The organism is Oryzisolibacter propanilivorax (assembly GCF_900103645.1).
Taxonomy (GTDB): Bacteria; Pseudomonadota; Gammaproteobacteria; order Burkholderiales; family Burkholderiaceae_C; genus Melaminivora; species Melaminivora propanilivorax.
Genome location: NZ_FNHP01000002.1, coordinates 225,625 through 282,040 on the forward strand (window position 1 = coordinate 225,625; position 56,416 = coordinate 282,040).

A 56,416-nucleotide genomic window follows, 5' to 3' on the forward strand; every position below is an offset into this window, starting at 1 on the left:
TGCCAGAATGTTGACCTTGTCTGACTTGATATACGGATAAGCCGCCGTGGCGTCGACGAAGGCCAGCGTCAGTTGGCCGCCCAGGAGGGCCGCCACTTCCGGCCCTGAACCTTGGTAGGGAATATGGGTGATGTCGATGCCAGCCTGCTGCTTGAAGCGTTCGCCGTTCATGTGCGACGAGGTGGCATTGCCATAGCTGCCGTAATTGAGTGATCCGGGCGCGGCCTTGGCTTTCTCCACAAATTGCTGCAGCGTGGTCACGCCCGAGCTGCGCGGCACCATCAGCAGGTCAGCCGACTTGGCGATCTGCGATACCGGGACCAAGTCGCTCAGCTTGTAGGGCACCTTCTTGTAGAGCGCCGGGATCTGCACCACCGCCGTGATGCCCATGAGTACGGTGTAGCCGTCGCCCGGCGCCTTGGCCACGGTGTCGTTGCCCAGCATGCCACTGGCTCCCGGTTTGTTTTCCACCACTACCGCCTGGCCCAACCGCTGAGATAGCTGGGTACCGATCAACCGGGCAATGATGTCCGTTCCACCGCCGGCTGGATAGGGCACGATGACCCGGACCGGCTTGCTCGGGTAAGCGTCCTGCGCCTGCGCGCTGCCCACGCTGCAGGCAGCAGCCAATGCGAGCAGGGGAAGCCAGTGAGTCAGAGTCTTGCGCCGTGGGAATGCCATGGGTACGTCTCCTTGTGTAGTGCAGGAATGGAAAGGCTCGGGCTACAGCGTGCGCGCGATGATTTCTTTCATGATCTCGTCGCTACCGCCATAGATACGCCCGATGCGGGCATCGGTCCAGGCGCGGCCCACCTGGTATTCCGTCATGTAGCCATAGCCGCCATGCAACTGCAGGAAGTCGTCGAGCAGGCGGTTTTGCAGCGCCGTGGCGTTGAGCTTGACCATGGCGGCGCGCTCTGGCGTCAGCTGGCGCTGCATGTGCAGCTTCATGCATTCGTCGACGAAGGTGCGCAGCATGGTGGCCTGCGCCTTGGCCTCAGCCAGCTTGAATCGCGTGTTCTGAAATTCGAACACCGTCTGGCCGAAGGCCCTGCGCTCGCGCGTGTAGTCGATGGTCCGGTGCAGGAAGGATTCGATGCACGCGGCCGCACGCACGGCCACGACCAAACGTTCCTGGGCCAGTTCCTGCATCAGGTACTTGAATCCCATGTTTTCCTCGCCCAGCAGATTGCCTACCGGCACCCGGACGTTGTCGAAGAACAGCTCGGAGGTGTCCTGCCCCATCAGACCGATCTTTTCCAGCTTGCGGCCTTTGCTGAACCCCGGGGCGCCTTCTTCCACCACGATCAGCGACACACCCTTCGCCCCCAGGTCAGGGGCGGTCTTGCAGACGACTATCACGATGCCGGAATTGATGCCGTTGGTGATGAAGGTCTTGGCGCCGTTGATGAGGTAGTGGTCGCCATCGCGCCTGGCGGTGGTGCGCACGGACTTCAGGTCGCTGCCAGCGCCCGGCTCGGTCATAGCGATGGCGCCAATCATTTCACCTGCAGCCATCCGTGGCAGCCAGCGGTCACGCTGCTCCTTGCTGCCATAGGTATAGATATAAGGTGCCACGATGTCCGAGTGCAGCGGGAAACCCAGCGCCGTGGCATTGGTACGGCCCACCTCCTCGATCAGCACTGCCGCGTGGCCAAAGTCTCCACCACTGCCGTAAGGCTCCGGCAGCATGGTGTTGAGCAATCCTTCGCGACCGGCCTTGCGCCACACTTCCCGGGGCACGATGCCGTTGCGTTCCCACTCGGCAAGATGCGGCACGACCTCCTTGTCGAAGAAATGGCGCACGGTGTCTCGGAACTGCTCATGGTCCTCACGAAAAACGGTGCGCTGGATCAGGTCTTGCATGGTCGACATCTTTCGGTAGTGAGTTCAAAACGGCCCTTGGCGCTTATCTGGCATAGGCTCTCAGCTATGGTTTCAGGAGTCGCGCAACGTGAAGCCAGCGTGCGGCTCATCGCGAAATCGTTCCTTGAGCTTGCGGCGCAGCAGCTTGCCGGTTTCCAGGCGCGGCAGCGCGTCCACGAACACCACGCGCCTGGGTAGCTTCATGCGTGCCAGTACCTCGGACGCCTGGGCAGCGATGGCACGGGCCGTGTGCAGCGAGGCTGGTGTGCCGTGGCGCAGCACCACGGCCGCCAAGGGTTGCTCGCCAAAATCCGGATGAGGCACGCCCACCACAGCCACTTCGCACACGTCGGGATGGCGCAGCAGGGCGTTTTCGATCTCCTGCGGGTACAGGTTGACGCCGCCCGAGAGAATCAGATCGGCGCGCCGGTCGCTCAGGAACAGGTAGCCCTCGTCATCCACATGGCCGATATCGCCATAGGTGATCCACCCGCGCTCGTTGATGGCCTGGCGCGTCTTTTCCTCGTCGTTGAGGTAGCTGAACTGTCCGCCGCCCGAGAAGTACACCTGTCCGATCTCGCCTGCGGGCAGCTCCTGCCCGTCGTCGTCCACGATGTGCAGCTGGCCCGTGGTGGGGCGGCCCACCGAGCCGGGGCGCTGGCGCCACTCGGCCGAGTTGATCATCGTCGTGCCGCAGCCCTCGGAGCCCGCGTAGTACTCCATCAGGATGTCGCCCCACCAGTCGAGCATGGCATGCTTCACACCCACCGGGCAGGGCGCGGCGGCATGGATAGCCACGCGGTGGCTGGACAGGTCGTAGCGCCGGCGTACTGCCTCGGGCAGCTTGAGCATGCGGCTGAACATGGTGGGTACCCATTGGCTGTGCGTGACGCGGTAGCGCTCGATGAGGGCCAGTGCCATCTCGGCGTCGAAGCACTCCATGATCAGGGCCTGCCCGCCCAGCTCCAGCACGCGTAGCGTGTAGCGCAGCGGCGCGGCGTGGTACAGCGGCGCGGGCGACAGATATATGGTGTCTTCGCCAACGCCCATGAGGCGCGCGGTGCCCAGCGCCTCCGGGTCCGCTTGGCCGCGCAGCTGTGCAGGCCATAGGGGCTTGAGAACACCCTTGGGACGACCGGTTGTACCCGATGAATACAGCAGGTCGCGTCCCAGCGGACGGTCGGTGAAATCCTCGGGCGGCTCCTGCAGGCAGCTGATGGCGGCCTGCAGTGACGCGGCATGCGGTGTGGCGGCGTCCACTGTCCAGCATGGAAGGAATGGGGTCGCTTGCAGTTCCGCCAACTGCGGCAGCGTTTGATGTGAGGCCACCACCAATCGCGCATCGCAGTCGCGCACGATGTGAGCCACCTCAGATGGCGTCAGATGTGTGCTCAGCACGGCGGCATACAGGCCGGCATGCCGTGCCGCAAGTGCCAGCGCCAGGATTTCGATGCGATTTTCCAGCACCACTGCAAAGCGCTCGCCCGGTTGCAGTCCTTGCGCATGCAGCCATTGCGCCATCGCCAGGGCACTGCGGGCTAGCGCGCCGGCGGTGAAGCGGGCGCCTGTCTGCGCCATGACCAACACTACCCGCTCTGGAGCCGACGCCGCCCGGCCAAAGAAGTCCTGCATACCCGTCACTCATTGCTCCTGCGTGCCTTGCCCCATGTGAAGAGGGCAATAGGAAAAGCGAAATGCGCGTCTCACATAAGTAATGTGAAATTCAATTTTTCCAGGCATCAACTGGAAAAAGCATCGGGTAAACACGCTCTTAACAACAAACTAACCCATCCAGATATTTTTTATTGGATCATTAGTCTCACAAAAGCGAGGAGCCAGCATGCATATTCCCGTGATCGTCGATGCCATCCGCAGTCCCATGGCCCGTGCCAGACCCGACGGGGCACTGGCCGCGGTGCATCCGGTAGACCTGCTGTCGCAAGTGCTGGAGCACCTGGTCGCGCGCAACCGCCTTGACCCGGGGACGGTGGACGACGTGATCTGCGGCTGTGTCAGTCAATCAGGCGAACAGGCAGGCACGCCGGGACGCATGGCCTGGCTGGCTGCCGGGCTGCCTGCGCATGTACCTTCCACCACCATCGACCGCAAATGCGGCTCCAGCCAGCAGGCCGTGCATTTCGCGGCCCAGGCCATCATGGCCGGCACGCAGGACATCGTGATCGCCTGCGGCGTTGAGTCCATGAGCAGGGTGCCCATGGGCAGCTCGCGTATGGGCCAGAACGTCACCGGCCCACGCTTTGACGCTCACCATGCCCCCGGCCTCGTGGGGCAGGGTGTCTCGGCCGACCTGGTGGCTGCCAAGTGGGGCCTGGACCGCGCCGCGCTGGATACCTATGCCGCGCGTTCGCACCAGCGTGCCCATGCAGCGCAGTCGACGGGCGGCTTTGAGCGCGAAATCGTAGGCATCTCCACGCCCGCAGGCCCGGTAACACGGGACGAAACCATCCGCGCCAACACCACTGTAGAAAGGCTTGCGGGATTGAAAGCGGTGTTTGAGAGCGAAGAGCTGTCGGCGCGCTTTCCACAGATCGAGTGGGCCACGACAGCGGGCAATGCTTCTCAGATGACCGACGGCGCAAGTGCCATGCTCATCATGAATGAACAGCGTGCCTTGCAGTTGGGCCTGCGTCCGCGTGCACGCTTCGTGGCCTTCGACGTGGTCGGTGACGACCCGCTGTACATGCTCACCGCCCCTATCCCGGCCACGCAGCGCGTTCTGGCGAAGGCGAAGATGTCGCTGGACGACATTGACCATTACGAAATCAACGAGGCCTTCGCCTCAGTGCCCTTGGCGTGGCAGCAGGCACTGAAGGCTGACGGCGAGCGCCTGAATCCGCGCGGTGGCGCCATTGCCCTGGGGCACCCGCTCGGCGCCTCGGGTATCCGCCTCATGACCACCATGCTGCACGCGCTGGAAGACAACGGTCAGCGCTACGGCTTGCAATCCATGTGCGAGGCCGGCGGCATGGCCAACGCAACCATCATCGAACGCCTGTGACTATCGACTCCATAGCTGCTGGCGCTTGCCGGACCATGGCTGAAGACAGAAAAGGGGAGAAGACATGAAGCTGCAACAAGGGATGACCGCCCTCGTCACTGGCGGAGCCTCCGGCTTGGGAGAAGCCTCTGCCAGCGCGCTGCTGGAGCGTGGCCTGAACGTGGTGGTGGTGGACCTGAACGACGAGCGAGGACAGGCCATGGAGCGGCAGCACACCGGCCGACTGCGCTATGTGAAGGCTGATGTATCGGACGCGGACCAAATGGCGCAGGCCATTGCCGCGGCCGAGGCATTCGGCAACTTCCGCGCGCTGGTGCATTGCGCTGGCATTGGCGGGCCGGTACGGCTGATTGAAAAGGACGGCAGCCCAGGATCGCTGGAGAAGTACACCCACATCATCCGCGTGAACCAGATCGGCAGTTTCAACACGCTGCGCCTGGCGGCCGCGAGCATGGCCAGGAACGAAATAACCGACGGCGAGCGCGGCGCCTGCGTGCTCACGGCCTCGGTGGCGGGCTACGAGGGGCAGATCGGACAGATCCCCTATGCCTCGTCCAAGGCCGGCGTGATCGGCATGACCATCGTCGCGGCGCGCGACCTGGCATCGAAGCTGATCCGCGTGTGCACCATCGCCCCCGGCCTGTTCGACACGCCCATCCTGGCCAAGCTGCCCGAGAACATGCGCCAGTCGCTGGCGGCCTCCGTGCCCAATCCGGCGCGCTTGGGCCACCCGTCCGAATATGCGATGACCGCGCTGCACATCCTGGAGAACCCCATGCTCAACGGCGAGACTATCCGCCTGGATGGGGCCATCCGCATGACGCCTAGATAAGTCACCCCCTGAGTGGCTGCGCCGCTTCCCCGCGCTCTCGCTTCGCTGCGCTACCCGGGCAGGGGGACGCAGCCCTCGCTGCGGGGCGGCCCTTGCGCGGCTGCCCTGGTCTCAAGGAGTGCCCGTCTCATAGGTCGCGGGCCGCGCATAACGCAGTGAAGAACTGCAAGGACATTTTTTATGGCATCCACGGTATGGGCCGAAGTGCGCGGCAACGTGTTGGTCATGACGCTGAGTAACCCCGAGGCGCGCAATGCCGCCACGCTGGAGATGGCCGAGGCCATGGCCGCGGCGCTGGACGAACTGGACCGCAACCCTGCGCTGCAGGTGGGCATCATCACCGGCGCGGGCGGGACCTTCTGTGCGGGCATGGACCTGAAGGGCTTTTTGCAGGGCAAGCGCCCCAGCCTGCCGGGCCGGGGGTTCCTGGGCCTCACGCAGCAGCCCCCGCACAAGCCGCTGATTGCGGCCGTCGAAGGCTACGCCCTGGCCGGCGGCTTTGAAATCGTGCTGGCCTGCGACCTGATCGTTGCCGCCAGCACGGCCAAGTTTGGCCTGCCCGAGGTCAAGCGCGGCTTGGCGGCCGCGGCCGGCGGGCTGTTGCGCCTGCCCAGGCGCCTGCCCTACCACGTGGCCATGGAAGCCATCCTCACGGGCGACATGTTCAGCGCCGAGCGCGCGCAAGCCCATGGTTTGGTCAACCGCCTGGTCGAGCCCGGCCAGGCGCTGGACGCCGCCCTGCAGCTAGCCCAGGTCGTGGCCGCCAACGGCCCGCTGGCGCTGATCGCCAGCAAGCGCGTCGCACAGGAATCGGCCGACTGGTCGCAGGCCGAGATGTTTGAGCGCCAGACCACCATCACCGCCCCGGTGTTCGCATCGCAGGACGCGCGCGAGGGTGCTGCGGCCTTTGCCGAGAAGCGCGCGCCGGTCTGGAAAGGCGCTTGATGGAAAAAGAGGCGTTGACGCCCATCCATCGAGCGCTAGCAGCTAGTTAATTCATAGCAAAAGCGGCCGCATTGCCGCAAGAACCCTAGGAGACAAGACCATGCCATTCCCTCACCGCCGCCGTGTGCTGCATCTCGCGGGCGCCACCACCTTGCTGGGCCTGGCCGCCTTGACGGCGTCGCAGCCCGCACGGGCCGACGACGCCTGGCCCACGCGTCCCATCACCTTCGTCGTGCCCGGCGCGGCCGGCGGCACCACCGACACGCCCGTGCGCTTCATGGCACAAAAGCTCAGCGAGCGGCTGGGCCAGCCGGTCGTGGTGGACAACAAGCCCGGCGCGGGTGGCTCCCTGGGCAGCGGCCTCGTGGCGCGGGCGCAGCCGGACGGCTACACCGTGCTGGTGGGCAACACCGGCTCCAACGCCATCAACTACACCGCCTACCAGAAGCTTCCCTACAAGGCCGAAGACTTCATTGCGTTGACCGACATGATCTCGTTCGCCAACGTCCTAGTGGTGCCAGTGAAGTCGCCCATCAAGAGCCTCAAGGACTTGGTTGTGGCGGCCAAGCGCGAGCCGGGCAAGCTCGCCTTCTCGTCCGCTGGCGTCGGTCAGACCACACACCTGATGGGTGAGCTGCTGCGCCAAAGTGCGGGGGTGGACGTGCTGCATGTGCCTTACAAGGGATCGGCACCCGCCACCATGGCCATCGTGGCGGGCGAGACGCAGTTCATGTTTGACAACCTCACGGGGTCGCTGGGCCATGTTAAGGACGGCAAGCTGCGTGCGCTGGCCGTGACCGGCTCCACGCGCGAGTCCGAGCTGCCCGACGTGCCCACCATGACCGAGCTGGGCATGAAGGACTTCGACAAGGTGGGCTGGATGGGCTTCTTCGTGCTTGCCAAAACGCCGCCGGCCGTCGTTAAGAAACTCACCGACAACCTGATCGCTGTGTTGCAGGACCCAGCCGTGGTCAAGCGCTACCGCGAACTGGGCGGCCGCCCTGGCGGCATGCCGTCCGAGCAGTTTTCCCAGATGGTGGAGCGCGACCAGCAAGACTGGGGCGAGCTGATCCGCAGCCAGAAGCTGCAGCTGGACTGAGGGACGCGCCATGACTGAGTCCTCATCCTTTGCAGGCCGGCATGTATTCGTTGCGGGCGGCAGCAGCGGCATCAACCTTGGCATTGCACAGGCTTTCGCTCATGCGGGCGCGCATGTGGTCGTAATGAGTCGTTCACGCGACAAGGTATGCCAGGCGGCCGAAGGGCTGCGCGCACGGGGTGCGCAGGCGTTGGGCATCAGCGCAGACGTGCGCGATCCCGCCGCGGTGGAGGCCGCGCTGCGCCAGGCGCATGCGCAGTTCGGCGAAATCGACGTGCTGGTTTCCGGCGCTGCCGGCAACTTCATTGCGCCCGCGGCCGAGCTGTCGCCCAACGGCTTCAAGACCGTGGTCGACATCGACCTGAACGGCACCTTCCACGTCTTGCGCCTGGCCTACCCGATGCTGAGAAAGCCGGGTGCCAGCGTCCTCAACATCTCGGCGCCCCAGGCCGTCAACCCCACCATGTACCAAGTGCATGCCTGTGCGGCCAAGGCCGGCGTCGACATGATGACGCGCGTGCTGGCCCTGGAATGGGGCGAGGCAGGTGTGCGTGTGAACGCCATCGCGCCCGGCCCGATTGGCGATACCGAAGGCATGCGCCGTCTGGCACCTACAGCCGAGGCGCTGGCACAGACCGTGGCCACAGTGCCCTTGCAACGCATGGGCAAGCTGGAGGACATTTCCCACATGGCGTTGTTTCTATCGTCGCCGCAGGCGGGCTACGTGACCGGTGCAGTAGTTCCCGTGGACGGTGGCTCGTCGCTGCGCGGCGGACGGGACATGCGCTCGTCCTATGTGCCCCGGAGCGCGGCATGAGCCCGTCCCGTCAACGCACTGTCTTCGAGGTGCAGGACGGCGTGGCCACGCTGACCCTGCGCAACCCGGACAAGCGCAACGCCTTCGACCCGATCATGCGCGTGGAGGTGGCCGAGGTAGTGCGCCAGGTGCAGGCCGACCCGGCCATCCGGGCGCTGGTGCTGACCGGCGCAGACGCGCATTTCTGCTCCGGCGGCGACCTGGGCAACATTGCGGCCAGTGGACTGGACAACGCCGGCTGGCGGCGACGCATGACCGGCCTGCACGACTGGCTGAAGGACCTGATGCTGCTGGACAAGCCGGTGGTCGCCGCGGTGGATGGCGCGGCCTATGGGGCGGGCTTCAGCCTGGCACTGGCGGCGGATTTCATCATTGCCAGCACCCGCGCGCGCTTTGCCATGTCGTTCATCCGCATGGGGGTGGTGCCGGACTGCGCAGCGTTCTATACCCTGCCGCGCGTGGTCGGGGTGCAGCGAGCGCGCGAGCTGATGCTCTCGGGCCGGGAGGTGGGGGCCGAGGAAGCGCTGCGACTGAGTATCGCCACCGAACTGGTCGCGGCAGACGCACTGCAGGACCGCGCACGGGCCATAGCGCGCGCCTTCGTCGGTGCCTCGCCCGTGGCATTGAGCCTCATCAAGCGTTCGCTGGCGCTGGCCGCCAGCGACCTGCCTTCGCTGTTGGAACAAGAGGCCAATGCCCAGGCGCTGGCCATGGGCACGCCCGAGCATCGCGAAGCAGTGCGCTGTTTCCTGGAGCGGAGACCGGTCCCGTTCCAGTGGCCACGAGCGTGACTGCGAAACAGGCGAAAATTCCGGGTTTTGGGGTCGATGTGAACGTGAACGCAGAGGCGGACAGCAAATTGGTGAGTGCGTTGGCGCGCGGCGTTTCCATATTGCGCTGCTTTTCCAACAAATGCCAGGAGCTCAGCGCCAGGGAGCTGATGGACTTGACTGGACTGCCCAAGCCCACACTGTTTCGCCTGATCGACACACTGTGCGAACTCGGCCTGCTGCGCTATTCGGAGCGGCTGTCGAAATACGTGCCGGGGCTGGGCCTGCTGCAGCTGTCCTCGCCCGTGCTCACCCGGATGGCCTTGCGCCAGTTCGCCCGGCCACACATGCAGGCGCTGGCCGACCTCACCGAGGGACAGGTGCAGTTGACGGTGGGACACAAGCGCGAGCTGTGTCTGGTGGAACTCGCCAATGGCATGGGTAACACCGTGTTTCGCCAGGAAATCGGCGTCTCCACCTCACTGTCGCGCACTGCCACGGGCCGTGCCTATCTGATGAACATGGGGCCAGACGAGCGCGAGACCTACCTGCAGGATCTGAAGGACAAGGACCCGCAGCGCGCCGCCTGGCTGGAGCAGCGCCTGGTGCAGGCGCGCGACGACTTCGCGCGCCATGGCTTTTGCCGCAGCCACGGCGATCTGCACCGGGAGATCGAGTCCATCGCGGTTCCCATGTCGCAGCCACAGGATGGAGAGCTGTGGGTCTTCGCGGTCTCGGTCCCGGTGTTCAGCCCCATGTATGCCCGGCTGGAGACCGACCTGGGGCCGCGGCTGCGTACCCTGGTGCGCTCGGTGGAAAGTGTGCTGGGGACTTCTGGACTGGCCTGACCCGATGCACTGGCAGGACAGCGGTTGCGCAACACCTTTCCTCAGCGCTGACTTCTGGCGCCGTTTTTGCTTCGATTATTGAAGCACTCGGCCCTTGCATGACAAGGACCAGTGGCCGTTTTCGGAGAAAAAGCGCACGGCCTTTCCCGGTCTTGACGTATGCCCGGCCCTAGCCCGACCTGCGGCTGCGCGAGCCCAGATCGCGCCACAGCGCCGCACCGGGAAAACACGGACTTCAGGACATACGAACGTCCTGCCGGGCGAATCCGCCGATCATGCGCTGCAGCACAGGCGCATGGCGCCGCGGCACTGGCTGGTGCCGCCCAAGCGACACCGGAGGACCGACCGCCCCATGGACATCCATCTCACCCAGGGCCTGCAGCGCGCCCTGCAGCAGGCGCCGCAGCGCACCGCCACCGTCTGTGGCGGGCGCCGGCAGGATTTCGCCCGGCTGGCCGACCGCGTGTCCCGGCTGGCCGGCGCGCTGCGGGCGCAGGGCGTGCAGCCGGGCGAATGCGTGGCGCTGCTGGCGCTGAACTCGGACTGGTGCGTCGAGGCCTTCCTGGCCGCGTGGTGGGCCGGCGCCGTGCCATGCCCGATCAACACGCGCTGGAGCGAGGCGGAAATGCTGCACGCGCTGCGCGACTGCGACGCGCGCGTGCTGCTGGTGGACGCGGACTTCGCCGCGCAGGGCCCGGCCCTGGCGCGCCAGCTGCCGGCGCTGCGCGCGCTGTGGCACCTGGGCGCTGGTGCCGCCCTGGCCGGCGTGGCGCGTGTCGAAGAACTGATCGCCGCCACCGCGCCGGTGCCCGATGCGCGGCGCGGTGGCGATGCGCTGGCGACCATCCTCTACACCGGCGGCACCACCGGCGCGGCCAAGGGCGTGATGCTGTCGCACGCCAACCTGTGGACGGCGACCATGGCCCGCCTGGCTGAGCTGCCAAGCTACGGCACGGCGCTGCTGACCACACCGCTGTTCCACGTCGCCGGTCTGGGGCGGCTGGTGTCGCAGCTGGTGCTGGGGGGCACCAGCGTGATCGAGCCGATGTTCCGCCCGCAGGCCTTCCTGCAGGCGGTGCACGAGCACGGCGTGGACGACGTGGTGCTGGTGCCCAGCATGCTGCAGATCCTGCTGGACGACCCGGCCTTCGACGCCGCGCGCCTGCGCGGGCTCAAGCGCATCACCCACGGCGCCGCGCCCATGCCGGTGGCGCTGCTGCGCCGTGCCATGCAGGCGCTGCCGCACGTGCAGTTCTGCGGCGCCTACGGCATGACCGAGTCCTCGGCAGTGGCCACGCTGGGCACGCCCGTGACCTGGGCCGATGCCGAGCGGCACGCCGACCGCCTGGGCTCGGTCGGCCACGCCGGGCTGGCCAGCGAGGTGCGCATCTGCGACCCGGACGGCGCGGCCCTGCCGGCCGGCGCGATCGGCGAGATCTGCGTGCGCGGCCCGACCGTCATGCTGGGCTACTGGCGCCGGCCCGAGGAAACCGCGCAGGCGCTGCGCGGCGGCTGGCTGCACACCGGCGACGGCGGCTGGCTGGACGGGCACGGCCAGCTGTTCATCGCCGACCGCTTGAAGGACATGATCATCACCGGCGGCGAGAACGTGTACTCCGCCGAGGTCGAGTCGGTGCTGATGCAGCACCCGCAGGTGGCACTGTGCGCCGTGGTCGGCCTGCCCGATGCGACCTGGGGCGAGGCCGTACACGCCGTGGTTGTGCCGCGCCCCGGCCCGCCGCCCAGCGCCGAGCAGCTGCGCGCGCACTGCCGCACGCAGCTGGCCGGCTTCAAGTGCCCGCGCGGCATCAGCGTGGCCGAGTCGCTGCCGATGTCGCCCGCCGGCAAGATCCTGAAGAACCGCCTGCGCGAGTCGCTGGCACGCGCCGGCGGCTGAGTTCCACCGCGCCGCGCGCTGCCCCGCCATCCTTTTTTCTCTTCTCTCGGAGTCCGCCATGAGCCGCATGCAAAGACCCGTCCACGTCGTCGGCGTGGGCATGATCCCGTTCACCAAGCCCGGTGCCAGCGAGCCCTATCCGGTGATGGGCGCGCAGGTCGCGCGCCTGGCGCTGCAGGATGCCGGCGTGCCCTACGACGCGGTGCAGCAGGCCTACGTCGGCTATGTCTATGGCGACTCGACCGCCGGCCAGGCGGCGCTGTACGGCGTGGGGCTGACCGGCATCCCGGTGGTCAACGTCAACAACAACTGCGCCACCGGCTCCAGCGCGCTGTACCTGGCGCGCCAGGCGGTGGAGTCGGGCATGGCCGAGTGCGCGCTGGCGCTGGGCTTCGAGCAGATGCAGCCAGGCGCGCTCAAGAACGCCTGGAGCGACCGGCCCGCGCCGCTGGACCGCTTTCTCGAGACCATGACCGCGCACCAGGGCTACGAGGACACCGCGCCCCGCGCCGCGCAGCTATTTGGCGGCGCCGGCCAGGACTACCTGCGCGAGCACGGCATCCGCCCCGACACCTTCGGGCGCATCGCGGTCAAGGCGCGCCAGCACGCGGCGCACAACCCGCTGGCGGTGTTCCGCCAGCCGCTGACGCTGGACGAGGTGATGGCCTCGGCGCCGGTGTACGGGCCGCTGACGCGCTTCCAGTGCTGCCCGCCGACCTGCGGCGCGGCGGCGGCGGTGGTCTGCTCGGCGGATTTCGCGCGCCGGCACGGGCTGGACCAGCGCGTGACCATCGCCGCCCAGGCCATGACCACCGACGGCGCCAGCAGCTTCGCCGGCGGCGACATGCGCCGCCTGGTGGGCTGGGACATGACGGCCGGCGCCGCGCGCCAGGTCTACGAGGCCGCCGGCATTGGCCCCGAGGAGCTGGACGTGGTCGAGCTGCACGACTGCTTCACCGCCAACGAACTCATCACCTACGAAGCGCTGGGCCTGACGCCCGAGGGCACGGCCGAGCAGTTCATCCTCGACGGCGACAACACCTACGGCGGGCGCGTGGTCACCAACCCCTCGGGTGGGCTGCTGTCCAAGGGCCACCCGCTGGGCGCCACCGGCCTGGCGCAGTGCGCCGAGCTCACCTGGCAGCTGCGCGGCCAGGCTGGCGCGCGCCAGGTGCATGGCGCGCGTCTGGGGCTGCAGCACAACCTGGGGCTGGGCGGCGCCTGCGTGGTCACCCTGTACCAGGCGCAGTGACGCGGCGCGGCCCCTGCCCACCCATCCATTGATTCGAGGAATATTCATGAAAGTGCTGGACAGCGTGCGCGTGCTGGAGATCGGAGGGCTCGGTCCCGGGCCGTTTTGCGCCATGCACCTGGCCGACCTGGGCGCCGACGTGGTGTCGCTGGTGCGCCCGGGCGAGGGCCCGGCGGTCACCTCCACGCTGCTCAACCGCGGCAAGCGCTCGGTGTTCGCCGACCTGAAAACGCCCGAGGGCCGCGCGCTGGTGCTGCAGCTGGTGGCCAGCGCCGACGCGCTGATCGAGGGCATGCGCCCGGGCGTGATGGAGCGCCTGGGACTGGGGCCCGAGGAGTGCCTGGCGGCCAACCCGCGCCTGGTCTATGGGCGCATGACCGGCTGGGGCCAGAGCGGCCCGCTGGCGCCGCGCGCCGGGCACGACACCAACTACGCCGCCGTCTCGGGCGCACTGTGGGGCTGCAGCCCGGCGGACGCGCGCCCGGTCTCGCCGTTCGCCGTGCTGGGCGACATCGGCGGCGGCGCGCTGTACCTGATGACGGGTCTGCTGGCCGGCATCGTGCAGGCACGCACGACCGGGCGCGGCAGCGTGGTCGACGCGGCCATCGTCGATGGCGCGGCGCACATGCTCAACCTGATGCTCAGCGCGCGCGCCCGCGGCGTGGTCGCCGACGAGCGCGGCGCCAGCACCTACGACAGCTCGCCGTTCTACGACACCTATGTCTGCGCCGACGGCGGGCACATCACCGTGGGCGCGCTGGAGCCGCAGTTCTACGCGCTGCTGCTGCGCACGCTGGGGCTGGAGGGCGACGCCGACTTCGCCGGCCCGCAGTGGGACCGCGCCGCCTGGCCGCGCCGGCGCTCGCGCCTGGCCGCGCTGTTCCTGGCCCAGCCGCGCGCCCACTGGCAGGCGCTTCTGGAGCCCACCGACGTGTGCTTCGGCGCCGTGCTCAGCCCGCTGGAAGCGGCGGAGCACCCGCACCTGCGCGCGCGCGGCACCTACCTCGAGCAAGGCGGCACGCTGCAGGCCATGCCGGCGCCGCGCTTCGACGGCGCGGCCTACGCGCCCGGGCCGGAATGCGCGCCCGGCGCGCACACCCGCCAGGTGTTGGAGCAGCTGGACCAGGGCGGCGCCGCCGCCATCTGGCGCGCACGCTGAAGCGCGGGCCGGGCTTCAGCGCCGCGCCGTCGTGCCGGGGCGCCGCAGCAGCGGTGATGCCGGCAGCAACCCGAACGCCATCGCCGCCAGCGCCAGCCAGGCGGCGATGGCGCCCAGCACCGCGCCGTAGGGCGGCAGCCCGTGCGCCGCGGCCACGGCAGCGACGATGCCGGTGGTCCACTGCATCAGCGCCACGCCCAGGAACATGGCCATGGTGTAGAGCGACAGGGCGCGGCCGGTCATCGCCGCCGGGTACGAGGCGCGCACGTCGGCGTACTGCAGCACGCCGTAGCCCGACAGCAGGCCCATCAGCACGATCAGCGCCAGCGCCGCGTCGGCGCGCTGCAGCAGCGCCAGCAGCGCGAAGCAGCCGGCCATCGATGCGGCGGCGCGCACCACCCAGGCGCGGCGCCGGCGCACGCCCGGGTCCAGGCGGCCGAACACGCCGGGCGCGAACAGCGCGATCACCGACAGCACCAGCGCCACGTTGCCGCTTTGCACCAGCGTGTAGCCGAAGCGCTCGATCAGCAGCGGCCCCAGCCACAGCCCGCGCAGCGACAGGAAGGCGGCGTAGCAGCTCATGCCCATGACCAGGATGCCCCAGGTATGCGGCAGCGCCAGCAGCGACGCCAGGCCGGCAAAGGCCTGGCGCCAGCCCTCGCGCTGCGTGGATTGCGGCGCGTAGGCCGCCGGCGGCTCGTGCACCACGCGCCAGATCAGCAGCCACGACAGCGCCGACAGCACGGCCAGCACGGCAAAACCCGCGCGCCAGCCGCCGTACTGCACCACCCACGCCAGCGGCGTGCCGGTGAAGATCAGCCCTAGCCCGCCCGCGCCCAGGCTGACCCCCGAGAAGAAGGCGAAGCGCTCGGCCGGAAAGTGCCGCGCCAGGAACATGGTGCAGGCCAGGAATGCCGGGGAGCAGCCCACGCCGATCAGCAGCTGCCCGGCCATCAGCCAGCCGTAGCTGGGCGCCAGCGCCGACAGGGCGCTGCCGGCGATGGCCAGCGAGAACGAGATCAGCACCGTGCGGCGCAGGCCATACACGTCCATGCCGATGCCCATCAGCAGCTGCGCCACGCCGAAGGACAGGCCGAACAGCCCGGCGAAGGCGCCCAGTGCCTGCCCGTCCAGGCCGAAGTCGGCCTGCAGGCTGGGCGCCAGGATGGCGGTGACGGTGCGGAACGCCTGGCTCAGCGCAAAGGCCGACAGCAGGCTGGCGAGCATCGGCACCAGCCGCGCGGCGGGCGCCAGCGGCGCGGGATCAGGGGACATGAAGCGAGGGACGAACAGGCACGAAAGGCGGGGCGGGGCGGGGCGGGGCCGGCGGCGCATTGTCGCGCGGCCGCCGGTGGCGTCAGGCCAGCGTCGCGCCCGCGCCCGCGACGGGGTGGCCGGCGGCGCGGGCGCACGCCAGCTCGTGCCGCGCCAGCGTCTGCTGCGCCTGGCGCAGCACCGGGCCGTCGATCATGCGTCCGTCCAGCGCCACCGCGCCGCCGCCGGCCGCGTGCAGTGCCTGCAACACGCGCCAGGCCTGCGCCACGGCGGCCTCGTCGGGGTCGAACGCGGCGTGCAGCGGCGCGACCTGCGACGGGTGGATGCACAGCTTGCCGCCAAAGCCCATGCGCCGCGCGCGCCGCGCGTCGCGCGCCAGCCGGGTGCTGCCCTGCAGGTCGACGGTGACGCCGTCCAGCGGCGGCGCGATGCGCGCCCGGCGCGAGGCCAGCACCAGGGCCAGGCGCACCGGCAGCAGCTCGTGCTCGTCGCCCTCATCGCCATGCCCGTCCGCGCCGGCCTGGCAGTCCATGCCGGCGTCGGCCTGGAAGTCCAGGTGCCCAAAGGCCAGCCGCGCCACCTGCGGCGCACCGGCCAGCGCCGGCAGCGCGTCGTAGCCGGCCACGCTCTCGACCAGCGGCAGCAGCGCCGCCCCGCTGCCCGCGGTGTGCGCCACGGCCACCAGGGTCGAGGCGCCCTCGGCCTTGGGCACCATGGCGCCGGCGCAGCCCTGCCCGACCAGCAGCGCCAGCGCCGCCAGATCGTCCCGGAACCAGGGCGTGCCCTCGGCGTTGATGCGCACCAGCAGGCGCGCGCGCTGCGCGGGCGCCAGCTGCGCCACGGCGCCGGCCAGGGCCTGGCGTGCGCTGGCCTTGTGCGCCGGCGCCACCGCGTCCTCCCAGTCGGCGATGACCATGTCGGCCCCGCTGGCCAGTGCCTTGGGCAGCTGCTCGGGCCGGTCGGCGGGGACGAACAGGAAGGAGCAGGCATGCTGGACCGGCGGGGACATGGGGCAAGCTTTCAAAGGAAAGGACAGAACAACGACCGGCAAGAACGGCGTGGCGCGCCAGTGTTCCCGGGTGGGCGGCGGCGGGCAATCGCCTGTGGGACGCGGCGCGACGCTTCAGCCCGGCAGCAGCGCCGGCACGCGCGGCCACTGCGCCACCTGCCACAGGCGCTGCACAGCGGCCTCGGCCTGGGGTGCGGGCACCGCGCCGCCGTATTCCGCCAGGCGCAGCGCCTTGGCGGTGATTTCCTCGCGCGACAGGGTGTTGCCCGGGTCGCCCTTGGGCTCGTCGACGCGGCCGGCGAGGGTGCGCCCGTCGGTGGTGCGCACCTCGACCTTGCCGATCCAGCGGCGCGGGTAGGCCGCGTCCACCTCGTCGTCCAGCACCATCCGCACCTTCTCGCGCAGCGCCACCGTCTCGGGGCTGAGGAACTCGGCGTCGAACTCGGTCAGCCCGGCGTGGCCATGGCGCGCGGCCAGCGCCAGCACCGTGCCCATGGAGAACTTGGACTGGTGCACGGTGGCCGGCGCCACCACCGGCCCGAGCACGTCGAGCGCGCCCTGGTGCACGCGGCAGGTGACCTGCGCGAGGTCCTGCGGCCGCAGGCCGTGCGCCTGCATGACCTGCAGCAATGCGTCGGCCGCCGGGTGCGTGTGGCGGCACGAGGCGTGCCACTTGAAGCTGGTCTCGGCCGTGGCCCAGCGCGTGCCCAGGCCGTCGGTCAGGCGCGCCGGGTCGGCATCCTGCGACATGCCGGCGGCCAGGCCTTGCGGCCCGGTGAAGATGTCCTGCGCGCCTGTGAAGCCGTCGCGCGCCAGGTAGGCGGCCATCAGCCCGGCGGCGGCGGCGTGCGCGGTGTGCAGCTGCTTGCTGTCGGCGGCGGTGCGCAAAAACTCCCACAGCCCGGCCGACTGCGTGCCGGCCGAGCCGAAGGCATGCTGCATCTGCGCCGGCGTCAGCTCCAGCAGCCGGCCGACGGCGGCGGCCGCCGCCAGCGTGCCGGCGGTGGCGGTGGTGTGGAAGATGCGGTAGTGGCTGCGGCCGAGGAATTCGCCGACGCGGATGCCGACCTCGTAGCCGGCCACGCAGGCCGCCATCAGCTGCGCGCCGCTGGCGCCGATGCTCTGCGCCACCGCCAGCGCCGGCGGGAACACCACCGCCGCCGGGTGGAACACCGAGCCGTTGTGCACGTCGTCCTGCTCGGCAACGTGCGAGGCGGCGGCGTTGGCCAGCGCGGCCATCATCGGCGAGGTGCTGGCGCCGGCGTGGCCGATGAGCTCGCTGGGGCCGCTGTCCGGGCCCTGCGAGCGCGCGAAGCGGGTGATGCTGGCCACCGGGCGCGCCCGGCAGCCGGCCAGCACCGAGCCGAACCAGTCCACCCATAGGTCTTCGGTGCGGCGCTGCACGGCGGCGGGCACCTGCTGCCACTGCAGCTGCGCGGCGAACTGCGCCAGGGGGTGGACGGCGGCGGGGGCGGGAATCGGCGGGTTGGTGGTCATTTTGGGCTTTCGTCCAGGTGGAATATGGGCTTGCAGCTCATGTTTCGATAGTGCGCAGAGGGCGCGGGATTAGGGTGCCAGCGCGTCGATGCGCGCCGCGTCCCAGCCCAGCTCGGCCAGGATGGCGCGGGTGTGCTCGCCCACCGCCGGCACTGGATCCATGCGCGGCTCGAAGGCGTTGCTGGCGCCCGGCGGCAGCAGCGCCGGCACGCTGCCGGCGGGCGTGGCCACGTCGCGCCAGCGCTGACGCGCGGCCAGCTGCGGGTGTGCCCACAGGTCGGCCATGTCGTTCACGCGCGCGTTGGCGATGCCGGCCGCGTCCAGGCGCTGCAGCACCTGCGCCGCGCTCAGGGCCGCGAAGGCCTGCACGATCAGCGCGCGCAGCGCGTCGCGGTGCTGGTTGCGCAGCGCGTTGGTGGCGAAGCGTGCGTCATCCGCCAGCTCGGGCTGCTGCAGCACCTGGGCGCAGAAGGCCTGCCACTCGCGTTCGTTTTGCAGCCCCAGCATGACGGTGCCGCCGTCGCCGGCGGTGAACGGGCCGTAGGGGTAGATGCTGGCGTGCGCGGCGCCGGCGCGCGGTGGCGGCGCCGCGCCCTCGAAGGCGTAGTACAGCGGGTAGCCCATCCACTCGCCCATGGCCTCCAGCATCGACACGTCGATGTGGCTGCCCACGCCGGTCCGGCCGCGCAGCAGCAGCGCCGACAGGATGCTGGTGTAGGCGTACATGCCGGCGGCGATGTCGGCCACCGAGATGCCGGCCTTGGCCGGGGTGTCGGGCGTGCCGGTGACCGACAGGAAGCCGGCCTCGCTCTGGATCAGCAGGTCGTAGGCCTTCTTGTCGCGGTACGGCCCGTCCATGCCGTAGCCCGAGATGTCGCAGACGATCAGCCTCGGGTGGCGCGCCTGCAGCGCCTCGTACGCCAGGCCCATGCGCGCCGCCGCGCCGGGCGCCAGGTTTTGCACCAGCACGTCGGCGCGCTCCAGCAGCTGCGCCAGCGCGCCCTGCGCCTCGGGCTGCTTCAGGTCCAGCGCCAAGCTTTCCTTGCTGCGGTTGATCCAGGTGAAATGCGAGGACTGGCCGCGCACGCGCGTGTCGTAGCCGCGCGCGAAGTCGCCGCTGCCCGGGCGCTCGACCTTGATGACGCGCGCGCCCAGGTCGGCCAGCTGGCGCGTGCAGAACGGCGCGGCGACGGCGTGTTCGAGCGAAACGACGGTGATGCCGTCGAGGGGGCGGGTCATGAAAGGCTCCCGTGCAATATCAAAACAGGGCTGGCTGCTTCTCCCTCTCCCCCTTGGGGGAGAGGGCGGGGGTGAGGGGGTGGTCCGGGCGTGGCGTCCATTGCGCGCGCCGCCCTCACCCCAACCCTCTCCCGCACGCGGGAGAGGGAGTGAAAACCGTCAGAACGACCTCGGCAGGCCCAGGATGTGCTCGGCCACGTAGGAAAAGATCAGGTTGGTGGAGATCGGCGCCACTTGGTACAGGCGCGTCTCGCGGAACTTGCGCTCCACGTCGTATTCGCAGGCGAAGCCGAAGCCGCCGTGGAACTGCAGGCAGGCGTTGGCTGCCTCCCAGCTGGCCTTGGCCGCCAGGTACTTGGCCATGTTGGCCTGCGCGCCCATGGGCGCGTGCGCGTCGAACAGCTCGCAGGCCTTCCAGCGCATCAGGTTGGCGGCCTCGACCTCGATGAAGGCCTCGGCGATGGGGAACTGCACGCCCTGGTTCTGCCCGATGGGGCGGCCGAACACCTGGCGCTCGCGCGCATAGTCGGTCACGCGGTCGATGAACCAGTAGCCGTCGCCGATGCACTCGGCGGCGATCAGCGTGCGCTCGGCGTTCAGCCCGTCCAGGATGTACTTGAAGCCCTGGCCTTCCTGGCCGATCAGGTTCTCCTCGGGGATCTCCAGGTCCTCGAAGAACAGCTCGTTGGTCTCGTGGTTGACCATGTTCGGGATCGGCCGCACGCTCAATCCCTTCTTCTGCGCCTCGGCCAGGTCGACCATGAAGATCGACATGCCCTCGCTCTTTTTCTTCACCTCGGCCAGCGGCGTGGTGCGCGCCAGCAGGATCATCCAGTCCGAGTGCTGCACGCGGCTGATCCAGACCTTCTGGCCGTTGACCACCCAGCGCCCGTCGCGCTTGACGGCGCTGGTCTTGATCTTGGTGGTGTCGGTGCCGGTCGAGGGCTCGGTCACCGCCATCGACTGCAGGCGCCATTCGCCCGAGGCGATGCGCGGCAGGAAGCGCTCCTTCTGCGCCTGCGAGCCATGACGCAGCAGCGTGCCCATGTTGTACATCTGCCCGTGGCAGGCGCCGGCGTTGCCGCCGCAGCGGTTGATCTCCTCCATGATCACGCTGGCCTCGGCCAGCCCCAGGCCCGAGCCGCCGTATTCGGTGGGGATCAGCGCCGCCAGCCAGCCGGCCTGCGTCAGCGCGTCGACGAACTCGGCCGGGTAGGCGCGCTGCTCGTCGATGCGGCGGAAGTACTCCTGCGGGAATTGCGCGCACAGCGCGCGCACGGCCTCGCGCAGCTCGGGGTGGTTGTTCGACAGCGTCTGCTCGATCATGGAAGGCGTCTTTCGGGTGTTTTCGGGCTGTAGCCCTTATGCTGCAACGGCAAGTAGCTATTGATTCGATAGTGACGGGCGTTACCCTGGCTCAGGCCAGGGTGGCGCTGGCCTGCATGGTCAGCCAGCCCTCGTGGTCCTGCGCCCACAGCTGCACGCCGTGCCCATCCGCGTCCGGGCGGGCATGCACGCTGAACGGGTGCAGGTCGAAGGTCGGGCGCACGGCGCGGAACTCGAACGCCGCCAGCTGCGCCCCGGGCAGGCTGCGGCGCAGCAGGTCCACCAGCAGCGTGGCGATCAGCGGGCCGTGCACCACCAGGCCGGGGTAGCCCTCGACTTCGGTGACGTAGCGGCGGTCGTAGTGGATGCGGTGGCCGTTGAAGGTGAGCGCCGAATAGCGGAACAGCAGCACATCGTCGGGCGCGATGCCGCGCGACCAGGCCGCCTGGCCGTCCAGCGGCGGGCGCTGCGGCGCCGGCGCCGGGTCGCCGGGGCGCGCCAGCGGGCGGTAGACGATGTCGTGCTCCTCGGTCAGCGCCAGGCCGTGGTCGTTGGCGAAGCGGTGCTCGACCTGCACGAACAGCAGCTCGCCCGAGCGCCCGGCCTTGTGCGCCACCGAGGCGATGGCGGAGGTGCGCTGCAGCGCCTGGCCCACCCGCAGCGGGTTGTACGACTCCCAGCGCAGCCGTCCGCCGGCCCACATGCGCCGCGGCAGCGGCACCGGCGGCAGGAAGCCGCCGCGCCGGGGGTGGCCGTCCGGGCCCAGTTCGCTCTGGCGCGCATGCGGCAGGAAGTACAGCCAGTGCCACAGCGGCGGCACGGGCGTGCCGGGGGCGGGTGCGGGGTCGTCGCGGTCCAGCGTGGCCGACAGCGCGGCCAGCGGCTGCGCCGTGGCGCTGTCGTGCAGGGTCTCGCTGCGGCCCTGCCAGGACTGCAGGTGGGCGATGGCGGCGGCGTCCAACGGGGTGTGCGGGGGCATCTCGGTCATGATGGCCGTGATGGTCGGCGCTGGCCGCCGCGCGCGCAATCCGTGAATGTGAAAGCGTGCCTTCGGCGGCCATGAAGGGCCGCGGGCAGCGCGGCGGCTTCCAGCCGGCCGAAGCCCGGCCTTGCGATTGCCGAATGGCGCCGGGCGGCGTTTGCCGCCATGCTCGCGTCCGAAACGGGCTAGATTCATTCATTCACACAGGAAGGAGCACACGCATGGCACAGCAGCAGAACGGCGGGCCGATGGTCGAGGGCAAGGTGGTGGTGGTGACGGGCGCCGGCGGCGGCATCGGGCGCGACATCGCGCTGGCGCTGGCCGCCGAGGGCGCGCGCGTGGTGGTCAACGACATCGGCACCTCGACCAGCGGCGAGGGCCAGGACGCCGGCCCGGCGCAGCAGGTGGTCGAGGAGATCCGCGCCGCCGGCGGCCAGGCCGTGGCCAGCACCGACAGCGTGGCCGAGAGCCTGGCGGCGGGGCGCATCGTGCAGTGCGCGCTGGACACCTTCGGGCGTATCGACGGCGTGGTCAACAACGCCGGCATCCTGCGCGACCGCTTCTTCCACAAGATGAGCCTGGACGAGTGGGACGCGGTGCTGAAGGTGCACCTGTACGGCAGCTACTACATGAGCCGCGCCGCCGCCAGCCACTTCAAGGAGCAGGAAAGCGGCGCATTCGTGCACATGACCTCCACCTCGGGGCTGATCGGCAACTTCGGCCAGGCCAACTACAGCGCCGCCAAGCTGGCGCTGGTGGCGCTGTCCAAGTCCATCGCGCTGGACATGCAGAAGTTCCACGTGCGCTCGAACTGCATCGCGCCCTTCGCCTGGAGCCGCATGATCGGCTCCATCCCCACCGACACGCCCGAGCAGCAGGCGCGCGTGGCCAAGATCCAGCAGATGACGCCGGCCAAGATCGCGCCGCTGGCGGTGTACCTGCTGTCCGACGCGGCGCGCGAGGTTAACGCCCAAGTCTTCGCGGTGCGCAACAACGAGATCTTCCTGATGAGCCAGCCGCGCCCGCTGCGCTCGGTGCACCAGGGCGGCGGCTGGACGCCGCAGGACATCGCCCAGCACGCCATGCCGGCGCTGCGCAGCAGCTTCGTGCCGATGGAGCGCTCGGGCGACGTGTTCTCGTGGGACCCGGTGTAGTCCAGGGGCAACCCCCCTGCGCCGCTGCGCGGCTTCCCTCTTCTCTCTCCGCGCTGCGCGCTACGGGAAGGGGGACGACGCCAGCGCGGCGGGGCGGCCCAAAACGCGGTGTCCGCTGGCGTGGGTCGCGCCCCGGGACTGAAGTAATCGCCTGCACAACATTGGGAAAGCGGAAATGGCCATCGACTACCACTACCTGAAGCGCCGCGCCTTCGCGCCGGTGCACCAGCGCTACGACGAGCGCGACAGCATGCTCTACGCCCTCAGCCTGGGGCTGGGGCGCGACCCGCTGGACGCGCAGGCGCTGCCCTTCGCCTACGAGGGCTTGGAAGGCGGCCTGCGCGCCCTGCCCACGCTGGCCGTGGTGCTGGGCTACCCGGGTTTCTGGGCGCGCGAGGCCGACACCGGCATCGACTGGGTGCGCCTGCTGCACGGCGAACAGCGCGTGCGCTGGCACCGCCCGCTGCCCGCCAGCGGCGACGTGGTCGGGCACACCCGCGTCACGCACCTGACCGACAAGGGCGCGGACAAGGGCGCCATCCTGGTCAGCGAGCGACGCCTGGAAAGCCGCGCCGGCGAGCTGCTGGCGACGCTGTCGCAGGTCACCTTCCTGCGCGGCGACGGCGGCTACAGCCAGGGTGGCGCCCAGCCCAGCGACGCGCCGCTGGCGCCGCTGGCGCCCGCCCCTGGGGAGCGCGCGCCGGACTGGCGCGACGAGCAGCCCACCCGCCCCGAGGCGGCGCTGCTGTACCGCCTGATGGGCGACTACAACCCGCTGCACGCCGACCCGGCGGTGGCACGCCGCGCGGGCTTCGAGCGTCCCATCCTGCATGGTCTGGCCAGCTACGGCCTGGTGGCCTGGGCGCTGCTGCGCCAGTGCGCGCAGGGCGACCCGGCGCGGCTGAAGGCGCTGGACATCCGCTTCGCCGCGCCGGTCTACCCAGGCGAGACGCTGGTCACCGAGATCTGGCGCGTGCCGGGCGACGCGCACCGACTGCAGCTGCGCGCGCGCGTGGCCGAGCGCGGCACCGTGGTGCTCAGCCACGGGCACGCCGAGCTGACCTGAGCCGTTTCAAAAATGGGAGTATGAAGTCGTTGCCGGGCGCGGGTCCGCGTCACATTGCATGCCCATTCCAGGAGTTCCCATGAGCCCTTCCGCCGTGCTGGTCGACATCGACGACGGTGTCGCCACCATCACCCTGAACCGTCCCGAGGCGCGCAATGCGCTGAACCAGGCCGTGCGCCTGGGCCTGGCCGACGCCGTGGCGCGCGTGCGCGACGACGATGCGGTGCACAGCGTCATCCTGACGGGCGCCGGCGGCGCCTTTTGCTCGGGCGGCGACATCACCTACATGCTGGACACGGCGCACGGCGGCCTGCCCTGGCGCGAGCGCATCCGCGGGCTGCACCGCTGGTTCCCGGAGCTGGTGAACCTGGAAAAGCCGGTGATCGCCGCCGTCGACGGCCCGGCCTTCGGCGCCGGCATGAGCCTGGCGCTGGCGGCCGACTTCGTGCTGGCCTCGCAGCGCGCCACCTTCTGCGCCGCCTTCGGCCGCGTCGGCCTGGTGCCCGACCTGGGCTGCATGCACCTGCTGCCGCGCATCGTGGGGCGCCAGCGCGCCAAGGAGCTGGTGTTCACCGCCCGCAGCGTCGGTGCGCCCGAGGCGCGCGAGCTGGGCCTGGTCTATGACGTGCTGCCCGACGGCGACGCGCTGCAGGCCGCCGCCCGCACGCTGGCAAGGCGCTTCGGCGAGGCTTCCAGCGCCGCCATCGGCATGGCCAAGACCATCATGAACCAGTCCTTCGAGCTGGACGCGCGCGCCATGGCCGAGCTAGAGGCCTACGCCCAGACCATGTGCCGTGGCTCGGCCTACCACTTGGAGGCAGTGCGCCGCTTCCAGGCCAAGGAGCCGCCGCGCTTCGACTGGGACCGCGGCGGTCCTGGGCCGGGCTGAGGCAAGGCTGCGGCGACCGGGCGTTTTCTGTGCGCAACCTTCGTCATCCAGGGTAAACCCCCGCTAATGCCGGGCAAACCCCGGCTTTGGCAAAAGCAGATTCCGTACCGGGGTGACTCGGACCACCATGGCCTCCTCATTTTTTCGAGAAGGAAGCCACCATGCCTGCCCTGTTGCGCCGCCATTTGCTGGCCGTCCTGGCCTGCGCCCCCCTGGCCCTGTCGCCCCTGCCCGCCAGCGCCCAGGACGGCGCGCCCGTGCGCCTGCTGGTCGGCTATTCCGCCGGTGGCCCGGTGGACCAGGGCGCGCGGCTGTTCGGCCAGGCGCTGGCCAAGGAACTGAACACCGCGGTGATCGTCGAGAACAAGCCCGGCGCCAATGCCACGCTGGCCGGCAGCGAGGTGGTACGCGCCAAGCCCGACGGGCTGACACTGTGGTTCGCCGCCAGCCCGACCATCACCATCAGCCCCAACGTGATGGCCAAGATGCCGTTCGACCCGGCCCGGGACCTCACGCCGGTGGCACCCATCCTGAGCTACTACAACGTGTTGGTGGTGAACAACGGCGAGCCCTACAAGAACGTGCAGGAACTGGTAGCCCACGCCAAGGCCCATCCCGGCAAGCTGGCCTACGGTTCGGCCGGGGTCGGCGGCTCCAACCACTTGGGGGCGCTGCTGCTGGCGCGGCGCAGCGGCATCGAGCTGAACCACATCCCGTACAAGGGCAACGCCCCGGCCATGACCGACGTGATCGGCGGGCAGCTGAACATGATGCTGGACATCATCAGCACCGCCAGCAGCTACATCCACGCCGGCAAGGTGCGCGCCATCGCCGTCACCTCGCCGCGGCGCAACCCCTCGCTGCCCGACGTGCCCACGGTCGCCGAGTCCGGCATCGACGGGCTGAAAGACTTCGACGTCGGCGGCTGGTACGGGCTGTATGGCCCGCGCGAACTGCCGCCCGAGCAGGTGGCGCGGCTGAACCGCGCCGCCAACGCCGCGCTGGCCCAGCCCGAGCTGAAAAAGCGCCTGCAGGATCTGGGCTACGAGCTGTGGACCGGCAGTCCGCAGCAGCTGGCCGAGCGCGCCGCCCGCGAGCGCACCCTGTGGTCCACCGTGACCCAGGGCATCGTGGTCAACTGATGGGCGCTCCCACGCGCCTGCACCAGCTGCTGCAGCACCAGCTGGCGCAGGGCGGGCAGCGGCCCTTCATGCACCTGCCGGACGGGCGCAGCCTGAGCTTCGCCGACCTGGACGCGCTCGCCGGCGCCGCCGAGGCCGAACTGCGCGCCCTGGACGTGCGCGCGGGCGACCGGGTGCTGGTGGTGGCCGAGAACTGCCCCGAGCACGCCGCGCTGATCCTGGCGTGCAGCCGGGTCGGCGCCTGGTCGTGCGGCGTGAACGCGCGCATGGCGCCGGCCGAGGTCGATGCCTTCGCCGCCAGCGCCGACGCGCGCGTGCTGTATTTCACCGCCAGCGCCTCCGGCAGCGCCGCCGCCCACGCCGCGCGCCATGCCGGCGTGGCCAGCGTGCTGCCGGGCATGCAGCACGGCGCGGTGCGCGCGCAGGCCCGCGCCGAGCCGCCGCCGCTGTGCGACGAGGTGGCGGCGCTGATCTTCACTTCCGGCACCACCGGCGCGCCCAAGGGGGTGATGGTCTCGCACGCCGCGCTCTTGCACTTCGCCCGCGTCTCGGCCGCGTCGCGCGCGCTCAGGGAGCAGGACCGCTGCTACGCCTTCGTGCCGATGACGCACGTCTTCGGCCTGGCCACGGTGCTGCTGGCGGCGCTGCACGCCGGCGCGCAGCTGGTGCTGCGCCCGCAGTTCGAGCCCGCCGACCTGCTGGACGCGCTGGCGCGCCACGGCGTGTCGCAGCTGCAGGGGCCGCCGGCGCTGTTCTCGCGCCTGCTGGCCTGGATGCGGGAGCACGGCATCGAACACCCGCCGGCGCCGGCGCTGCGCTACCTGTACACCGGCGCCGGCCCGCTGGACGCGACGCTCAAGCACCGCGTCGAGGCGGCCTTCGACCAGACGCTGCACCACGGCTACGGCCTGTCGGAATACGCCGGTTCGGTGCACCTGACGCGCCTGGGCGAGCAGCGCACGGACACCAGCGTCGGCTACGCGGTCGAGGGCGGGCAGGTGCAGGTGACGGATCCGGCCAGCGGCCGGGCACTGCCCGCGGGCGAGCGTGGCGAGCTGTGGATCCGTGGCGCCGGGCTGATGCACGGCTACTTCCGCGACGCCGCCGCCACCGCCGCCGCGATGCGCCCGGGCGGCTGGTACGCCAGCGGCGACCTGGGCGAGCTGCACGTCGACGGCGCGCTGTTCGTCGTCGGCCGCCTGAAAGAGATGATCATCCGCTCGGGCTTCAACGTCTATCCGGCCGAGGTCGAGCGGGCGCTGAACGAATTGCCGGGCGTGCAGCGCAGCGCCGTGGTCGGGCGGCCCGCCGGCGATGGCAACGAGGAGGTGATCGCCTTCGTCGAGCTGCAGCCCGGCGCCACGCTGGACGAGGCCGCCGCGCGCGCCCGGCTGCGCCAGTGCCTGGCGCCGTACAAGCAGCCGGCGCGCATCGCCGTGCTGGCCGAACTGCCCACCAGTCCCAACGGCAAGGTGCTCAAGCGCCAGTTGCAGCAGCAGGCACTGCAGCTGTAGCGGCGCCGCCCGGCCTGCCAATTCACCCCCAGGAGACCTTCCATGTCCCATTCCCCGCTGCATCCCACCCGCCGCCAGCTCGTCGCCGGCGGCCTGCTGGCCGCGGCCGCGCACGGCCTGCCGGCGCTGGCCGCCGACGCCTGGCCGAGCCGGCCGGTGCGCTTCATCGTGCCGTTCCCGCCGGGCGGGCCGGTGGACACCATCGGCCGCACCGCGGCGCAGAAGCTGGGCGATGTCTGGAAGGTGCCCACCGTCGTGGACAACCGCGCCGGCGCCGGTGGCGTGGTGGGTGCCAGCGCCGCCGCGCGCGAGGCGCCGGACGGCTACACGCTGTTCCTGGGGTCCATCCACCACGCCGTGAACCCGGCGCTGATGGGCAAGCTGCCCTACGACATCGAGAAGGATTTCGCACCGATCAGCTTCGCGGCGCTGTTCCCGGTGTTCGTGGTGGCGCACCCGTCGGTGCCGGCAAACAACATCCAGGAGCTGATCGCGCTGGCCAGGAAGCCGGACAGCACGCTCAGCTTCAGCTCGTCGGGCAACGGCGGCGGCACGCACCTGGCCGGCGAGCTGTTCAACATGGAGGCCGGCACCCGGCTGCAGCACATCCCCTACAAGGGCAGCGCGCCGGCCATGAGCGATCTGCTGGGCGGGCAGGTGCAGTTGATGTTCAGCGATGCGCCCACGGCGCTGCCGCACATCAAGAGCGGACGCGTGAAGGTGCTGGGCGTGGCCAGCCGCCAGCGCTCGCCGATGCTGCCGCAGGTGCCCACGGTGGCCGAGTCCGGCCTGCCCGGCTACGAGGCCTATTCCTGGACCGCGCTGTTCGCCCCGGCCGGCACGCCGCCGGCGGTGCTGGCGCGCATCAACGCCGACTTCCAGACCGCGTTCAACGACCCGGCCGTGCGCCAGCGCCTGCTGGACGCCGGCGCCGAGGCCGACCCCGGCACGCAGCAGCAGCTGCGCCAGCGCCTGCGCGCGGAGATGGACAAGTGGGCGCGGGTGATCCGCACGGCGGGCATCCAGGCGGGCTGACGGGCGCGCCCGGGGTGCCGCGTGGATTTCTGGTCAAAAGTGCTTCCAGCCCTTTATATGCAAGGGCCTGCAGCTACATAAAAAATAGCATCCGGCGCGCCGTGCGAACCCACCCTTTCACATTGGCTAATTGCCTGCCCGCCACTGCTGCGGGCATGCTCCACGCACCATGCACATGACCGCGCAGACCCACTACCAGGCCGAGCTCGACGCCGGCCGCTTCCGCCTCCAGCAATGCCAGGACTGCCAGCGGCACGTCTTTCCGCCGCGCGAGCTGTGTCCGCACTGCGGCGCCGCCGCGCTGCGCTGGACGGCCGCGGGCGGCCAGGGCACGGTGTATTCGGCCTCGACCATCGCCCGCAAGGCCGATGCCGGCGGGCCCTACAACGTCTCGCTGATCGACCTGGACGAGGGCGTGCGCATGATGAGCCGCGTCGAAGGCGTCGCGCCCGACGCGGTATGCATCGGCCAGCGCGTGCACGCCTACGTCGGCAGCCGCGAGGGCCGCGGGCTGGTGCTGTTCGCGCCGCTGCGCGATCCGCGCGCGTCCGCTGCCACGTCGGGAGGTGCGGCATGAACAGCAGCACCGCCACCACGCGCATTCCCGCAGCGCACCTGGACGCCGCCGCCGTCAACCGCCCGCTGCGCGGTCAGGTGGCGATCGCCGGCGCCGCCACCTACGGCTGCGGCGAGGCGCCCGGCATGGACGACATGGCGCTGCTGGCGCGCGCCGCGCAAGCCGCGGTGCACGACGCCGGCCTGACCATGCAGGACATCGACGGCATCGCCACCTGCAGCGTCAACGCCAGCATGTGGGCGCTGCCGGTCATCGAGCACCTGGGCCTGAACCCGACCTACGTGGACAGCACCATGCTGGGCGGCTCCAGCTTCATCGCCCACCTGCTGCCAGCGGTGCGCGCGCTGCAGGCCGGGCAGTGCAACGCGGTGCTGGTGTGCTACGGCAGCGCGCAGCGCACGGCCACCTTCGGGCGCAAGGAAAGCGTGGCCGCGCGCCGCTTCCTGGACCCGCAGCCCTACGAGCATCCGTACGAGCCGGTGCTGCCCGTCACCGCCTATGCGCTGGCGGCGGCGCGGCACATGCACGAATTCGGCACCACGCGGGCGCAGCTGGCCGAGGTCGCCGTGGCCGCGCGCGCCTGGGCCCAGCTCAACCCCGAGGCCTTCATGCGCGACCCGCTCAGCGTGGACGAGGTGCTGGCCGCGCGCCCCATCGCCAGCCCGCTCACCGTGCGCGACTGCTGCCTGGTGACCGATGGCGGCGGCGCCATCGTGCTGGTGCGCGGCGAACGCGCGCGCGACCTGCCCCGGCCGCCGGTGTACGTGCTGGGCAGCGCCACGGCGGTGTGGCACCGGCAGATCTCGTGCATGCCCGACCTGACCGTGACCGCGGCCGCGCAGTCCGGCGCGCAGGCCTTCGCCATGGCCGGGCTGCGGCCGGCCGACATGGACATGGCGCAGCTGTACGACGCCTTCACCATCAACACCCTGCTGTTCCTGGAGGACCTGGGCTTTTGCGCCAAGGGCGAGGGCGGCCCCTTCGTGCAGGGCGGCGCCATCGCCCCGGGCGGGCGGCTGGCGGTGAACACCAACGGCGGCGGCCTGTCGTGCGTGCACCCGGGCATGTACGGCATCTTCGCGCTGATCGAGGCCGTGCGGCAGCTGCGCGGCGAGGCCGGCCGGCGCCAGCTGGAGCGCGCGCGCACCGCCGTGGTGCACGGCAACGGCGGCACCCTGTCCAGCCAGGCCACGGCCGTCCTGGGCACGGCCGAGACGCTCTGACCCCTTCACCATCAACACGAGACGCCCGGCGATGATCCGCGACCCCGAGACCCTGCAAGCGCTGCTCGACAGCGTGCGCCGCTTCGTGCGCGAACGCCTGGTGCCGGCCGAGAACGAGGTGGCCGAGACCGACGAGATCCCGCCCGCCATCGTCCAGGAAATGCGCGAGCTGGGCCTGTTCGGCATGACCATCCCCGAGCGCTTCGGCGGGCTGGAGCTGACCATGGAGGAGGAATGCCGCGTGCTGCTAGAGCTGTGCCAGACGGCGCCGGCGTTCCGCTCGGTCATCGGCACCACCGTGGGCATCGGCTCGCAGGGCATCCTGATGGACGGCACGCCCGAGCAGCAGGCGCAGTGGCTGCCTCGGCTGGCCAGCGGCGAACTCATCGCCTCGTTCGCGCTGACCGAGCCCGAGGCCGGCTCGGACGCCGCCTCGCTGCGCACCACCGCCATCCGCGACGGCGATGACTACATCGTCAACGGCACCAAGCGCTACATCACCAATGCCCCGCACGCCGGCGTCTTCACGCTGATGGCGCGCACCGACCCGCGGGACAAGGGCGCCGGCGGGGTGTCGGCGTTCATCGTCGATGCCCGCTCGCCGGGCATCAGCTTCGGCAAATATGACCGGAAGATGGGCCAGCGCGGCGCGCACACCTGCGACGTGATCTTCGACAACGTGCGCGTGCCCGCGTCCCACCTGATCGGCCTGCAGGAGGGGCGCGGCTTCAAGACCGCCATGAAGGTGCTGGAAAAGGGCCGCATCCACATCGCCGCCGTGGCCGTGGGCGTGGCCACGCGCATCCTGCGCGACGCGCTGGACTACGCGCTGCAGCGCAAGCAGTTCGGCCAGCCGATCAGCGACTTCCAGCTGGTGCAGGCGATGCTCGCCGACAGCCAGGCCGAGCTGTACGCCGCCGAGTGCATGACGCTGGATGCCGCGCGCCGGCGCGACGACGGCCGCGAGGTGGCGGTGGAGGCGTCGTGCGCCAAGATGTTCGCCACCGAGATGTGCGGGCGCGTGGCCGACCGCGCGGTGCAGATCCTGGGCGGCGCCGGCTACATGGCCGAGTACGGCATCGAGCGCTTCTACCGCGACGTGCGGCTGTTCCGCCTGTACGAGGGCACGACGCAGATACAGCAGCTCATCATCGCCCGCGGCATGGCACGCGCGGCACGCGGCGCATGACCGGGCAGCCGCCCGGTGCGGCCGAGCGCAGCGCCTTTCTGCGCCTGCTGGGCGCCGTGCAGGTGCCGGCGCCGGCCGGGCGCGTGCACCTGCGCCTGCCGCAGTTGCGCGAGGAGCTGCTCAACCAGCTGCCGGCCGCGCACGGCGGCGTGGTCATGACGCTGCTGGACTCGGCCATGTCGCGCGCCGCCGGCGAGCGGCCCGAGGCGCCCTCGCGCACCGCCGTGACGGTGGAGATGTCCAGCCGCTTCCACCGCCCGGCGCGCGGCCTGCTGCAGGCCGAGGGCTGGGTGGTGCACGCCAGCCGCAGCCTGTGCAGCTGCGCCGCGCAGCTGCTGGACGAGCACGGCCAGGTGCTGGCCACGGCCAGCGGCACCTTCAAGTACTGGCTGGCGCCGACCACCTGGCAGCATTCTGATATGAAAAAGTGAGCGCATGGCCCTTGCCAATCAAGGGCCAGAGGCAGATTTCACTGAAAAACACGCAGCGGCAAGCTAAGTACCTGCCGCATATGGCCAGCGACTTGCGCCGGGCCGCCGGAGACTTCAGCGCGTGTGGTGCGGCGCAGCCACCAGCATGCTGGCGACGCTGTCGAGGCTGGCGTCGTCCAGGTGCTCCTTCAGGTCCAGGGCCAGGCGCCTCCGGTAGAACAACCCGAGATCGAGGCCTACGCCCAAGCCGCAGATGTCGATCTGGCCACCCCTGCTGTGGGCGTCCACCACTTGCCGCAGGTGCTGGTCGAGGTAGTGCTCGTCGTTGCACTGGTGCGTGGCGGTGTCCATCGGGCAGCCGTCGGACACCACCATCAGGATGCGCCGCTGCGCGGGCAGCTGGAGCAGACGCTGGCAGGCCCACTCCACGGCCTCGCCATCCATGCCTTCGCGGAACAGGTCCGGGCGACGCAACGCCGCGATGCCATGGCGTCCGCGCCGCCAAGCCTGCGTACCCGCCTTGAAGACCAGGTGCAGCTGCTCGTTGAGCCGCCCCGGGAATTCGGGGCAACCAGCACGCTGCCAGTCCCGCCGGGCACGGCCACCGTTCCAGGCGCCGGTCGAAAATCCCAGCACTTCCACCGCCACCCCGGCCATGTCCAAGGCCCGTCCCAGCACATCCACCAGGATGGAGACGGCAGGCGCATGCGCCTTCATGGAGCCCGAGCAGTCGAGCAGCAGCGCCACGGCGCATTCCGTGGCGGGGCGCTGCTGCTCGTCCTTGAAGATGGCCTTGTACTGCGGGTCGCTCACCAGCTGCGCCAGCCGGCTGCCGTCGACCACGCCCTCCTCCTGGCCGAAGCGCCAGCCGCTGCGCCGCGGTACCGCCAGGGCACGGTGCAGGCGGCGCGCCAGGCGCGGAACATTGAACCCGCCCTTGATCACCTCCTGGTCCATCCGGGCACGGAATTCAGCCAGCTGGGCAGCGCGCACCAGGGCGGACGCGTCGGCCTCGCGGTCATAGGCGCGGGTGAAGACGCGGTATTGCTGCGCGGTAGCGTCCCAGCTGCGGCTCACGCCGCTGGTGGCCACGGGTGGCGGCGGGGCCTGCGGGGCGTCGAAGTGCAAACGCAGGGCGAAGCCCTGGCGCCGACGGGCCCGGGCCGAGCCGTTGGGCACTTCGGCCTGGGCGGAGCGCACCGCCTGCCCGACCCACTGGCCCAGGGCCAGCGCGTGGGGAATGAACGCGGCCTGGTCCGCACGGTGGCGGCGAAGCGCTGCCAGCAGGCCACCGATATCGGGCGCGATGTTGGCGCGGGTGGCTTCCACCAGGTCGGACAGGGTGTCCGGCACCTCGTTGCCGGTCAGCCGCGTCCAGGCCGTCAGCGCCACCGTGAACAACAGGATGCCCAGGCTGGTTTCGGTCAGCCCGGAATCGGCGAACGCATGGCACCAGCGCAGGAACCGCGCGCTCAGGTTGTGCCGCACCCCGGGCCAGTCGGACGGTGCCAGGCTTTCGGTGCGCAGCTGCTCCAGCAGCTCATACACCAGCCGCTCCACGGGTTCGGCCGGCGCATGCCGGGCATGCAGCGCCGCGTCGCTCCAGCGCAGGCGCAGCGCGGCGCCGTCCAGCAGAGCGCGCTGGTCGGGAAGGGCCATGGAGACGTCGCCCTGATGGGCGGCGCACAGCGGCACCACTTCAGTGCCCTGGTACAGAGTCTGGCTGCTCCACTGCAGCGTGCCGTCGCCTGTGAGGGCACGCACCAGCGCGCCGCACAGGCCTTCGACCCGGGTAAGCGCCGCGGCCGCCTCAGAGGGCATGGTGCAGGGCCATGTCGGGCTCGGCCCATGCCTGCAGCTCGGCATCGAAGCAGCGCTGGAAGTATTCGGCGACGATGCCGCGCTCGGCCGGCTCGCACTTGTTCAGAAACGACAGGTGGAAGGCCACATCCAGGTTTTGGAAGATCTCGGTGTTCTCGGCCCAGGTGATCACGGTGCGCGGCGACATGAGCAGCGAGAGGTCGCCCACGGCAAAGCCCTTGCGCGTGAGGCTGGCCAGCGCCACCATCGCGCGCACCTGCCGCCGGCCCTGCTCGGTGTCCAGCGCCGGTACGCGCGCCAGGACGATGGCGGCCTCCTCGGCTGGCGGCAGGTAGTCCAGCGAGGTCACCAGGTTCCAGCGGTCGAGCTGGGCATGGTTGAGCAACTGGGTGCCGTGGTACAGCCCGCTGAGGTTGCCCTGCCCCAGCGTGTTCATGGTGGCGAACAGTCGAAAGCACGGGTGCGGCTGGATCACACGCTTCTGGTCCAGCAGGGTGAAGCTGCCTTCGCGTTCGAGCACCCGCTGAATGACGAACATCACGTCCGGGCGCCCGGCATCGTATTCGTCGAAGACCATGGCCATGGGCCGCTGCAGTGCCCAGGGCAGGATGCCTTCCTGGAACTCGGTGACCTGCTGGCCGTCGCGCAGCACGATGGCGTCCTTGCCTACCAGGTCCAGGCGGCTGATGTGGCCGTCTAGGTTCACGCGCACGCAGGGCCAGTTCAAGCGAGCGGCCACCTGCTCGATGTGGGTGGACTTGCCCGTGCCGTGCAGCCCCTGCAGCACCACGCGCCGGTTGTGCGCGAACCCCGCCAGGATAGCCAGTGTCGCCTGGGGATTGAAGCGGTAGGCACGGTCCAGCTCGGGAACATGTCCATCGCGCTCGGCAAAGGCGGGCACGGTCATGTCGGCATCGATGCCGAACACCTCGCGCACGTTCACGCGCTGGGTCGGTTGCAGGTAGGCAAGGTCAGTCATCGTCGGGCACCCCAGGAGGGACTTCATCGCTGATGCGCGCCATGGCTTCGGCGGCTTGGCGCAGGGTTGGGAGCATAGCCAGGGCCTTCTCGCGCGAAAATCGCATCACCGGCGCCTGGACGGCCAGGCCCATGTTGGAGTGGCCTTGCGCAGCAGGCACCAGCACCCCTAGGCACAGCAGCCCGGGCAGGAACTCCTCGTTGTCGAAGGCGTAGCCCAGGCTGCGCACCTGCTCCAGTTCCTGCTCCAGGCTTTCGTGGCTGGTGTGTGTGTTGTGGGTGAACTTTTCCAGTGGCACGGCGGCCAGCAGGCGGCGGCGCTGCGAGGGCGCCATCTGGCTGAGGAACAGCTTGCCCGTGGCCGAGCAATGGGCGGGCACGCGCGAGCCTGGGTGCAGATAGAACCGCAGCGGCGCTGCCGTTTCCACACGGTCCAGGTAGAGCACCTCGCCGCTGGAGAAGGCCGTGATGTTGCAACTCTCGCCGACCTCCTCGACCAGCTTGCGCAGCACCGCGTGCCGCGCACCGTAGGTAGTGTTGTTCAGCAGCACGCTCTCGGCCAGGCGCATCAGCCGCCGCCCGGTGCCGTAGTGACGGCCGTTGCCGTCGCGCTGCAGGATGCCCGCGCCTTCCAGCTGCTGAAGCATGCGATGCAGCGTGGGCTTGGGCAGGCCCGTCTCCTCGACCATGGCCTGCAGGGTGAAGGGCGCATCCTGCTGCGCAATCACCTCCAGCAAGGCGAATAACCGCAGGTTGGGCGTGTCGCCGTCCAACCGGGGAGTTACGTGGTTCGTGGCGTCTTTCATGGCGGCTTCAATCATATAAAGTTTCTTTTTTCGAGTCAATTTGTTCCGAAAAAAGTAATTTCTTGACGTTGAGGCGTGTTGCCCCCTAAACTTCGCTCAACAATTTGTTTTTACGGAACATTCGGTTCCATTTTTACAAGGAGATAGCGATGACTGCACCCGCAAATCGTATGGTGGCCGAGGGCATCCAGAAGATGACCCCATCGGAGGCTTTCGTGGAAACCCTGGTCGCCAACGGCGTGACCGAGATGTTCGGCATCATGGGTTCGGCCTTCATGGATGCGATGGACATCTTCGCCCCGGCCGGCATCCGTCTAATTCCCGTGGTGCATGAACAGGGTGCCGCACACATGGCCGACGGCTATGCGCGTGTCTCCGGCCGCCATGGCGTGACCATCGGCCAGAACGGCCCTGGGATCAGCAACTGCGTGACGGCCATCGCGGCGGCCTACTGGGCGCACAGCCCGGTGGTCATCATCACGCCCGAGACCGGCACTATGGGCATGGGCCTGGGCGGCTTCCAGGAAGCCAACCAGCTGCCGATGTTCCAGGAGTTCACCAAGTACCAGGGCCATGTGTGCAACCCCAAGCGCATGGCCGAGTTCACCGGCCGCTGCTTTGACCGCGCCATGTCGGAAATGGGCCCGACCCAGCTCAACATTCCGCGCGACTATTTCTACGGCGAGATCCAGTGCGAGATCCCCAAGCCCATGCGCGTGGAGCGCGGCGCGGGTGGTGAAAACAGTCTGAATGCCGCCGCCGAGCTGCTGGCCAGTGCCAAGTTTCCCGTGATCCTGGCCGGCGGCGGCGTGGTCATGGGCGACGCCGTGGAGGAATGCAAGCTGCTGGCCGAGCGTCTGGGCGCCCCGGTGGTGACGGGCTACCTGCGCAACGATGCCTTCCCCGCCAAGCACCCGCTGTGGGCCGGCCCGCTGGGCTACCAGGGCTCCAAGGCGGCGATGAAGTTGATCGCCCAGGCCGACGTGGTGATCGCGCTGGGCTCGCGCATGGGTCCCTTCGGCACGCTGCCCCAGCACGGCATGGACTACTGGCCGAAGAATGCCAAGATCATCCAGGTCGAAGCCGACCACACCAACCTGGGCCTGGTGAAGAAGATCTCGGTGGGCATCCACGGCGACGCCAAGGCCGTGGCCACGGCGCTGACCGCCCGCCTGGACGGCAAGACCCTGGCCTGCGATGCCACCAAGGCCGAACGCGCGACGACCATCAAGGCGGAAAAGGATGCCTGGGAGAAAGAGCTGGACGAATGGACGCATGAGCGTGATCCGTTCAGCCTGGACATGATCGAGGAATCGAAGGGTGAGCGCACGCCCACCGGCGGCACCTACCTGCATCCGCGCCAGGTGCTGCGCGAGCTGGAAAAGGCCATGCCCCCGCGCGTGATGGTGTCCACTGACATCGGCAACATCAACTCGGTGGCCAACAGCTACCTGCGCTTCGACGAGCCGCGCAGCTTCTTCGCGCCCATGAGCTTCGGCAACTGCGGCTACGCCCTGCCGACCATCATTGGCGCCAAGTGCGCCGCACCCGACCGTCCGGCCATTGCCTACGCGGGTGACGGCGCCTGGGGCATGAGCATGGTGGAAATCATGACGGCCGTGCGCCACGACATCCCGGTGACCGCGGTGGTGTTCCACAACCGCCAATGGGGTGCGGAGAAAAAGAACCAGGTGGACTTCTACAACCGCCGCTTCGTGGCGGGCGAGCTCGAAAGCGAGAGCTTCGCGGGCATCGCCAAGGCCATGGGCGCGGAAGCCATCGTCGTGGACCGCCTGGAAGATGTAGGGCCGGCGCTGGAGAAGGCCATTGACATGCAGATGAACGAGCGCAAGACCTGCGTGATCGAGATCATGTGCACACGCGAGCTGGGCGACCCGTTCCGCCGTGATGCGTTGAGCAAGCCCGTGCGCTTCCTCGAAAAGTACAAGGACTACGTCTGACGCCCATGTACTGAGCCCACGCCCTGCGCCTCGGCGCGGGACGCATGACTTCTCCACGCACCGGGAATCTCCAATGGACCACGCAGCACTCACCGACGCCGGCACCGCAGACGCCGGGACCGGCAACACGCCACGCCCGCATTTGAACCACCTGCTGGCCCGTGCACGCGCATTGGGGCCGCTACCGGTGGTCGTGGCCTATCCCTGCGACGCTACGTCCGTGCAGTCGGCCTGCGAGGCGGCGCAGGCGGGCCTCATCGATCCCATCTTCGTCGGCCCACGCGCGCGTGTCCTGGCGGCGGCGCAGCAGGCGGGGCTGGATGCGGCGGCCCTGCGCATCCACGACACGCCGGATGCACCGCGCGCTGCGGCCGCGCAAGCCGTTGCCCTGTGCCGCGATGGCCAGGCAGCTGCACTGATGAAGGGCAGCCTGCATACCGACGAGCTTCTGGGCGCAGCCATGGCCAAGGAGGCCGCGCTGCGCGGCGAGCGTCGCGTCAGCCATGTCTTCGTGCTGGACGTACCGGGCTTCAATCGCCCGCTGCTGATGACCGACTGCGTGGTCAACATCACGCCTGCGCTAATGGACAAGCGGGACATCGCGCAAAACGCCATCGAGCTGGCCCAGGCGATCGGCATCGCCCGCCCGCGGGTGGCCGTGCTGTCTGCGGTGGAGACGGTCAACCCTGCCATCCCGGGCACCATCGACGCCGCAGCACTGTGCAAGATGGCAGACCGTGGACAGATCCAGGGTGGGGTCTTCGATGGCCCGCTGGCCTATGACAACGCCATTTCGCTGGCGTCGGCGCGCAACAAGGGCATCGTCTCCAGCGTGGCCGGCGAGCCCGACATTCTGTTGGTGCCCAACCTGGAAGCCGGCAACATGGTCTACAAGCAGCTCGTCTACATGGCGAATGCCGAATGCGCGGGCCTGGCCCTGGGCATGAAAGTGCCCGTCATCCTGACCAGCCGCTCCGACTCCGTGGCCAGCCGCATCGCCTCCTGCGCACTGGCCGTGCTGCGCAGCCGTACGGATGTCGCAACTGGGAGCGGCGCATGAAAACCTCGCCTCCGGTCATGAAGCAGTCCAATTCCTGGCTGGCGCCGGGCTACCGGTTGGAGCCCGTCCTGAATCTGCTGCCGGGCACCGCGCTGGCGGCGGTGGTGGCGTTGGCCGCCACCTTCGTGTCCACGCTGCACGGCGGCCCGCAACTGCTGTATGCGCTGTTCTTCGGCGTGGCCTTCCATTTCCTGAGCCAGGATGCCAAGACCAGGCCAGGCATCGAGTTCTGCGCCCGCGGCGTCCTGCGGCTGGGCGTGGGCCTGCTGGGGGCGCGCATCACCGCCTCGCAGATCGCGGGCCTGGGCTGGGCGACGGCGCTGATCGTGATCGCTGCCGTCGTCACCACGCTGCTGTGCGGAGCCTGCCTGGGCCGGCGCCTGGGCATGACCCGGCCGCAGGGCGTGCTCTCGGGAGGGTCGGTGGCCATTTGCGGCGCCTCCGCTGCCTTAGCCATCTCCGCCGTATTGCCACGCGACAAGCACAGCGATCGCTTCACCCTCATGGTGGTGGTGACCGTGACCGTGCTGTCCACCGTTGCCATGGTGCTGTACCCACTGGTGGCCAAGCTGTTGCACCTGCCGCCGGAGCTGGCAGGCCTGTTCATTGGCGGCACGATCCACGACGTGGCTCAGGTGGTGGGTGCGGGTTACACCATTGACCAGGCCACGGGAGACTACGCCACCATCGTCAAGCTTTTCCGGGTGTCGATGCTGGCCGTGGTGGTGGTGGTGGTTTCCAGCGTGTTCAAGCGCCAGCGCGAGGCTGCCACTGACGAGTCGGTCGCGAAGAAGCCGCCGCTGGTGCCCTGGTTCCTCTGGGTTTTCGTGGCGCTGGTGGTTTTGAACTCGGCCGGCTGGATGCCATCGGCCACGCAGCATTCGCTGGGCGATCTCTCCCGTGGCTGCCTGGTGCTGGCCATCGCGGCGCTGGGCATGAAGACCTCTTTTGCACAGCTGGCCAACGCGGGCTGGCGGCCCTTCCTGCTGCTGCTTGTGGAAACCCTGTGGATGGCCGTATTCGTGCTCGTGGCGATCGGGCTGCGCAGCCATTACTGACCTCGCGGCAGGCGGAAATGGGTTGCTGCGCGGCATTCAGGCATCACCCTGGACAGCAGAAAGGCGGAGCATGTCGATCTTCGGCTTGACCTGGCTGAGTTGGTTGGGGGTGGCCCTGTGCATGGCGCTGGCCTCCTATGTGCAGGTGATCACCGGCTTTGCCTTTTCGCTGCTGTTCATCGGCCTCATCAGCACCTTTGATCTGGTTCCTCTGGACGAAGTCACCAATGCGATCTGCGTCATCACGCTGATCCAGGCACTGGCGTATTTCCGTGCCCACCCGCTGGGCCATGAGTGGCGCGTGGTGCGCCCGGCGATTTGGCCCAGCATTGCCGGCGTGGTGGCAGGGGCCGCTTTGCTGCTGTGGCTCAGTGGGCAGGCGCTGTATGTACTGAAGTACGTTCTGGGCGGGGTCATATGGCTGACGGCGCTGGCCATGCTGGGCAATCCCGTGCCCTGGCGCCAGGTTTCTTCCAGAGGCGCCTTTCGCGTGACGGGCTTGCTGGCCGGGGTGATGGGCGGGTTGTTCTCGGCCGCCGGGCCGCCTTTGGTGTACCTGCTTTACCGGCAACCGATCGCGCTGCGGGTGATCCACCAGAGCCTGTTCCTCTTGTTCGCCATCGGGCAGCTGGCCCGGCTGGGTGTCATCGGTGCGTCGGGCAACTTCACTTGGCGATCCCTGTTGTATATCTTCCTGTCCATGCCGATCGTGTTTCTGGTGCAGGAGCTGCAGCGGCGCTACCCGTTGAACCTGTCTCCCTACCTGACCACGCGCCTGGCGGCCAGCCTGCTGATCCTGGCGGGAACGGGACTGGTATTTTCCAACTGGCTGTCGCGCACCTGAGCCGCCACTCCACAGTGTCTGCCCTGCCTGCGCCCGGGCCTGGCCGATGGGCGCTCCTGTATCCTTCGTCGCCTTTGTGTTTTTCTTGCCATGGGAGGAAGCGGTAGGGCGCTGGGGACAGGCGCGGCGCTGCCCCCTGTAGCTCCCTGGCCCCTGAACGGATGCCGCAAAAAGTCATTGGTGCCATGTGGAACGAGTTGTTCCGTCGCTCCCGGCGAGACGGCCTGAGCCTTCAAGGACAGATCCGCGCTATGATGGTCGACGCCATCCATTCCGGCGTGCTGCCTCCCGGGGAGGCGGTTCCTTCCAGCAGAGAGCTGGCCGAGCAGCTGGAGGTGGGACGTATCACGGTCGTGCTGGCCTACCAGCAGCTTGCCGAGGAAGAGCTGCTGATCAGCCGCCAGCGCAAGGGGCACTTCGTCAATCCGGACATGCTCAAGGGGCAGGTGGGACGAGACGAGAGCCTGCCGCTCGACACCCCGCGTCGCCCGACCGACTGGTCACGCAGGTTCTGCCTGCAGCCCAATTCCCACCGCAGCATTTCCAAGCCGCCAGACTGGCAGTCTTATCGCTACCCCTTTCTGTACGGGCAATTCGACAAGGACCTGTTCCCTACCGCCGCCTGGCGCGAATGCTGCATGAAGGCCCTGAGCGCTCTGGACATCCGCGAGTGGGCGCCCGACCAGATCACGCGTGACGATGAATTGCTCATCCAGCAGATCCAGACCAAGGTGCTGCCACGCCGCGGCGTCTGGGCCTCCAGCGATGAGCTCATGATCACCGTGGGGGCGCAGCACGCGCTGTACATGGTGGCAGACCTGCTGATGCGCGAAGGCATCTATGTGGCCATTGAAGACCCGGGCTATCCCGATGCGCGCAATATATTCAGCTGCCGCACCTCCCAGATCATTGCGCTGCCTGTGAACGAGGACGGCTTGCCCTTGAGCGACAGCCTGCGCTCCATGGACTACGTCTACACGACACCCAGCCACCAGTGCCCTACCGGGGTCACCATGCCACGGCACCGCCGAGAAGCGCTGCTGGAGCGGGCCGAACAAGATGACTTCGTCATCATCGAGGACGACTTCGAGAGCGAGAACAGCTTTGACGGCGACCCCATCCCCGCCCTCAAGAGCCTGGACCGAAACGATCGGGTGATCTACATCGGCAGCCTCTCCAAGAGCCTGGCCCCTGGCCTTCGCATCGGCTACATCGTGGCCGCGCCCGAGCTGATAGAGCAATTGCGCGCCTTGCGTCGCCTGATGCTGCGCCACCCCTCTACCTTCATCCAGCGCGCGCTGGCGCTGTTCATCTCGCTGGGACACAACGATGCCCAGCTCCGCCGGCTCGCACAGGCGCAAAAAGAGCGCCACGCCGTGCTGATGTCCGCACTGGCCAGGCATCTTCCCGAATGCCGCCCGGTTCCCGTGAGCGGCGGTGGCTCCATCTGGGTGCGCATTCCGGACGATATCCGGGCCGCCGACCTGGCCTGCCGCGCCGCCGAGCGCGATGTGCTGATCGAGCCGGGCGACGTGTTCTTCGTGGCCAACGAGCCACCAGGTAACTTCATCCGCCTTGGTTATCAATCCATTCCCTGCGACGCCATCGAGCAGGGCATCGCAGAGCTGGCCCAGGTGCTCCAGGCCATGCGTGCCGATCAGTAGCCCATCAGCCTGGGCAGCCAAAGCGAGAGCTGCGGGAAGAAGGCGATCAGGAAAACCATCACGGTCGAGATGAGCACAAAGGGCATGACACGCACCACGATGCGCTCGACCGGTTCCCCGCCGATGCCCGAGGCCACGAACAGATTCTCGCCCAGCGGTGGCGTCTGAAAGCCGATCGACAGCGCACAGATCACCACGATGCCCACGTGCGTGGGGTCCGCGCCCATGGTGTACATCACCGGCAGCAACACCGGCACCAAGATCATGATGGCGGCCAGCGTTTCCATGAACATGCCCACGAAGAGCAGAAAGAGGATGATCAGGGACCACACCACATAGATGTTGTCGGTCATGCTCAGCATCGAGCCGGCCACCAGCGCAGGGATGCGCGTCTCGACCAGCAGCCGCCCGAAGGCGGTGGCCGTGAACAGGATCAGCAGCACACGGCCCGTGATCCAGGTGGTGGTGCGCAGGGCTTTCAGCGTCGCCTTGAACTTCAGTTCGCGGTGCACAAAGACGCCCACGAACAGCGTATAGAAGATTGCCACGATGGCCGACTCGGTGGGGGTGAACAGGCCGGCGTAGATGCCACCCAGGATGATCACCGGCGCCAGCGCCGACCAGGCCCCCTTGCGCAACGCGGTGCCGATGTCGCCGCCAGACCAGGAGTCGGTCAGCCCACGGTAGCCGCGGCGGCGCGAGATCAGGTAGTTCAACAGCAGCAGGCCGGAGGCCATGGCCAGTCCCGGGATCACGCCGGCAATGAACAACTTGGGAATTGACAGGGAATCGAACTGGCCGAACTTCTCGACCGCCTCCGTCGGCGGGGCCATGCCCAATGCCGAGATGCCAAAAATAACCATCGGGATCGAGGGAGGAATGATGATGCCCAACCCACCCGACGCCGCCGTCACGGCCGATGCGTAGGCACGGTCGTAACGCCGCTTGACCATCGCCGGGATCATCAGCATCCCGACCGCCGCCGTGGTGGCCGGGCCTGAACCTGAGATTGCACCGAAGAACAGGCATGCCAGGACAGTGGCAGCCCCCAGCCCGCCGGTAATTGGCCCAGCCATGGCTTCGGCAATGTCCACCAGGCGCCGGGAAATGCCCGCGGCCTCCATCAAGGCCCCTGCGAGCACGAATGCGGGTAGCGCCATGAGCGGGAAACTGCCCACCGAGGTGAACGCGATCTGCACCAGGGTGATGGGGTCCTTGTCCAGCGCCAGGTACGCCGCCATTGCCGCGCCACCAAGCGCGACCGCGATCGGCGTTCCCATGATCAGCAGCAGGAAGAAGCCGCCGAACAGCAGTTCGACCACGTAGTTTTCCATGGTTGTCTCCTCGGCTCTCAGGCTTCCGCCTGGGCCGCTTCTCTTTTGAGTTTTTCGATTTCCGCCGCTTCGGGATCGATCAGCTCGACGCCCTTGAATACGGTGAGGTACACGTTGTAGAGAATGCGGACCGACATGAGCGTGAACGCCACCGGCAGGATCATGTAGAGGTACTTCATCGGCACGCCCAGCGTCTGGGACTTCCAGAACAGGTTCATGCGATGGAAGACGAAGTCGTAGCTCAGGTAGACAAAGTAGCTGTTGAACGCCACCCACAGCAGGTCAGCCAGCACCTGCATCGACCGTGCGACCGCCCTGGGCATGAACTGAAAGTGAAACGTGACGCGGTTGTGCGCCGACATCTTGGCCGCCACCACGGCACCCAGGTAGGCGAACCAGACGAACATGTAGGTCGAGAGCTCCTCGCTCCAGGCAATCGAGTACTGAAAGACTTGGCGAGCGACGATCTGGGCGAACAACAGCAGGACAAACGCTGCAAGCAGCAGCTCGCACAACATGGTTTCCAGGTTGTTGAGCCATTTCAAGAAGGAGCGAGGGCTGGACATGGCTTTCTCTCAAGTACGGACATACCGCCCCCGGCGAGCAGGGGCACGGCGGGTGCTGCGCACACGTCAAGCGCCGATGCGGCCGCCCAGGTAGGCGTGTTCGCATCGGCGCGGCCGGGCCATCAGCGGCCCAGCGTCTTCAGCACCTTGTCGAGCTTGTCCTTGCCACCAATACTCTGATAGAACTTCGGCCACACGGCCGTGCTGGCCTTGGCGATGAACTCCTTCTCGCCATTGGCTGCATCGTCGATCTGCATGCCCATGGCCGTCAGGTCCTTCCTGATCTTGTCTTCGGTCTCCATCAGCCACTTGTAGCTGTGTTCTGACGCCTCGTTGCCCGCCTCCAGAATGGCTTTCTGCACGTCGGCGGGCTGGCGCTTGAAGACCGACTCACTGACGATCATCGGCTCCAGCGAAAACACATAGCGCACATTGGTGATGTACTTCTGCACCTCGTTGAACTTCATGGCGGCCACGGTGATGTACGGGTTGTCCTGCCCGTCCACCACCCGCTGCTGCAGCGCCGTGAAAGTTTCACTCCAGGCCATGGGAGTGGGGTTGATGCCCCAGGCCTGGTAGGTGGCGATCATGATTTCGTTTTTCGGCACCCGAATCTTCAGGCCTTGCAGGTCGGCCAAGGTCCGGACCGGCTTCTTGGAGTTCGTCAGCACGCGAAAACCCGAGTACGCCCAGCCCACGATGCGCACGTTGGCATCGCGCACGGTGTTGGCGGTCAACTCCTTGCCGATTTCTCCCATCGTGATGGTCTTGGCCTCTTCAGCGCTCTGGATCACATAGGGCAGGGTCAGCACGCCCACTGAAGGCGAGAACGGCGTCACGTTGTTCACGGCCAGGACGGAAAAGTCCAGCGTGCCCATGGAGGCGTTGTTGACCGTGTCTTCCTCGCTGCCGAGCTGGCCGTTGGGGAAAAGGTCCAGCTTGTGCTTGCCGCCGGTCTTTTGCTCGAAGGACTGCTTGAACTTGGTCGCCAGCTCCCACTGGGTGCCGCCCTGGGCGTCGCCCACCGCCACCTTGAAAGTGGCGGCCCAGGCACCAGTGGCAAGCATGGAGGCAGCAGCCACCAGGGGGATCGCGAAGGCCTTTTGAAATGTCATTTTTGTCTCCTGTTGGTATGGGTGGTTTTTATCGCGCGCTGACCGCTGGCCGGTCTTTTCGGTAGGCATTCTTCACTGCGATCTTGCCGTCGCGGAATGTGAAGATGTCCACCATGCGGGCCTCGACGCGGGACCCGTCCACCTTGGTGCCCTTGAAGGTAGTTTCGGATACACCGCGATCGCCCGAAACGAAGTGCTCGCCGTCGAGCCAGGCCGCGTCGGGAAAGGTTTGCCAGGCGAGCTGGAACCCTTCGCGCACCGCCTCTCGCCCGACAAAGCTGCGTCCCATCAGGTCGGGGCCTGCCACGGCATGGAACTCGCACTGATCTGCCATGAAGGACATCAGGGCGTCGATGTCATGGCTGTTCCAGGCATGGCCGAAATCGACGAGCGTCTGCACGCTCGCGCCTTGGTATTTGTCTGTCATCTTGTCTCCTTTCCAGGTTCTGTCTACCAGTCCGATGAAGCGACTGAATGGCCGTGTTACGGACCTATGCGGGGATGACGAACGGATGTTAGTAACGTGTTCTGGCCAGCCGTAGCACCACATCACGGCATTCGATAGGTCCAGTCCTGCGGGGCACTGCCTTGGACTTATCAAAAGGTTTTCCTTGGCGCTAACGGGTATCCGATGGGCCTCGATAACCTCGCCCTCGTTTGGTGGCAAGCCGCACCAAAGCCCATGCCCAGCACCCAGAAAACCCGGAGACACCCATGAAGGCGAACGAACGGCACCGCGTCAGTCTGCTCACCCCCTATGACCCCCAGTACGACCCGCTGGCCTCGCGCCATCCGGGGCATGGCACCGACTACGCGCCGACCTACTGGGTAGGCACCGCCGGGGAGCCGCCGGCCGACGATGGACCCATCAACCGCGATGTCGATGCCGACGTGGTGATCGTGGGTTCCGGCTTCACCGGCCTGGCCACGGCCCTTTTCCTGGCGCGCGAACATGGCATCCGGGCGACCGTGCTGGAGGCCAACCAGCTGGTGTGGGGCTGCACCAGCCGCAATGGCGGCCAGGGCCAGAACGCCAGCGGCCGCCTGTACCGCTCGCAATGGATCGAGCGCTGGGGCAAGGAAACCGCGCTTCGGCTGGACGCCGAGATTCGTGAAGGTTTCGACACGTTCAAAAGCCTGGTGGCCGAATTCCCCGAATGCGAGCCGCAGCCCGGGGGCCATCTCTACATCGCTCACCGCGAAAAGAAAATGGCCTTCCTGCGCAACGAGGCCAAGGTGATGCGCGATGTCTTCGGCTATGACACCCGCATGCTCAGCCCGCAGGAAGTGCAGCATGAGTACGTGAACGACGCCGAGAGCTTCGGCGCGCTGCACGAACCCGACGGCATCGGCGTGCACCCCTTGAAGCTGGCCTTTGCCTACTTGCGCAAGGCGCGCGAGCTCGGCGTGAAGGTTCACCCTGCCAGCCCCGTCATCGGCATGACCACCCGCGACGGTGTCCACTACCTGCAAACCCCGGGCGGCACCGTCAAGGCCCGCGCGGTGGGCTTCGCCACCGGGGGCTACACCAGCAACGGCATGCACCGCAGCCTGGACTCGAAGATCATGCCGATCCTCTCCAACTCGCTGGTCACGCGCCCACTGACCGAGCAGGAGTTGGCCGCCACCAATTTCAAAACCAACGAAGTCATCACCGACACCCGCACCCTGCGCTTTTACTACCGCAAGCTGCCCGACAACCGGGTGCAGATCGGCAGCCGCAGCTCCATCACTGGCGCCGACGCCCCCAACCCGGTGCATATGGCCAAGCTGGTGGATGGCTTGCACCGCAAGTTCCCGGCGCTCAAGGGCATCCAGATCGACTACTCATGGTGGGGCTGGGTGGACGTGAGCCACGACATGATGCCCCGGGTGGTACAGCCCAGCCCCGACCAAAGCGTGTTCTACGCGGTCGGCTACGGCGGCAACGGCGTATCGTTTTCCGCGCATGCGGGGCGACGCATGGCGCAGCGCATCGCCGGCAAGCACCTGCCGTCGTTCGACCTGCCGATCTACAACAGCGAGCTGGAATACCCGAACGTCCTCAACCTGGTGCGCTCGCGCGCGTTTGCTCCATTTCGTCGATTTGGACAGCGCTGCCTCTACCACTGGTACTACCTGCGTGACGAGAACCTGTGAATCGCGGCGGGGCTCTCGCAGGCGCGCTGGCCCGCACCGACCACCCCCCCGCGCAGGGCGGGCACCCGCCTGTCCAGCGAGCAGCACCTTCATATGAAAAAGTGAGCTGTCAGCCCTTGCAAATCAAGGGCCAGGGCCGGGTTTGACACCCAATTCGCCTAGCGCCGGCACCCGTGTCACTCCGGCGGCAGCCGCCCCTGGGCGTCGGCCTCCAGCAGCTGCACCAGCTCCTGGGCGAAGGCCGGCAGCGCCTGCAGGCTGCGCATGCAGATCTGCATCTCGCGCACCGACCAGGCGTCGGCCAGCGGCACGATGGCGATCTGCAGGCCCTGGGCGTGGCGGCTGGCGGCGGACTCGGGCAGCACGCCCACGCCCACGCCGGACTCGATCATGCGGCAGGCGGTCTCGAAGTTGCCGACCTGGATGCGCTGCTTGATGGGCCGGTGCAGCTGGTCGCTGGCCTGGCGCAGGAAGGCATGGATGGCGCTGGACTCGTGCAGTCCGACATGGTCCAGCTCCAGCGTGTCGGCGAAGGCGATCTGCATCTGCCCGTCCAGCGCATGGCCGCGCGGCACCACCAGCACCAGCCGGTCGCGCCGGTAGGGCAGCGTCTCCAGACTCTCGGTGCGCACCAGGCCGGCGACGATGCCGATGTCGGCCTGACCCTCGGTCACCGCGCGCACGATGTCGTGCGACAGGCGCTCGCGCAGGTCCACGTTCACGTCCGGGTTGCGCCGCAGGTAGCGGCGCAGCACCGGCGGCAGGAACTCGCCCAGCGAGGTGGTGTTGGCGAACACCCGCACATGGCCCTTGATGCCGCGCACGTACTCCTGCATGTCGCCGCGCAGGTGCTCGATCTGCGACAGCACCATGCGTGCGTGCCCGACGAAGGACTGGCCCGGCGGCGTCAGCGTCACGCCCTGGCTGGTGCGGTACAGCAGCTTGGTGCCCAGGCTCTCCTCCAGGTTCTTGATGCGCGTGCTGGCCGCAGGCAGCGAGATGTGCGAGAGCTCGGCGCCGCGCGTCATGCTGTTGGCGTCGGCAATGTGCACCATCAGGCGCAGATCCACGAGATCGAAGTGCATGGGCATGGCCGGCGATTGTAGGAAGGCGCGCCGCCCGCGTCCTGCTGCCGAACGCGCGCTTTCACAAAAGCGAAGGCCGGCGCCGCCCACCCGCGTACCATGCGGCGGCCGCCGTTCGCGCGGCGTCCCGGACCCACTTTGCTGCCGCCATGAACGACGACCCGACCCCCACTCCCCCATCCGCTGCCCCCGCCGCCGGCGCCCTGAGCCATCTGCGCGTGCTCGACCTGTCGCGCGTGCTGGCAGGCCCCTGGAGCACGCAGAACCTGGCCGACCTGGGCGCCGATGTCATCAAGATCGAAAAGCCCGGCGAGGGCGACGACACGCGCCACTGGGGCCCGCCCTTCATGCCCGGCGAGGACGGCCAGCCGACGCGCGAGGCCTGCTACTTCGCCGCCTGCAACCGCAACAAGCGCTCGGTCACGGTGGACATGGCCACGCCCGAGGGCCAGCAGCTGATCCGCGCGCTGGCGCGCGACAGCGACGTGGTGGTGGAGAACTTCAAGACCGGCGGCCTGGCGCGCTACGGGCTGGACTACGCCTCGCTGTCGGCGCTGAACCCGCGCCTGGTGTACTGCTCGGTCACCGGCTTCGGCCAGACCGGGCCGTACGCGCCGCGCGCCGGCTACGACCTGCTGATCCAGGCCATGAGCGGGCTGATGAGCATCACCGGCCAGCCCGACGGCGCGCCCGGCGCCGGCCCGCTGCGCGTGGGCGTGGCGGTGATCGACCTGTTCACCGGCCTGTATGCCACCAGCGCCATCCTGGCGGCGCTGGAGGCGCGCCACCGCACCGGCCGCGGCCAGCATATCGACATGGCGCTGCTGGACGTGGCCATGGCCATCCTGGCCAACCAGGGCGCGGGCTTCCTGAACGCCGGCAATGTTCCGCAGCGCCAGGGCAACACGCACCCCAGCGTCGTGCCCTACCAGGACTTCCCGACGCAGGACGGCTACATGCTGCTGGCCATCGGCAACGATGGGCAGTTCGCGCGCTTTTGCGACGCCGCCGGCGTGGACTGGGCGCGCGACGCGCGCTTCACCACCAACGCCGGGCGTGTGGTGCACCGCGCCGAGCTGATCCCGATGATGAGCGCGCTGACGCGCACCCGCGCCACCGCCGACTGGATCACGCTACTGGAGGACAAGGCCGTGCCCTGCGGCCCCATCAACGACATCGGCCAGGCCTTCGACGATGCCCAGGTGCGCGCGCGCGGCCTGCGCGTGGAGCAGGAGCGCTGGCCCGGCGCCCAGCCGCCCGAGGGCCAGCGCGTCAACCGCGTGGCCAGCACCGCTAGCCCGCTGCGCCTGTCGGACACGCCGCCGACGCTGCGCCACGCGCCGCCGGCGCTGGGCCAGCACACCGACGAGGTGCTGCGCGAGCGGCTGGGGCTGGACGCCGCGCAGCTGCAGGCGCTGCGGGACCAGGGCGTCATCGGCGCCTGAACGCGAGCCGCCCCATGCGGCACCCGAAAAAAACGGCCCGTGCGGGCCGTTTCTCGTGGCTGGCGCCGGCGTCGGCCGGCGCCGCGCTCACGGGCGCGCCGACGCCTGCACGCGGCGGCGGTAGGCGCGCACCGCCTGCAGGATCGACAGCGCGGTCAAGGCCATGATGAGCAGCGACAGCGGGCGGGTGAAAAAGCTGCCGATCAGGGTGGGAATGCTGTCCTGCACCAGAGCCATGGAGCGGGCCAGTTCGCCCTCGGCCATGCTGCCCAGCACCAGGCCCAGCACCAACGGCTCACGCGGCACGTCGAAGCGCTTCATGGCATAGCCCAGCAGACCCATGGCCATCATGATCCAGACGTCCACCAGCGACATGTTGATGGCATAGGCGCCGATCACGCCCAGCCCGATCACCAGCGGTCCCAGGATGCTGGCCGGCGTCTTGATGAAGCTCACACCGAAGCGCGCCACCATCAGCCCCACCGGGATGAAGAACAGGTTGGCCAGGAACATGCTCAGGATGAAGCCGTAGGTGATGCCGCCGCTGTCGGTGAACAGCCCCGGGCCGGGCTTGAGGCCGTGGATCATCAGCCCACCCAGCATCACCGCCGACACCGCGTTGCCGGGGATGCCCAGCGTCAGCGCCGGCACCAGCGAGCCGCCGACCACGGCGTTGTTGGCCGTCTCCGAAGACACCACGCCCTCGGGGTTGCCACTGCCGAAGGTCTCGGGCGACTTGGAGACGCGCTTGGCGTCGTCGTAGGCCAGAAAACCCGCGATGCTCGAGCCCGCGCCCGGCACCACGCCGACGACGATGCCGATCAGCGTGGCGCGCAGCAGCAGCATCTTGTACTTGAAGATCTCCAGCATCTGCCGGAAGCCGCCGCGCACCTCGGCCACGCTGGCCTGGGCCATGTTGGCGGGCTGGGACAGGTTGTCGATGATCTCCGGCAGCGAATACAGGCCGATCAGCGCGACCACCATGGGCAGGCCGTTGAACAGCTCGGGAATGTCCATCGTGAAGCGGATGTCGCCGGTGAGCGGGTGCATGCCGATGATGGCCAGGAACAGGCCCAGCGTGCCCGAGATGAAGCCCTTCAGGATGTTGCGCTCGGACAGCGAGGCGATCACCGACACGCCGAACAGCGCCAGCAGGAAGTATTCCTGCGAGCCGAAGCGCAGTGCCAGCGCGGCCAGCGGCGGCGCCAGGAACAACAGCGCGCCGTTGCTGACGAAGCCGCCGATGGCCGAGCCCGCGGTGGCCAGCGCGATGGCCTCGCCCGCGCGGCCCTGGCGCGTCATCGGGTAGCCGTCCAGCACGGTGCTGCAGTTGGACGGCGTGCCCGGGATGTTCAGCAAGATGGCGCTGATCGCGCCGGCGTAGGTGGAGGAGCAGTACACCGCGCCCAGCAGCGCCAGGCCCTGCACCGGCGACATGGTGAAGGTGACGGGCACCAGCAGGGCCACGCCCATGGTGCTGGTCAGCCCGGGCAGCGAGCCGATGACGATGCCGAAGACCGTGCCGAAGGCGATCAGCAGCAGGGCGATGGGGTCCAGCATCTGGGCGGCGCCCAGGGCGATGCCATTGAAGATCGTGTCCATGGTGGGTCGGAGCCTCTAGTGCGGGTGGCGGGGGGTCAAAAGAGCAGGCCCTGGGGCAGGCGCACGCCCATGAACGCCACGAACAGCGCGTATGTCAGCGCCACGAAGCAGGCCGTCACCAGCAGCATGACGGGCAGGCGCCGGGCGCCGAACAGCGCCATGCTGCCCAGCAGGAAGGCGGCGGTGGCCACGAAGTAGCCCAGGTAGTCGATCGCCAGGATGTACAGCGACGTCACCAGGAACACTTTCAGCGCCGGCACCAGCGAGGTCAGCACGCCCGGTTGGCCGTGCGGCGCGGCCTCCAGGGGCAGGCGCCACTGCTGCACCAGGAACACCAGCGAGAACAGCAGCTGCACGCCCATCAGGAACCGCGGAAATTGCGACGATTCCGCCGGGTACTGGAAGGACTGCGCGAGCAGTGCCGCCGAAAGCAGCACCAGGATCACGGCAAGGGCGCGATCCCGCTTCTGGGAATGGAGTGTCATGGCGTGCGTTCCTGCACGGCCCGGGTGTCGTGCCAGGCCGGGCAGGCCCCAGATCCGGCACGGCGCCCAAGCCGCATCACTTCTTCAACAGGTCCTTCAGGGACTCGACTTCCTGGGTGGATGTCTTGACCAGCGCCTCGGCGTCGGCCATGCCCATGTACTGGACGGCGATGCCCAGGTCCTTGGCTTCTGCGACGAATGCCGGGGCGGTGACGATCTTCTTGCAGGCGTCCTCCAGCTTGGCCAGGCGGTCGGCGGGAACGTCCTTGGGCGCCGCCAGGCCGCGCACCGCCATGCCCACCGGGGCGATGGGCTTGTCGAACACCTTGGAGGCGATGGGCACGTCCGGCAGCAGCGCGGCCGGTGTATCGCTGAAGACCACCAGCGCGCGCAGCTTGCCGGCCTCGATGTTGGCCATGGCAGCGCTCAGCGTGGAGGCCGCGACGTCTACCTGTCCGCCCAGCAGCGCCGTGATCGCCGGGCCGGAGCCGTTGAAGGAGATGAAGTTGGTCTGCAGGCCCAGCGCCTTGGCGGCGGCCAGGTGCTGCAGCTGCACGTTGCTCTGCGGACCGTCACCGGCGACGTTGACCTTCTTCTTCGCGTCCATGGCCTGCGCGGCCAGGTCCTTGGCGGTCTTGAGCGGGCTGTCGGCGCGCACCACCCACACCACCGGGTCCGACTGGATGTTGCACACGTAGTGGAAGTCGTCCAGGGCGTACGGCGTGGCGGGCCGCAGCGCCTTGAGGATGACCATGGAGGGCAGGCTGGTGGCGCCGATGCTGTAGCCGTCGGCGCGCGACTTGGCGATGGCCGTCCAGCCGATCTGCCCGCCCGCGCCCGGCTTGTTCTCCACGATCAGGTTCTGCCCCAGCACCGGGGCAGCGTGCTTGGACAACAGACGCAGCAGGATGTCGTTGCCCCCGCCCGGGGAAAACGGCACGGTGGCGATGATGGGCTTGCTGGGGAAGTCGCCCTCGGCGTGGGCCGCGGGCAGGGCTGCCGCGCAGCACAGGGCGATGGCGCTCAGGCGGGCCAGGAAAGTGGTGCGGATGCTCATGGTTGTCTCCTCGAGGATGGGCGTGGCGTTGAAGAAAACCCTTCCGTGCAGGCGTGCCGGCAGCGGAAGGCGGGGCGGGTCTCCGATGGTCAGGCGCCCACGATGCCGGACACGTCGAGCACGTACATCTGCCGCTCGTGCTCGTGCACCGAGTCGATGCACACCGACTGGCCGTCGCGGCTCCAGCGCGGGTGCAGGTCGCAGCGGTTTTCCTTCTTCAGGTTCGGATCCGCGTAGAAGCTGCCGATGTCGTGGCGCACGTTGTCGCGCGTGTCGTAGAGGAACAGGATGCGCTCGTGCGTGTCCGGGTCCGGGTAGGTGTCGCTCAGCAGCCAGCGCGCGTCCACCGGGGAAAACGACATGTGGCCGTTCTCGGTCAGGATGCCGCGGCCGATGACTTCGACCGGCGCACCGGGCGCGTCGGTGTAGCGGTGGTAGTGGATGCTGCCCGCATGCGGGCCCCAGACGATGATGCGCCCGTCCGCGCACCACAGCGGGTGCGAGATCTGGTACTCGGACTTTTCGTAGTCGTAGGTGCCGACGGCGCTGGGGTCGAAGTCGTCGGCCAGCTGCGGCAGCGGGTGGTCCGAGTCCTCCAGCAGGCGCATGTCGCTGCCGTCGGGGTTGGCGGTGATCAGGCGGTGCAGGAAGCAGGTCTCGTCCTTGACCCGCTCGGTCCAGCGGTGCAGGAACAGGAAGCGCGACGAGTCGGGGCTGATCTCGATGTGGCTGACCCAGTGGATCGCCTTGTCCATCGACGCCACCGGGTGGAAGTCGCGCAGGTCCGCGTAGCTGATCGCCAGGCGCGACTGGCCGGTGGCGATGTCCATGCAGTGGATGCCGTCGTCGGCCGGCGCGTTGGGCATGGCCTCGGGGGCCTGTGTCCAGGCGTAGCCGATGGTCTCGTGGGTGATGTACAGGCGGCTGTAGTTCACGCACAGGGCGAAACTGCTGTCCGGCGCCACCGAGTACACGGGCAGGGGCAGCATGCGCTGCGCGCCGCTGTCCGCGTCGTGCACCACGGACGCATAGCCCGGGTAGACCGCATCGGGGTTGTCGGCGCGGCAGTTGTACACCAGCTGCCGGCCGGCCAGGCCGTCGAGCCACTGCAGCTGGCAACCCATCTGCCAGTTCCAGGCGCGGGTGGTGCCGGCGCGGTGGAAGCGATCCTGCTCCGCCAGATCAAAGAAACCCACTTCCGCTTCCAGCTCGGGCGTCAGGGGGGCATCGGCCATGGGCACGCGGTTGGCCAGCACGTACCGGCCGGTGCGGTCCCAGACGGTCTTGTTGTAGTAGCCGAAGAAATGGTGGCCCGCGTCGCTGCCGAGGCGGCGGATGGGACAGGGGGAATTGATGATCGGTCCAGTCATGGAAGTGCCCTACGAACTGACAGGGGTGACGCGGTGCGCAAGCGCGCCGCTCCCGAAATAGCCATTGCCAGGGACACTGTAGGCCGCCATGGGGCATGCAATCCAATACTATTGACGGCAGTGACTATTCATTTTGGATATACATAGGTCCTCCTCAAGGTGACCGACGGGCGATGCGCCCGGCCTCGTCCGGGGAGCCCCGATCCGCAGACTTCTTGAGGTTCCTTCCATGGTCCGCCCCCTGCAAACCCGGGAAATCGAGGCCTTCCAGGCCGTCATCCAGACCGGCACCACGACGGCGGCCGCGCAGTTGATGCACACCACCCAGCCCTCCATCAGCCGGCTGCTGGCGCAGCTGCAGGCGGCCGCGGGCGTGAAGCTGTTCGAGATGCACAAGGGCCGGCTGCGCCCCACGCGCGAGGCCATGGAGCTGTACGCGACCGTGCAGCAGCACTTCGTCGGGCGCGAGCGCATCGAGCGCGAACTGGCGGTGCTGCGGCAGTCGGGCGCGGGGTCGCTGCGCATCGGCTGCACCCCGGCGCTGGCGCTGAGCGTGATCCCGCCGGTCATGGGCCGGTACCTGCAGCGCTACCCCGGCGCGCACCTCAGCATCCAGACACTGGGCGCCAACGAGCTGCGCGACGGGGTGCTGCACGGCAAGTTCGACCTGGTGCTCAGCACCATGGTGCTGGCCTCGGAAGCGCTGGACGCCACCGTCCTGCACCGCGGCCAGGGGGTGTGCGTGATGCACCCGGACCACCCGCTGGCCAGCCGCGCCCAGCTGCATGTGCGGGACCTGCAGGACCAGCTGCTCCTGACCCTGAACGCCAGCGACAGCATCTTCATGCAGCTGCAGCAGAAGATGCTGGCCTTCGGCGTGACGCCGGGCGCCACCATCGAGACCAACTACTCCTCCACCATCTGCCGCCTGGCGGCGCAGGGCCTGGGCGTGGGCGTGGTCAATCCCTACATGGCGGCGGTCTTCGACCAGGACCTGAAAATCCTGCCGCTGCAGCCCGAATGCTCGGTCGAGGCGGTACTGGCCCTGCCGCCGCAGTACGCCCCGTCGGAGCGCGTGGACACGCTCACCGAACTGCTGCGGGCGCAGTTCCTGACCTACGGCTGAAGGCCGGCGCGCTGGACAGGGGGGCGGGCCGGCGCGTCGCCGCTCAGGGGTACAGGCCGCGCATCTCGCGCGCGTGCAGGATGCGCTTGCAGGCCACGATGAAGGTGGCGGTGCGCAAGCTGACGCCGTTGTCCTGCGCCACCTGCCAGATGCCGGCGAAGGCGTTCTGCATGATGCGCACCAGGCGGTCGTTGATCTCGTCCTCGGTCCAGAAGAAGCTGGTGAAGTCCTGCACCCACTCGAAGTAGCTCACCGTGACGCCGCCGGCGTTGGAGATCACGTCGGGCAGCACTAGCACGCCGTTGTCATGCAGGATGTCGTCGGCCTCGGGCGTGGTCGGGCCGTTGGCGCCTTCGATGACCAGCTTGGCCTGGATGCGGCCCGCGTTCTCGGCGGTGATCTGGCCCTCCAGCGCCGCCGGGATCAGGATGTCGCACGGCACGCTCCAGAACTCGGCGTCCTGCATCTGGTCGGCGCCGGCAAAGCCCGCCACGCCGCCGGTCTCCTGCACGTGCGCCAGCAGCGCCGGCACGTCCAGGCCGGCGTCGTTGTGGATGCTGCCGGTATGGTCTTGCACCGCCACCACCTTGGCGCCGGCCTCCGCGAACAGCCGCCCGGCCGTGCCGCCGACGTTGCCAAAACCTTGCACTGCCACGCGCGCGCCCTCGATGGGCATGCCGGTGTGCTTGGCCGCTTCCACGCCCACGGTGAACACGCCGCGGCCGGTGGCTTCGATGCGCCCGAGCGAGCCGCCGAGGTCCACCGGCTTGCCGGTGACCACGCCGGTGGAAGTCTCGCCGACGTTCATCGAATACGTGTCCATCATCCAGGCCATGACCTGGCCGTTG

Annotated in this window: 50 protein-coding genes (2 of these 50 running past the window's edge); 28 read left to right on the plus strand and 22 right to left on the minus strand. The window is 68.7% G+C overall.

The features are described 5' to 3' along the window. The 3 genes from BLQ61_RS03770 to BLQ61_RS03780 all read right to left on the minus strand — a co-directional run. A protein-coding gene (locus tag BLQ61_RS03770; protein ID WP_091566852.1) for a Bug family tripartite tricarboxylate transporter substrate binding protein crosses the window boundary here: on the minus strand, positions 1 to 681 show its 5' portion. 306 nt of this gene lie to the left of the window's left edge; the window shows 681 of its 987 coding nt (coding positions 1-681); it begins with the start codon at positions 679 to 681; the stop codon falls past the left edge of the window. A 42-nt stretch (positions 682 to 723) separates the two neighbouring features. Further along, positions 724 to 1,866, minus strand: coding sequence for an acyl-CoA dehydrogenase family protein (locus tag BLQ61_RS03775; protein WP_091567484.1), 1,143 nt, complete (start codon positions 1,864 to 1,866; stop codon positions 724 to 726). A gap of 72 nt (positions 1,867 to 1,938) precedes the next feature. Then, complete coding sequence (locus tag BLQ61_RS03780) at positions 1,939 to 3,498, minus strand: AMP-binding protein (RefSeq protein WP_091566854.1); 1,560 nt, start codon at positions 3,496 to 3,498, stop codon at positions 1,939 to 1,941. Between the two features lie 208 nt (positions 3,499 to 3,706). Here BLQ61_RS03780 and BLQ61_RS03785 point away from each other — a divergent pair, with 208 nt between their 5' ends. The 10 genes from BLQ61_RS03785 (at position 3,707) to BLQ61_RS03830 (ending at position 14,504) form a co-directional block, all read left to right on the plus strand. After that, on the plus strand, positions 3,707 to 4,885 hold the full coding sequence (locus tag BLQ61_RS03785; RefSeq protein ID WP_091566856.1) for a thiolase family protein: 1,179 nt from the start codon (positions 3,707 to 3,709) through the stop codon (positions 4,883 to 4,885). Between the two features lie 64 nt (positions 4,886 to 4,949). Further along, positions 4,950 to 5,717, plus strand: coding sequence for an SDR family NAD(P)-dependent oxidoreductase (locus BLQ61_RS03790; protein ID WP_091566858.1), 768 nt, complete (start codon positions 4,950 to 4,952; stop codon positions 5,715 to 5,717). 180 nt (positions 5,718 to 5,897) lie between these two features. Next, complete coding sequence (locus BLQ61_RS03795) at positions 5,898 to 6,662, plus strand: crotonase/enoyl-CoA hydratase family protein (protein WP_091566860.1); 765 nt, start codon at positions 5,898 to 5,900, stop codon at positions 6,660 to 6,662. 100 nt (positions 6,663 to 6,762) lie between these two features. Beyond that, a complete protein-coding gene (locus tag BLQ61_RS03800; protein ID WP_091566862.1) occupies positions 6,763 to 7,761 on the plus strand; it encodes a Bug family tripartite tricarboxylate transporter substrate binding protein in 999 nt (332 codons plus the stop codon). 10 nt (positions 7,762 to 7,771) lie between these two features. Continuing rightward, on the plus strand, positions 7,772 to 8,578 hold the full coding sequence (locus BLQ61_RS03805; RefSeq protein ID WP_091566864.1) for an SDR family oxidoreductase: 807 nt from the start codon (positions 7,772 to 7,774) through the stop codon (positions 8,576 to 8,578). Next, positions 8,575 to 9,369 (plus strand): enoyl-CoA hydratase/isomerase family protein, encoded by a 795-nt coding sequence (locus tag BLQ61_RS03810; protein WP_091566866.1) that lies wholly within the window; start codon positions 8,575 to 8,577, stop codon positions 9,367 to 9,369. The genes BLQ61_RS03805 and BLQ61_RS03810 overlap by 4 nt, the downstream gene beginning before the upstream one ends. 44 nt (positions 9,370 to 9,413) lie before the next feature. Next, positions 9,414 to 10,196 (plus strand): IclR family transcriptional regulator, encoded by a 783-nt coding sequence (locus tag BLQ61_RS03815; protein WP_425415604.1) that lies wholly within the window; start codon positions 9,414 to 9,416, stop codon positions 10,194 to 10,196. 352 nt (positions 10,197 to 10,548) lie between these two features. Beyond that, positions 10,549 to 12,093 carry a class I adenylate-forming enzyme family protein gene (locus tag BLQ61_RS03820; protein ID WP_245703825.1) on the plus strand — a complete coding sequence of 515 codons (1,545 nt, stop codon included), beginning with the start codon at positions 10,549 to 10,551 and terminating at the stop codon, positions 12,091 to 12,093. A gap of 67 nt (positions 12,094 to 12,160) precedes the next feature. Beyond that, positions 12,161 to 13,345 carry a lipid-transfer protein gene (locus BLQ61_RS03825; RefSeq protein WP_175488222.1) on the plus strand — a complete coding sequence of 395 codons (1,185 nt, stop codon included), beginning with the start codon at positions 12,161 to 12,163 and terminating at the stop codon, positions 13,343 to 13,345. A gap of 46 nt (positions 13,346 to 13,391) precedes the next feature. Then, positions 13,392 to 14,504, plus strand: a complete 1,113-nt coding sequence (locus tag BLQ61_RS03830) for a CaiB/BaiF CoA transferase family protein (RefSeq protein WP_091566872.1) — start codon at positions 13,392 to 13,394, stop codon at positions 14,502 to 14,504. 15 nt (positions 14,505 to 14,519) lie between these two features. Here the strand turns inward: BLQ61_RS03830 and BLQ61_RS03835 are convergent, their stop codons facing one another. The 6 genes from BLQ61_RS03835 to BLQ61_RS03860 form a co-directional block, all read right to left on the minus strand. Beyond that, complete coding sequence (locus tag BLQ61_RS03835) at positions 14,520 to 15,779, minus strand: MFS transporter (RefSeq protein WP_245703826.1); 1,260 nt, start codon at positions 15,777 to 15,779, stop codon at positions 14,520 to 14,522. Between the two features lie 82 nt (positions 15,780 to 15,861). Then, positions 15,862 to 16,788, minus strand: coding sequence for an HpcH/HpaI aldolase/citrate lyase family protein (locus tag BLQ61_RS03840; protein WP_091566874.1), 927 nt, complete (start codon positions 16,786 to 16,788; stop codon positions 15,862 to 15,864). Between the two features lie 114 nt (positions 16,789 to 16,902). Continuing rightward, the gene (locus BLQ61_RS03845) at positions 16,903 to 18,285 is read right to left on the minus strand and encodes an MmgE/PrpD family protein (RefSeq protein WP_091566876.1); all 1,383 of its coding nucleotides are present in this window, start codon (positions 18,283 to 18,285) and stop codon (positions 16,903 to 16,905) included. Between the two features lie 69 nt (positions 18,286 to 18,354). After that, positions 18,355 to 19,524 carry a CaiB/BaiF CoA transferase family protein gene (locus BLQ61_RS03850; protein WP_091566878.1) on the minus strand — a complete coding sequence of 390 codons (1,170 nt, stop codon included), beginning with the start codon at positions 19,522 to 19,524 and terminating at the stop codon, positions 18,355 to 18,357. A 159-nt stretch (positions 19,525 to 19,683) separates the two neighbouring features. Continuing rightward, a complete protein-coding gene (locus BLQ61_RS03855; protein ID WP_091566881.1) occupies positions 19,684 to 20,850 on the minus strand; it encodes an acyl-CoA dehydrogenase family protein in 1,167 nt (388 codons plus the stop codon). Positions 20,851 to 20,941: 91 nt separating this feature from the next. Continuing rightward, complete coding sequence (locus tag BLQ61_RS03860; RefSeq protein WP_175488208.1) at positions 20,942 to 21,838, minus strand: HTD2 family dehydratase; 897 nt, start codon at positions 21,836 to 21,838, stop codon at positions 20,942 to 20,944. A gap of 242 nt (positions 21,839 to 22,080) precedes the next feature. Between BLQ61_RS03860 and BLQ61_RS03865 the strand changes: the two genes are divergently transcribed. The 10 genes from BLQ61_RS03865 (at position 22,081) to BLQ61_RS03910 (ending at position 32,052) form a co-directional block, all read left to right on the plus strand. After that, positions 22,081 to 22,986, plus strand: coding sequence for an SDR family NAD(P)-dependent oxidoreductase (locus tag BLQ61_RS03865; RefSeq protein WP_425415605.1), 906 nt, complete (start codon positions 22,081 to 22,083; stop codon positions 22,984 to 22,986). Between the two features lie 175 nt (positions 22,987 to 23,161). Beyond that, the gene (locus tag BLQ61_RS03870; protein ID WP_091566884.1) at positions 23,162 to 24,052 is read left to right on the plus strand and encodes a MaoC/PaaZ C-terminal domain-containing protein; all 891 of its coding nucleotides are present in this window, start codon (positions 23,162 to 23,164) and stop codon (positions 24,050 to 24,052) included. Between the two features lie 79 nt (positions 24,053 to 24,131). Further along, positions 24,132 to 24,941 (plus strand): enoyl-CoA hydratase/isomerase family protein, encoded by an 810-nt coding sequence (locus BLQ61_RS03875; protein ID WP_091566886.1) that lies wholly within the window; start codon positions 24,132 to 24,134, stop codon positions 24,939 to 24,941. Between the two features lie 161 nt (positions 24,942 to 25,102). Continuing rightward, positions 25,103 to 26,083, plus strand: coding sequence for a Bug family tripartite tricarboxylate transporter substrate binding protein (locus tag BLQ61_RS03880; RefSeq protein ID WP_091566888.1), 981 nt, complete (start codon positions 25,103 to 25,105; stop codon positions 26,081 to 26,083). Further along, a complete protein-coding gene (locus BLQ61_RS03885; protein WP_091566890.1) occupies positions 26,083 to 27,597 on the plus strand; it encodes a class I adenylate-forming enzyme family protein in 1,515 nt (504 codons plus the stop codon). The genes BLQ61_RS03880 and BLQ61_RS03885 overlap by 1 nt, the downstream gene beginning before the upstream one ends. Positions 27,598 to 27,639: 42 nt before the next feature. Then, a complete protein-coding gene (locus BLQ61_RS03890; RefSeq protein WP_091566892.1) occupies positions 27,640 to 28,632 on the plus strand; it encodes a tripartite tricarboxylate transporter substrate binding protein in 993 nt (330 codons plus the stop codon). A gap of 169 nt (positions 28,633 to 28,801) precedes the next feature. Then, positions 28,802 to 29,209, plus strand: coding sequence for a Zn-ribbon domain-containing OB-fold protein (locus tag BLQ61_RS03895; protein ID WP_091566894.1), 408 nt, complete (start codon positions 28,802 to 28,804; stop codon positions 29,207 to 29,209). After that, positions 29,206 to 30,432: a thiolase gene (locus BLQ61_RS03900; protein ID WP_091566896.1), complete on the plus strand. Its 1,227-nt coding sequence runs from the start codon at positions 29,206 to 29,208 to the stop codon at positions 30,430 to 30,432. The genes BLQ61_RS03895 and BLQ61_RS03900 overlap by 4 nt, the downstream gene beginning before the upstream one ends. A gap of 31 nt (positions 30,433 to 30,463) precedes the next feature. Then, positions 30,464 to 31,621: an acyl-CoA dehydrogenase family protein gene (locus BLQ61_RS03905; RefSeq protein WP_091566898.1), complete on the plus strand. Its 1,158-nt coding sequence runs from the start codon at positions 30,464 to 30,466 to the stop codon at positions 31,619 to 31,621. Then, complete coding sequence (locus BLQ61_RS03910) at positions 31,618 to 32,052, plus strand: PaaI family thioesterase (protein ID WP_091566900.1); 435 nt, start codon at positions 31,618 to 31,620, stop codon at positions 32,050 to 32,052. Before BLQ61_RS03905 ends, BLQ61_RS03910 begins: the two co-directional genes overlap by 4 nt. A gap of 114 nt (positions 32,053 to 32,166) precedes the next feature. Here the strand turns inward: BLQ61_RS03910 and BLQ61_RS03915 are convergent, their stop codons facing one another. Genes BLQ61_RS03915 through BLQ61_RS03925 form a run of 3 tightly spaced genes read right to left on the minus strand, consistent with a single transcriptional unit; the run spans position 32,167 to position 35,672 of the window. Continuing rightward, positions 32,167 to 33,873, minus strand: coding sequence for a cobaltochelatase CobT-related protein (locus BLQ61_RS03915; RefSeq protein WP_091566902.1), 1,707 nt, complete (start codon positions 33,871 to 33,873; stop codon positions 32,167 to 32,169). Then, positions 33,863 to 34,852, minus strand: a complete 990-nt coding sequence (locus BLQ61_RS03920) for an AAA family ATPase (RefSeq protein ID WP_091566904.1) — start codon at positions 34,850 to 34,852, stop codon at positions 33,863 to 33,865. Before BLQ61_RS03920 ends, BLQ61_RS03915 begins: the two co-directional genes overlap by 11 nt. Beyond that, complete coding sequence (locus BLQ61_RS03925) at positions 34,845 to 35,672, minus strand: IclR family transcriptional regulator (RefSeq protein WP_091566906.1); 828 nt, start codon at positions 35,670 to 35,672, stop codon at positions 34,845 to 34,847. The genes BLQ61_RS03920 and BLQ61_RS03925 overlap by 8 nt, the downstream gene beginning before the upstream one ends. Before the next feature lie 134 nt (positions 35,673 to 35,806). Between BLQ61_RS03925 and xsc the strand changes: the two genes are divergently transcribed. From xsc to pdxR, 5 genes are all read left to right on the plus strand, one after another. Next, positions 35,807 to 37,618: a sulfoacetaldehyde acetyltransferase gene (gene xsc, locus BLQ61_RS03930; RefSeq protein WP_091566908.1), complete on the plus strand. Its 1,812-nt coding sequence runs from the start codon at positions 35,807 to 35,809 to the stop codon at positions 37,616 to 37,618. Between the two features lie 73 nt (positions 37,619 to 37,691). Continuing rightward, complete coding sequence (locus BLQ61_RS03935; RefSeq protein ID WP_091566911.1) at positions 37,692 to 38,678, plus strand: bifunctional enoyl-CoA hydratase/phosphate acetyltransferase; 987 nt, start codon at positions 37,692 to 37,694, stop codon at positions 38,676 to 38,678. Between the two features lie 17 nt (positions 38,679 to 38,695). Further along, positions 38,696 to 39,736, plus strand: coding sequence for a YeiH family protein (locus BLQ61_RS03940; protein WP_091567493.1), 1,041 nt, complete (start codon positions 38,696 to 38,698; stop codon positions 39,734 to 39,736). Positions 39,737 to 39,806: 70 nt separating this feature from the next. Further along, positions 39,807 to 40,580, plus strand: coding sequence for a sulfite exporter TauE/SafE family protein (locus BLQ61_RS03945; protein ID WP_091566913.1), 774 nt, complete (start codon positions 39,807 to 39,809; stop codon positions 40,578 to 40,580). Between the two features lie 185 nt (positions 40,581 to 40,765). After that, entirely contained in the window at positions 40,766 to 42,244 is a 1,479-nt protein-coding gene (pdxR, locus tag BLQ61_RS03950; RefSeq protein ID WP_091567495.1) for a MocR-like pyridoxine biosynthesis transcription factor PdxR, read from the plus strand. Here the strand turns inward: pdxR and BLQ61_RS03955 are convergent. From BLQ61_RS03955 to BLQ61_RS03970, 4 genes are all read right to left on the minus strand, one after another. Beyond that, positions 42,238 to 43,578, minus strand: a complete 1,341-nt coding sequence (locus BLQ61_RS03955) for a TRAP transporter large permease (RefSeq protein ID WP_091566915.1) — start codon at positions 43,576 to 43,578, stop codon at positions 42,238 to 42,240. The two genes, pdxR and BLQ61_RS03955, sit on opposite strands and share 7 nt — an antisense overlap. Before the next feature lie 17 nt (positions 43,579 to 43,595). Next, positions 43,596 to 44,144 carry a TRAP transporter small permease gene (locus BLQ61_RS03960; RefSeq protein ID WP_091566917.1) on the minus strand — a complete coding sequence of 183 codons (549 nt, stop codon included), beginning with the start codon at positions 44,142 to 44,144 and terminating at the stop codon, positions 43,596 to 43,598. A 122-nt stretch (positions 44,145 to 44,266) separates the two neighbouring features. Then, complete coding sequence (locus tag BLQ61_RS03965; RefSeq protein ID WP_091566919.1) at positions 44,267 to 45,259, minus strand: TRAP transporter substrate-binding protein; 993 nt, start codon at positions 45,257 to 45,259, stop codon at positions 44,267 to 44,269. A gap of 28 nt (positions 45,260 to 45,287) precedes the next feature. Further along, a complete protein-coding gene (locus BLQ61_RS03970) occupies positions 45,288 to 45,686 on the minus strand; it encodes a nuclear transport factor 2 family protein (RefSeq protein ID WP_091566921.1) in 399 nt (132 codons plus the stop codon). 287 nt (positions 45,687 to 45,973) lie between these two features. Between BLQ61_RS03970 and BLQ61_RS03975 the strand changes: the two genes are divergently transcribed. Further along, entirely contained in the window at positions 45,974 to 47,398 is a 1,425-nt protein-coding gene (locus BLQ61_RS03975; RefSeq protein ID WP_091566923.1) for an NAD(P)/FAD-dependent oxidoreductase, read from the plus strand. A gap of 176 nt (positions 47,399 to 47,574) precedes the next feature. Here the strand turns inward: BLQ61_RS03975 and BLQ61_RS03980 are convergent, their stop codons facing one another. Beyond that, on the minus strand, positions 47,575 to 48,489 hold the full coding sequence (locus BLQ61_RS03980) for a LysR family transcriptional regulator (protein WP_091566925.1): 915 nt from the start codon (positions 48,487 to 48,489) through the stop codon (positions 47,575 to 47,577). A gap of 143 nt (positions 48,490 to 48,632) precedes the next feature. Between BLQ61_RS03980 and BLQ61_RS03985 the strand changes: the two genes are divergently transcribed. Beyond that, positions 48,633 to 49,928, plus strand: coding sequence for a CaiB/BaiF CoA transferase family protein (locus BLQ61_RS03985; RefSeq protein WP_091566927.1), 1,296 nt, complete (start codon positions 48,633 to 48,635; stop codon positions 49,926 to 49,928). A gap of 87 nt (positions 49,929 to 50,015) precedes the next feature. Here BLQ61_RS03985 and BLQ61_RS03990 read toward each other — a convergent pair whose 3' ends face one another. From BLQ61_RS03990 to BLQ61_RS04005, 4 genes are all read right to left on the minus strand, one after another. After that, positions 50,016 to 51,530 carry a tripartite tricarboxylate transporter permease gene (locus tag BLQ61_RS03990; protein ID WP_091566929.1) on the minus strand — a complete coding sequence of 505 codons (1,515 nt, stop codon included), beginning with the start codon at positions 51,528 to 51,530 and terminating at the stop codon, positions 50,016 to 50,018. Between the two features lie 35 nt (positions 51,531 to 51,565). Beyond that, entirely contained in the window at positions 51,566 to 52,015 is a 450-nt protein-coding gene (locus tag BLQ61_RS03995) for a tripartite tricarboxylate transporter TctB family protein (RefSeq protein WP_091566933.1), read from the minus strand. 76 nt (positions 52,016 to 52,091) lie between these two features. After that, positions 52,092 to 53,072 (minus strand): tripartite tricarboxylate transporter substrate binding protein, encoded by a 981-nt coding sequence (locus BLQ61_RS04000; RefSeq protein ID WP_091566935.1) that lies wholly within the window; start codon positions 53,070 to 53,072, stop codon positions 52,092 to 52,094. An 89-nt stretch (positions 53,073 to 53,161) separates the two neighbouring features. After that, positions 53,162 to 54,442: a hypothetical protein gene (locus BLQ61_RS04005; protein ID WP_091566937.1), complete on the minus strand. Its 1,281-nt coding sequence runs from the start codon at positions 54,440 to 54,442 to the stop codon at positions 53,162 to 53,164. Positions 54,443 to 54,671: 229 nt separating this feature from the next. Here BLQ61_RS04005 and BLQ61_RS04010 point away from each other — a divergent pair, with 229 nt between their 5' ends. Then, positions 54,672 to 55,568, plus strand: a complete 897-nt coding sequence (locus BLQ61_RS04010) for a LysR family transcriptional regulator (RefSeq protein ID WP_091566939.1) — start codon at positions 54,672 to 54,674, stop codon at positions 55,566 to 55,568. A 43-nt stretch (positions 55,569 to 55,611) separates the two neighbouring features. On the opposite strand, the gene BLQ61_RS04015 is transcribed toward BLQ61_RS04010, so the two are convergent. Next, a protein-coding gene (locus BLQ61_RS04015) for a Glu/Leu/Phe/Val family dehydrogenase (RefSeq protein ID WP_091566941.1) crosses the window boundary here: on the minus strand, positions 55,612 to 56,416 show its 3' portion. It continues 500 nt past the right edge of the window; only the last 805 of its 1,305 coding nucleotides appear in the window; its start codon lies beyond the right edge, outside the window — the gene reads right to left on this strand; the stop codon is at positions 55,612 to 55,614.

Coding starts and splice junctions, on each gene's coding strand:
- BLQ61_RS03940 (WP_091567493.1), top strand. CDS start 38,696: ATGAAGCAGTCCAATTCCTGGCTGGCGCCGGGCTACCGGTTGGAGCCC.
- BLQ61_RS04000 (WP_091566935.1), bottom strand. CDS start 53,072: ATGAGCATCCGCACCACTTTCCTGGCCCGCCTGAGCGCCATCGCCCTG.
- BLQ61_RS03845 (WP_091566876.1), bottom strand. CDS start 18,285: ATGACCACCAACCCGCCGATTCCCGCCCCCGCCGCCGTCCACCCCCTG.
- BLQ61_RS03980 (WP_091566925.1), bottom strand. CDS start 48,489: ATGCCCATGCACTTCGATCTCGTGGATCTGCGCCTGATGGTGCACATT.
- BLQ61_RS03820 (WP_245703825.1), top strand. CDS start 10,549: ATGGACATCCATCTCACCCAGGGCCTGCAGCGCGCCCTGCAGCAGGCG.
- BLQ61_RS03960 (WP_091566917.1), bottom strand. CDS start 44,144: ATGTCCAGCCCTCGCTCCTTCTTGAAATGGCTCAACAACCTGGAAACC.
- BLQ61_RS03840 (WP_091566874.1), bottom strand. CDS start 16,788: ATGTCCCCGCCGGTCCAGCATGCCTGCTCCTTCCTGTTCGTCCCCGCC.
- BLQ61_RS03885 (WP_091566890.1), top strand. CDS start 26,083: ATGGGCGCTCCCACGCGCCTGCACCAGCTGCTGCAGCACCAGCTGGCG.
- BLQ61_RS03805 (WP_091566864.1), top strand. CDS start 7,772: ATGACTGAGTCCTCATCCTTTGCAGGCCGGCATGTATTCGTTGCGGGC.
- BLQ61_RS03835 (WP_245703826.1), bottom strand. CDS start 15,779: ATGTCCCCTGATCCCGCGCCGCTGGCGCCCGCCGCGCGGCTGGTGCCG.
- BLQ61_RS03900 (WP_091566896.1), top strand. CDS start 29,206: ATGAACAGCAGCACCGCCACCACGCGCATTCCCGCAGCGCACCTGGAC.
- BLQ61_RS03945 (WP_091566913.1), top strand. CDS start 39,807: ATGTCGATCTTCGGCTTGACCTGGCTGAGTTGGTTGGGGGTGGCCCTG.
- BLQ61_RS03935 (WP_091566911.1), top strand. CDS start 37,692: ATGGACCACGCAGCACTCACCGACGCCGGCACCGCAGACGCCGGGACC.
- BLQ61_RS03990 (WP_091566929.1), bottom strand. CDS start 51,530: ATGGACACGATCTTCAATGGCATCGCCCTGGGCGCCGCCCAGATGCTG.
- BLQ61_RS03890 (WP_091566892.1), top strand. CDS start 27,640: ATGTCCCATTCCCCGCTGCATCCCACCCGCCGCCAGCTCGTCGCCGGC.
- BLQ61_RS03875 (WP_091566886.1), top strand. CDS start 24,132: ATGAGCCCTTCCGCCGTGCTGGTCGACATCGACGACGGTGTCGCCACC.
- BLQ61_RS03810 (WP_091566866.1), top strand. CDS start 8,575: ATGAGCCCGTCCCGTCAACGCACTGTCTTCGAGGTGCAGGACGGCGTG.
- BLQ61_RS03780 (WP_091566854.1), bottom strand. CDS start 3,498: ATGCAGGACTTCTTTGGCCGGGCGGCGTCGGCTCCAGAGCGGGTAGTG.
- BLQ61_RS03870 (WP_091566884.1), top strand. CDS start 23,162: ATGGCCATCGACTACCACTACCTGAAGCGCCGCGCCTTCGCGCCGGTG.
- BLQ61_RS03955 (WP_091566915.1), bottom strand. CDS start 43,578: ATGGAAAACTACGTGGTCGAACTGCTGTTCGGCGGCTTCTTCCTGCTG.
- BLQ61_RS03905 (WP_091566898.1), top strand. CDS start 30,464: ATGATCCGCGACCCCGAGACCCTGCAAGCGCTGCTCGACAGCGTGCGC.
- BLQ61_RS03975 (WP_091566923.1), top strand. CDS start 45,974: ATGAAGGCGAACGAACGGCACCGCGTCAGTCTGCTCACCCCCTATGAC.
- BLQ61_RS04010 (WP_091566939.1), top strand. CDS start 54,672: ATGGTCCGCCCCCTGCAAACCCGGGAAATCGAGGCCTTCCAGGCCGTC.
- BLQ61_RS03850 (WP_091566878.1), bottom strand. CDS start 19,524: ATGACCCGCCCCCTCGACGGCATCACCGTCGTTTCGCTCGAACACGCC.
- BLQ61_RS03825 (WP_175488222.1), top strand. CDS start 12,161: ATGCAAAGACCCGTCCACGTCGTCGGCGTGGGCATGATCCCGTTCACC.
- BLQ61_RS04005 (WP_091566937.1), bottom strand. CDS start 54,442: ATGACTGGACCGATCATCAATTCCCCCTGTCCCATCCGCCGCCTCGGC.
- BLQ61_RS03915 (WP_091566902.1), bottom strand. CDS start 33,873: ATGCCCTCTGAGGCGGCCGCGGCGCTTACCCGGGTCGAAGGCCTGTGC.
- BLQ61_RS03795 (WP_091566860.1), top strand. CDS start 5,898: ATGGCATCCACGGTATGGGCCGAAGTGCGCGGCAACGTGTTGGTCATG.
- BLQ61_RS03830 (WP_091566872.1), top strand. CDS start 13,392: ATGAAAGTGCTGGACAGCGTGCGCGTGCTGGAGATCGGAGGGCTCGGT.
- BLQ61_RS03920 (WP_091566904.1), bottom strand. CDS start 34,852: ATGACTGACCTTGCCTACCTGCAACCGACCCAGCGCGTGAACGTGCGC.
- BLQ61_RS03965 (WP_091566919.1), bottom strand. CDS start 45,259: ATGACATTTCAAAAGGCCTTCGCGATCCCCCTGGTGGCTGCTGCCTCC.
- BLQ61_RS03785 (WP_091566856.1), top strand. CDS start 3,707: ATGCATATTCCCGTGATCGTCGATGCCATCCGCAGTCCCATGGCCCGT.
- BLQ61_RS03790 (WP_091566858.1), top strand. CDS start 4,950: ATGAAGCTGCAACAAGGGATGACCGCCCTCGTCACTGGCGGAGCCTCC.
- pdxR (WP_091567495.1), top strand. CDS start 40,766: ATGTGGAACGAGTTGTTCCGTCGCTCCCGGCGAGACGGCCTGAGCCTT.
- BLQ61_RS03895 (WP_091566894.1), top strand. CDS start 28,802: ATGCACATGACCGCGCAGACCCACTACCAGGCCGAGCTCGACGCCGGC.
- BLQ61_RS03855 (WP_091566881.1), bottom strand. CDS start 20,850: ATGATCGAGCAGACGCTGTCGAACAACCACCCCGAGCTGCGCGAGGCC.
- BLQ61_RS03860 (WP_175488208.1), bottom strand. CDS start 21,838: ATGACCGAGATGCCCCCGCACACCCCGTTGGACGCCGCCGCCATCGCC.
- BLQ61_RS03775 (WP_091567484.1), bottom strand. CDS start 1,866: ATGCAAGACCTGATCCAGCGCACCGTTTTTCGTGAGGACCATGAGCAG.
- xsc (WP_091566908.1), top strand. CDS start 35,807: ATGACTGCACCCGCAAATCGTATGGTGGCCGAGGGCATCCAGAAGATG.
- BLQ61_RS03880 (WP_091566888.1), top strand. CDS start 25,103: ATGCCTGCCCTGTTGCGCCGCCATTTGCTGGCCGTCCTGGCCTGCGCC.
- BLQ61_RS03995 (WP_091566933.1), bottom strand. CDS start 52,015: ATGACACTCCATTCCCAGAAGCGGGATCGCGCCCTTGCCGTGATCCTG.
- BLQ61_RS03985 (WP_091566927.1), top strand. CDS start 48,633: ATGAACGACGACCCGACCCCCACTCCCCCATCCGCTGCCCCCGCCGCC.
- BLQ61_RS03800 (WP_091566862.1), top strand. CDS start 6,763: ATGCCATTCCCTCACCGCCGCCGTGTGCTGCATCTCGCGGGCGCCACC.
- BLQ61_RS03970 (WP_091566921.1), bottom strand. CDS start 45,686: ATGACAGACAAATACCAAGGCGCGAGCGTGCAGACGCTCGTCGATTTC.
- BLQ61_RS03925 (WP_091566906.1), bottom strand. CDS start 35,672: ATGATTGAAGCCGCCATGAAAGACGCCACGAACCACGTAACTCCCCGG.
- BLQ61_RS03865 (WP_425415605.1), top strand. CDS start 22,081: ATGGTCGAGGGCAAGGTGGTGGTGGTGACGGGCGCCGGCGGCGGCATC.
- BLQ61_RS03910 (WP_091566900.1), top strand. CDS start 31,618: ATGACCGGGCAGCCGCCCGGTGCGGCCGAGCGCAGCGCCTTTCTGCGC.